The organism is Salinispora pacifica CNR114, from assembly GCF_000514775.1.
GTDB lineage: Bacteria > Actinomycetota > Actinomycetes > Mycobacteriales > Micromonosporaceae > Micromonospora > Micromonospora pacifica.
The window spans coordinates 55,713-113,383 of sequence record NZ_AZWO01000016.1; the positions used below are offsets into that span (position 1 = coordinate 55,713).

Annotated in this window: 36 protein-coding genes (2 of these 36 cut by a window edge); 14 read left to right on the forward strand and 22 right to left on the reverse strand. The window is 70.1% G+C overall.

The features are described from left to right. The 4 genes in view from B118_RS0111695 to B118_RS0111710 are tightly spaced (at most 17 nt apart) and all read right to left on the reverse strand, a layout consistent with a single transcriptional unit that may run on beyond the window. Nucleotides 1-1,156: the 5' portion of an amidohydrolase gene (locus B118_RS0111695; protein WP_028192793.1), read on the reverse strand. 425 nt of this gene lie to the left of the window's left edge; the window shows 1,156 of its 1,581 coding nt (coding positions 1-1,156); it begins with the start codon at nucleotides 1,154-1,156; its stop codon lies off the left edge, out of view. Nucleotides 1,157-1,173: 17 nt separating this feature from the next. Further along, nucleotides 1,174-2,052: an ABC transporter ATP-binding protein gene (locus B118_RS0111700; RefSeq protein ID WP_018223532.1), complete on the reverse strand. Its 879-nt coding sequence runs from the start codon at nucleotides 2,050-2,052 to the stop codon at nucleotides 1,174-1,176. Beyond that, the gene (locus tag B118_RS0111705; protein ID WP_018811282.1) at nucleotides 2,049-3,188 is read right to left on the reverse strand and encodes a FecCD family ABC transporter permease; all 1,140 of its coding nucleotides are present in this window, start codon (nucleotides 3,186-3,188) and stop codon (nucleotides 2,049-2,051) included. The genes B118_RS0111700 and B118_RS0111705 overlap by 4 nt, the downstream gene beginning before the upstream one ends. Further along, complete coding sequence (locus B118_RS0111710) at nucleotides 3,185-4,180, reverse strand: FecCD family ABC transporter permease (protein ID WP_018827900.1); 996 nt, start codon at nucleotides 4,178-4,180, stop codon at nucleotides 3,185-3,187. Before B118_RS0111710 ends, B118_RS0111705 begins: the two co-directional genes overlap by 4 nt. Before the next feature lie 391 nt (nucleotides 4,181-4,571). Here B118_RS0111710 and B118_RS0111715 point away from each other — a divergent pair, with 391 nt between their 5' ends. Both B118_RS0111715 and B118_RS0111720 read left to right on the forward strand, forming a co-directional pair. After that, nucleotides 4,572-6,179, forward strand: a complete 1,608-nt coding sequence (locus B118_RS0111715; RefSeq protein ID WP_043541231.1) for an ABC transporter transmembrane domain-containing protein — start codon at nucleotides 4,572-4,574, stop codon at nucleotides 6,177-6,179. Between the two features lie 55 nt (nucleotides 6,180-6,234). Then, the gene (locus B118_RS0111720) at nucleotides 6,235-8,067 is read left to right on the forward strand and encodes an ABC transporter ATP-binding protein (protein WP_028192795.1); all 1,833 of its coding nucleotides are present in this window, start codon (nucleotides 6,235-6,237) and stop codon (nucleotides 8,065-8,067) included. A 144-nt stretch (nucleotides 8,068-8,211) separates the two neighbouring features. On the opposite strand, the gene B118_RS0111725 is transcribed toward B118_RS0111720, so the two are convergent. The 4 genes from B118_RS0111725 to B118_RS0111740 form a co-directional block, all read right to left on the reverse strand. Further along, nucleotides 8,212-8,421: an MbtH family protein gene (locus tag B118_RS0111725; RefSeq protein ID WP_018811278.1), complete on the reverse strand. Its 210-nt coding sequence runs from the start codon at nucleotides 8,419-8,421 to the stop codon at nucleotides 8,212-8,214. After that, nucleotides 8,418-23,909, reverse strand: a complete 15,492-nt coding sequence (locus B118_RS0111730; RefSeq protein WP_028192796.1) for a non-ribosomal peptide synthetase — start codon at nucleotides 23,907-23,909, stop codon at nucleotides 8,418-8,420. Before B118_RS0111730 ends, B118_RS0111725 begins: the two co-directional genes overlap by 4 nt. Before the next feature lie 155 nt (nucleotides 23,910-24,064). Beyond that, nucleotides 24,065-25,051 carry an iron-siderophore ABC transporter substrate-binding protein gene (locus B118_RS0111735; protein ID WP_018827896.1) on the reverse strand — a complete coding sequence of 329 codons (987 nt, stop codon included), beginning with the start codon at nucleotides 25,049-25,051 and terminating at the stop codon, nucleotides 24,065-24,067. A gap of 177 nt (nucleotides 25,052-25,228) precedes the next feature. After that, on the reverse strand, nucleotides 25,229-26,569 hold the full coding sequence (locus B118_RS0111740; RefSeq protein ID WP_028192797.1) for a lysine N(6)-hydroxylase/L-ornithine N(5)-oxygenase family protein: 1,341 nt from the start codon (nucleotides 26,567-26,569) through the stop codon (nucleotides 25,229-25,231). A gap of 256 nt (nucleotides 26,570-26,825) precedes the next feature. Here B118_RS0111740 and B118_RS0111745 point away from each other — a divergent pair, with 256 nt between their 5' ends. Beyond that, nucleotides 26,826-27,773, forward strand: a complete 948-nt coding sequence (locus B118_RS0111745; RefSeq protein ID WP_028192798.1) for a methionyl-tRNA formyltransferase — start codon at nucleotides 26,826-26,828, stop codon at nucleotides 27,771-27,773. A gap of 162 nt (nucleotides 27,774-27,935) precedes the next feature. Here B118_RS0111745 and B118_RS0111750 read toward each other — a convergent pair whose 3' ends face one another. Continuing rightward, the gene (locus B118_RS0111750; RefSeq protein WP_018223542.1) at nucleotides 27,936-28,523 is read right to left on the reverse strand and encodes a TetR/AcrR family transcriptional regulator; all 588 of its coding nucleotides are present in this window, start codon (nucleotides 28,521-28,523) and stop codon (nucleotides 27,936-27,938) included. A 151-nt stretch (nucleotides 28,524-28,674) separates the two neighbouring features. Between B118_RS0111750 and B118_RS0111755 the strand changes: the two genes are divergently transcribed. Continuing rightward, nucleotides 28,675-29,604 carry an alpha/beta hydrolase family protein gene (locus B118_RS0111755; protein ID WP_028192799.1) on the forward strand — a complete coding sequence of 310 codons (930 nt, stop codon included), beginning with the start codon at nucleotides 28,675-28,677 and terminating at the stop codon, nucleotides 29,602-29,604. Between the two features lie 121 nt (nucleotides 29,605-29,725). On the opposite strand, the gene B118_RS0111760 is transcribed toward B118_RS0111755, so the two are convergent. Continuing rightward, nucleotides 29,726-31,336 (reverse strand): ricin-type beta-trefoil lectin domain protein, encoded by a 1,611-nt coding sequence (locus B118_RS0111760; protein ID WP_028192800.1) that lies wholly within the window; start codon nucleotides 31,334-31,336, stop codon nucleotides 29,726-29,728. Between the two features lie 205 nt (nucleotides 31,337-31,541). Beyond that, nucleotides 31,542-32,951, reverse strand: coding sequence for an acyl-CoA synthetase (locus tag B118_RS0111765; RefSeq protein WP_028192801.1), 1,410 nt, complete (start codon nucleotides 32,949-32,951; stop codon nucleotides 31,542-31,544). Nucleotides 32,952-33,196: 245 nt separating this feature from the next. Between B118_RS0111765 and B118_RS0111770 the strand changes: the two genes are divergently transcribed. Together B118_RS0111770 and B118_RS0111775 are read left to right on the forward strand one after the other, a co-directional pair. Then, nucleotides 33,197-33,895, forward strand: coding sequence for a helix-turn-helix transcriptional regulator (locus tag B118_RS0111770; RefSeq protein WP_018223546.1), 699 nt, complete (start codon nucleotides 33,197-33,199; stop codon nucleotides 33,893-33,895). After that, nucleotides 33,892-34,692, forward strand: coding sequence for a YwiC-like family protein (locus B118_RS0111775; RefSeq protein ID WP_028192802.1), 801 nt, complete (start codon nucleotides 33,892-33,894; stop codon nucleotides 34,690-34,692). The genes B118_RS0111770 and B118_RS0111775 overlap by 4 nt, the downstream gene beginning before the upstream one ends. Before the next feature lie 72 nt (nucleotides 34,693-34,764). Here B118_RS0111775 and B118_RS0111780 read toward each other — a convergent pair whose 3' ends face one another. The 5 genes from B118_RS0111780 to B118_RS0111800 all read right to left on the reverse strand — a co-directional run bounded on the left by B118_RS0111780 (nucleotide 34,765) and on the right by B118_RS0111800 (nucleotide 42,897). Next, nucleotides 34,765-36,000 (reverse strand): globin domain-containing protein, encoded by a 1,236-nt coding sequence (locus B118_RS0111780; RefSeq protein ID WP_080635268.1) that lies wholly within the window; start codon nucleotides 35,998-36,000, stop codon nucleotides 34,765-34,767. Between the two features lie 126 nt (nucleotides 36,001-36,126). Further along, nucleotides 36,127-36,885 carry a respiratory nitrate reductase subunit gamma gene (narI, locus tag B118_RS0111785; protein WP_027657982.1) on the reverse strand — a complete coding sequence of 253 codons (759 nt, stop codon included), beginning with the start codon at nucleotides 36,883-36,885 and terminating at the stop codon, nucleotides 36,127-36,129. Beyond that, complete coding sequence (gene narJ / locus B118_RS0111790) at nucleotides 36,882-37,508, reverse strand: nitrate reductase molybdenum cofactor assembly chaperone (protein WP_028192803.1); 627 nt, start codon at nucleotides 37,506-37,508, stop codon at nucleotides 36,882-36,884. Before narJ ends, narI begins: the two co-directional genes overlap by 4 nt. After that, complete coding sequence (gene narH, locus B118_RS0111795; RefSeq protein WP_027645760.1) at nucleotides 37,505-39,232, reverse strand: nitrate reductase subunit beta; 1,728 nt, start codon at nucleotides 39,230-39,232, stop codon at nucleotides 37,505-37,507. The genes narJ and narH overlap by 4 nt, the downstream gene beginning before the upstream one ends. Then, nucleotides 39,232-42,897 carry a nitrate reductase subunit alpha gene (locus tag B118_RS0111800; protein WP_028192804.1) on the reverse strand — a complete coding sequence of 1,222 codons (3,666 nt, stop codon included), beginning with the start codon at nucleotides 42,895-42,897 and terminating at the stop codon, nucleotides 39,232-39,234. The genes narH and B118_RS0111800 overlap by 1 nt, the downstream gene beginning before the upstream one ends. Before the next feature lie 201 nt (nucleotides 42,898-43,098). Here B118_RS0111800 and B118_RS0111805 point away from each other — a divergent pair, with 201 nt between their 5' ends. Continuing rightward, on the forward strand, nucleotides 43,099-44,034 hold the full coding sequence (locus B118_RS0111805; RefSeq protein ID WP_027645762.1) for a formylglycine-generating enzyme family protein: 936 nt from the start codon (nucleotides 43,099-43,101) through the stop codon (nucleotides 44,032-44,034). Here B118_RS0111805 and B118_RS0111810 read toward each other — a convergent pair. Further along, on the reverse strand, nucleotides 44,024-44,494 hold the full coding sequence (locus B118_RS0111810) for a DUF6328 family protein (RefSeq protein ID WP_018223554.1): 471 nt from the start codon (nucleotides 44,492-44,494) through the stop codon (nucleotides 44,024-44,026). The two genes, B118_RS0111805 and B118_RS0111810, sit on opposite strands and share 11 nt — an antisense overlap. A 171-nt stretch (nucleotides 44,495-44,665) precedes the next feature. On the opposite strand from B118_RS0111810, the gene B118_RS0111815 reads away from it, so the two are divergent. The 4 genes from B118_RS0111815 (at nucleotide 44,666) to B118_RS0111830 (ending at nucleotide 49,917) form a co-directional block, all read left to right on the forward strand. After that, entirely contained in the window at nucleotides 44,666-45,175 is a 510-nt protein-coding gene (locus B118_RS0111815; protein WP_026185840.1) for a GNAT family N-acetyltransferase, read from the forward strand. A gap of 211 nt (nucleotides 45,176-45,386) precedes the next feature. Next, nucleotides 45,387-46,652, forward strand: a complete 1,266-nt coding sequence (locus B118_RS0111820) for a DUF2254 domain-containing protein (protein WP_018223556.1) — start codon at nucleotides 45,387-45,389, stop codon at nucleotides 46,650-46,652. Between the two features lie 132 nt (nucleotides 46,653-46,784). Then, nucleotides 46,785-47,459: a hypothetical protein gene (locus tag B118_RS0111825; RefSeq protein WP_018223557.1), complete on the forward strand. Its 675-nt coding sequence runs from the start codon at nucleotides 46,785-46,787 to the stop codon at nucleotides 47,457-47,459. Between the two features lie 61 nt (nucleotides 47,460-47,520). Continuing rightward, entirely contained in the window at nucleotides 47,521-49,917 is a 2,397-nt protein-coding gene (locus B118_RS0111830) for an arylsulfatase (RefSeq protein WP_018223558.1), read from the forward strand. 111 nt (nucleotides 49,918-50,028) lie between these two features. Here the strand turns inward: B118_RS0111830 and B118_RS0111835 are convergent, their stop codons facing one another. Both B118_RS0111835 and B118_RS0111840 read right to left on the reverse strand, forming a co-directional pair. Beyond that, nucleotides 50,029-50,682 carry a hypothetical protein gene (locus B118_RS0111835; protein ID WP_028192805.1) on the reverse strand — a complete coding sequence of 218 codons (654 nt, stop codon included), beginning with the start codon at nucleotides 50,680-50,682 and terminating at the stop codon, nucleotides 50,029-50,031. Nucleotides 50,683-50,695: 13 nt separating this feature from the next. Continuing rightward, nucleotides 50,696-51,346, reverse strand: a complete 651-nt coding sequence (locus tag B118_RS0111840) for a CDP-alcohol phosphatidyltransferase family protein (RefSeq protein ID WP_018223560.1) — start codon at nucleotides 51,344-51,346, stop codon at nucleotides 50,696-50,698. Nucleotides 51,347-51,683: 337 nt separating this feature from the next. Here B118_RS0111840 and B118_RS0111845 point away from each other — a divergent pair, with 337 nt between their 5' ends. Continuing rightward, a complete protein-coding gene (locus tag B118_RS0111845; RefSeq protein ID WP_018811261.1) occupies nucleotides 51,684-52,475 on the forward strand; it encodes a YaaA family protein in 792 nt (263 codons plus the stop codon). A 29-nt stretch (nucleotides 52,476-52,504) separates the two neighbouring features. Here the strand turns inward: B118_RS0111845 and B118_RS0111850 are convergent, their stop codons facing one another. Continuing rightward, complete coding sequence (locus B118_RS0111850; protein WP_018811260.1) at nucleotides 52,505-54,055, reverse strand: MFS transporter; 1,551 nt, start codon at nucleotides 54,053-54,055, stop codon at nucleotides 52,505-52,507. A gap of 363 nt (nucleotides 54,056-54,418) precedes the next feature. On the opposite strand from B118_RS0111850, the gene B118_RS0111855 reads away from it, so the two are divergent. Both B118_RS0111855 and B118_RS0111860 read left to right on the forward strand, forming a co-directional pair. Further along, on the forward strand, nucleotides 54,419-54,769 hold the full coding sequence (locus B118_RS0111855) for a histone-like nucleoid-structuring protein Lsr2 (RefSeq protein ID WP_018223563.1): 351 nt from the start codon (nucleotides 54,419-54,421) through the stop codon (nucleotides 54,767-54,769). 247 nt (nucleotides 54,770-55,016) lie between these two features. Further along, the gene (locus B118_RS0111860; protein WP_028192806.1) at nucleotides 55,017-55,658 is read left to right on the forward strand and encodes a hypothetical protein; all 642 of its coding nucleotides are present in this window, start codon (nucleotides 55,017-55,019) and stop codon (nucleotides 55,656-55,658) included. 556 nt (nucleotides 55,659-56,214) lie between these two features. On the opposite strand, the gene B118_RS0111865 is transcribed toward B118_RS0111860, so the two are convergent. Beyond that, a complete protein-coding gene (locus B118_RS0111865) occupies nucleotides 56,215-57,096 on the reverse strand; it encodes a PhzF family phenazine biosynthesis protein (RefSeq protein ID WP_018223565.1) in 882 nt (293 codons plus the stop codon). 87 nt (nucleotides 57,097-57,183) lie between these two features. After that, a protein-coding gene (locus B118_RS0111870) for a hypothetical protein (protein WP_238323904.1) crosses the window boundary here: on the reverse strand, nucleotides 57,184-57,671 show its 3' portion. The gene runs 367 nt beyond the window's last position; 488 of the gene's 855 nt are visible here — the last part of the coding sequence; its start codon lies off the right edge, out of view; the stop codon is at nucleotides 57,184-57,186.

Consider the following 57,671-nt stretch of genomic DNA (forward strand, 5'->3'; position numbering starts at 1 on the left):
AGGTTGGCTGGACGACGGCGCTGAGGCCCAGGCGCGCGAAGCGCGGGAGCTGGTCGGGGCGGATCAGCCCGGCGTGCTCGATCCGGTGTCGGGCGTCCGGGCGGGGCCGCCGCCTCTGGGCCCGCTCCACCGCGTCAAGCGCCAGGTCGGCGGCACGGTCGCCGATGGCATGGATGGCGAGCTGCCAGCCGGCGAGGTGGCCGTCCACGATGAGCTGGGCGAGGCGGTCGGGATCGTCCTGGAGTTGCCCGTTGTGGTCCATGCCCGCATACGGGGCGGTGAGTGCGGCGGTACGGGCCATCATGCCGCCGTCGGTGTAGATCTTGAGCGCCCCCAGTGACAGCCAGTCGTCGCCGAACCCGGTGCGCAGCCCCAGGTCCAGGGAACGGGGGATGCCGTCATCCCGGTGCGCCTCGAGTGGGCGTAACGTGTCGCCCGCCGCCATCAGCTGGACCCGCAGGGGTAACCGTCCCTGGTCTCGCAGCAGCTGATAGGCGCCGAGCTCAACCGGGCTGTGTCCCAGCAGACCGCCGCCGATGCCCGCCTCAGCGACAGCGGTCACCCCTTCGGCCAGGCAGGTGCGGGCAGCGCGCTCGACGGCGTCGGCGAGTTCGGTCTGGGCGTAGGGCAGCCGGAGCCGCCGCGCGGCGGCCATGGCGCCTTCGGCCAGGAACCCGTCCTGGTGCGGGATGTCGGCGGGGAGCAGGTCCAGGACCGCGCTGTTGACGACACATCCGTGGCCAGAGTCGTGCATCAGGAATACCCTGCGCCCGCGACTGACCGTGTCCAGCTCGGCCGCGGTCAGGTGGCGGCCCAGGGTCCGCTGGTCATAGCCCATCACGTCCACCCAGGCGCTGATCCCGTCGGTGCGGGAGGCGGCCTCCGCCACGACCGCCAGCACGTCGTCGATCCGCGTGAGCGAGGCGACGCTCGGGGTGCTCTGCTTCAGCCCGGCCCATGCCAGGTGGACATGGCTGTCGATGAATCCGGGCAGCACGGTGGCGCCCCGCAGGTCGATGACCTCACGGACCGGGAGGGAGGTCACCGCCTCGTCCAGGCCCACGATCCGGCCCCGCCAGATGCCCAGGTCGTGGGCGACCGGATGGTCCGGGTCCATGGTGAGGATGTTCGCGTTCGTCAGCCTTGTGCAGAGCATGGGCAGTCCGTCTGTTGCTAGGAGGCCTCAGCCAGTATGGCGCCGGCGACGGTTTGGGCAGTGTCGGCCGAGCCAGCTTCGGGCTGGTACCACTTTGGTGCGGCGGGCACCATCAGGGGTGTGCCGGTCTCGGGGTCGTCGATGATCCGGCAGGGCAGTCCGTAGACGTCCTCCACCAGTTCGGCGGTCATGACGCTGGCCGGATCGCCCTGGGCGGCGATGGTGCCACCCGCCCGCATGACGATCAGGTGGGTCGCGTAGCGGCAGGCCTGGTTGAGGTCGTGCAGGATCGCGACGATCGTGTGCCCCTTGCGCGCGTGCAGGCCGGCGCACAGGTCCAGCACCTCGACCTGGTGCGCGACGTCCAGGAAGGTGGTGGGCTCGTCCAGCAGCAGGATGGATGTCTGCTGGGCCAGCACCATGGCGAGCCAGACGCGCTGGCGCTGGCCGCCCGAGAGGTCGTCCACGGGCCGGTCCGCGAGGTCGAGGACACCGGTCTGGCGCAGCGCCTCCGCCACCGCCTCCTCGTCTTCGGCGGACCACTGTTTGAGTAGCCGCTGGTGCGGATAGCGGCCCCGGGCTACCAGGTCGCCGACGGTGATGCCGCCAGGCGCGTTGGAGGACTGCGGAAGCAGTCCGAGCCGCCGGGCCACTTCCCGGGACCGGTACGAAGAGATGGCCCGCCCGTCCAGGTAGACCTGGCCGGCCGCCGGCCTGAGCATTCGCGTGAGGGCCTTGAGTAGCGTGGACTTGCCGCAGGCGTTGGGCCCGAGGATCACGGTGAACGAGTGGTCGGGAATGTCGACGCCGAGGGAACTGGCCACCGTCCGTCGGTCGTAGGACAGCGTGAGGTCCTCGGCGCGTAGGCGGGGCGTCGGGGTGTTCGGTCGGGTCATGAGCGGCTCTTTCGCGACTCGGTGATCAGTAGCCAGATGAGGTACAACCCGCCGATGGTCCCGGTCGCAGTGCCCACCGGGAGGAGCGCGGGCGCGAAGAGGCGCTGCACGGCCAGGTCGCTTAGGGCGAGCAGCAGGGCACCCATGACAGCGGAGGACACGAGCCCTGGGGCGGACGAGCGGGTGAGCCCTCGGGCCAGTTGGGGCGCGGCGAGCGCGATGAACAGGATCGGGCCGGTCACCGCGGTGGCGAACGCGGCCAGGGCGACGCTGATGACGAGCAGGATGGCGCGGGTGCGGGTCACGTTGACGCCCAGGGCTGTCGCGATGCCGTCACCCATCTCCACCATCGACAGGCGGCGGGAGAGGAAGAGGGCAGGCGGAAGCAGGACAAGGACGGCCAGGCCGATGGCGCTCGCATGGACCCAGCCGCGATTGCCCAGGCTTCCCACCAGCCACGCCTGCGCCTCCAGCGCCTCTTGCCAGCTGGCCCTGGTGATCAGGTACGAGTTGAGGGCCAGCAGCAGTGCGCTGACACCGATGCCGACGACCACCAGCCGGAAGCCCTGCAGTCCGCGGCCGAGTAGCAGCAGGGAGATGGCCGCGGCGGTGGCCAGACCGCCGGCCAGCGCACCGAGCGCGATCTGCGTCATGCTGCCGTGCCATACGACGATGACCAGCAGGGCACCGGTGGCCGAGCCGTTGGTGAAGCCGATGATGTCGGGCGTGCCGAGTGAGTTGCCGGTCAAGCTCTGCAGGATTGCGCCGCTCACCGCGAGGGCCGCACCGACACACACGGCGGTAAGCAGCCGGGGCATGCGCACAGTGTTCACAATGAAGTCGGCGATCCCGGTGTCGTTGCCGGTCAGGGCCTTGACCACCTCTCCGATGGAGAGTTCGAAGTCCCCGGTGGTCAGGATGGCGCCCATGACGACGACGAGTGCGAGGAGTAGGGCTGCCGTGCCGGCCGCGGCGCGTCCCTGGAACCGCAGGGACAGGCCGCCACCCCGGGTGCGGACGACCCTTCCGGTGACGATCCGGGGTCGCGACGGGGCTGGGTAGGCCGCGGGTGTCGGGGGCTTCCGGTGCGGGCCCGGGGTGGGAGCGGGGGCGGCGGTCTCCGGTACGGCCTTCACAGCATGACCAGCTTCCGGCGACGGCACAACGCGATGAACAGCGGGGCGCCGAGGACAGCGGTGACGATGCCGACCTCGATCTCGCCGGGGGCGCCGGCGACCCGGCCGAGGACGTCGGCCCCCAGCAGTAGGACGGGCGCGAACAGCATCGAGTAGGCGATCACCAATCGCTGGTCGGCGCCCACGACGAAGCGGGCGACGTGCGGTACGACCAGACCCACGAAGCCGATCGGGCCCGCCGCGGCGGTCGCCGCGCCGCACAGCAGGATCACGGCAAGCAGGCCGAGTGCCCGGGAACGGCTGACGTTCACACCCAGTGCACGACCCATCTGGTCACCCATGGCCAGGGCGTTCAGGGCAGGGGCTAGGCCGAGCGCGAGGAGCATGCCCACCACGACGAACGGCAGAACGATCAGCACGACGTCCATGTTCCGGCCGGCCAGCGCCCCGGCCGTCCAGAACCGGAACTGGTTGAAGGCAAGCGGGTTCAGCAGTAGCACGGCGTAGTTGAGGGCGAAGAGCACCGCGGTCACCGCGGCTCCGGCAACCACCAGTCGGTCCGGTGTCGCCAGGGAGCGTCCGAACGAGCCCAGTACGTAGACGAGTACGGACGCCAGCGCCGCGCCGAGGAAGGCGAACCAGACGTAGCCGAGGACGCTGCCGACACCGAGGAAGGCGATGGCCACGACGACTCCGCTGGATGCGCCCAGACTCACGCCGAGCAGGCCGGGGTCGGCAAGTGGGTTGCGGGTCAGTGACTGCATCAGCGCGCCGGATAGCCCGAGGGCCACACCGACGAGAAGCCCGAGGATGGTCCGGGGGATCCGGTAGTCGTGGATGATGATCGCGGCCTCGGAACCGTCAGGGTGCCACAGCAGGTGCCAGGTGGCGCTGAAGGGGATGCCCCGGGTACCCACCCACACGCTGAGCAGCCCGAGGAAGATGAGCGCGGCGAGGGTGAGAAGAATCCCCGTGCCACGGAGCGCGATCACGGACCGGCGGATCCTCGGCGCGACCGGGGCATCGGCCGCGCTCCCGGATTCCGCCCGGGCTTCGACCGACAACGACAACTCCCCTGGCGGCAACGCGTGTTACGACAAGTCAGGGCGCTCGAAGGGAATGAGCCGTCTTGACTTAGGTGAGCCTAACCGAACGACCGGCGTAAGGTCAATGCGATGGACCGGCGGCGGGCGCGCGTAGGTACCGGCTGTCTCGGCCGGGCTCACCTGCTTAAGGTAGCCTCACCTAACTTGTCGCCCACCTTGGCGGAGGTGCCGGATGTCCCTGGGGGGACCGACCGAGGGCGGGCCCACGGGGGCCCGAGTCCTCCGGAACACGATCGGGGGTCAGCGCCGACGCCTTGCCGGCGCCTCGCTCCTCGGCATGGCACACCAGGCCTGCGAGGCCCTCGTCCCGGTCGTCATCGGCCTGATCATCGACCGGGCTGTGACCACCGGCGACGCCAGCTCGCTCCTGAGCTGGCTGCTCGTCCTCGCCGGCCTCTTTCTCGTCCTGTCCACAAGCTACCGGACCGCCGCCCTCATCACCGACGGCGCCGGCGAGCACGCGGCGCACCGGCTGCGCATCGCCATCGGCGCCCGCGTGCTCGACCCCCGCGGTGGGGCGGACGCCGGCAGGCTCCCCGGCGCGCTGACTGCCATAGCCACCGGTGACGCCACCCGTGTCGGAGCGGTCGCGGCAGCCGTGCCGTACGCGGTATCAGCACTCACCGGCCTGACCGTCAGCGCGGTCATGCTGCTCCGGGTGTCAGTACCGCTCGGCCTGCTCGTCTTGCTCGGTGTCCCGCCCCTGCTCTGGCTGGGCCATCGGATCAGCCAGCCCCTCGAACAGCGCAGTGAGATCGAGCAGGAACGCGCGGCCCACGCCTCTGGCGTCGCCGCAGACCTCGTCGCGGGCCTGCGGGTCCTCAAGGGCATCGGGGCGGAAACGGCCGCCCACTCCCGCTACCGGCGCACCAGCCAGGACTCCCTGACCGCCGCGTTGCGGGCCGCCCGCAGCCGAGCCTGGCACGATGGTGCGATCCTCGCCCTCACGGGCGTCTTCATCGCGGTCATCGGGCTGGTGGGAGCGCACCTGGCCATGAGCGGCGCGATCAGCGTGGGCGAACTGGTGGCCGCCGTCGGACTTGCCCAGTACCTGCTCGGCCCCTTCCAACTGCTCACCTACGTCAACGGCGAGTTCGCCCTGGGCCGCGCCTCCGCCGACCGGATCGCCGACGTGCTCTCCTCGCCACCCGCCGTGCCAACCGGCGAGGCGGTGCCGACCAGTCCGACCGCTGGGCGGGTCCGGCTGCGCGGACTCGGACACGGCGCCCTGCACAACGTCGACCTGGACATCGCCCCCGGCTCCACCGTCGGCGTCGTCGCGAAGGATCCAGCAGCGGCGCACGACCTGCTGCTCTGCCTAGGCCGGGAACTCGACCCCGACGAGGGCACCGTCGAACTCGACGGCGTGCGGCTGACCGAACTGGATCCCGTCAGCGTCCGCCGCGCGATCCTGGTCGCCCACCACGATGCCGACCTGTTCGAGGCCAGCCTCCTCGACAACGTGCGGGCCGGAACAGATGCCGACGAGGCCGACCTCGCCCCGGCCCTCTCCGCGGCGGCGGCCGACGATGTCGCACGCGCCCTGCCCGAGGGCGCGGCCACCGTCCTCACCGAACGCGGCCGCTCCCTCTCCGGCGGCCAGCGCCAGCGCGTGGCGCTGGCCCGGGCTATCGCCGCCGACCCCCCGGTGCTCGTCGTTCACGACCCGACTGTCGCCGTCGACACCGTCACCGAATCCCGCATCGCGTCCCGCCTGCGCGCAGTGCGGGACGGCCGTACGACGATCCTGGTCACCAGCAGCCCGACACTACTCGCGGAGACCGACCGCGTGGTGATGCTCGACGGGGGCATCGTGGCCGCCGAGGGTCACCACGGCGAACTCGTCGCCGGTTGCGAGGCGTACCGCTCGGCGGTGCTTGGATGACGGATACGAATGGTCAACCGGTGGGCGACGGCCCGACGCGAACGAAGGACCCGAGATGAGCGGACCCGCTGCGGGCAGAACCAGCGAACGCGATACCAGCCGCGAACTGCTGCCCACCGCGACTGGCGCCCAGACGCTCGCCGCCCTCGGCGCGCCGCTGCGGAGGCACCGGCTCCTCGCCGCTCTCGCGATCGGCGTACTGGTCACCGGGACCGGCATCGGTCTGCTGACCGCCCCGCTGCTCGGACGCCTCGTCGATCTGGTCGTCGCCCAACGCGGCACGAGCGCACTGACCGTACCGATGGTGCTGCTTGTGGCGGTCGCCGTTGCCCGGGGCGTGGCCGCCGGGATCGGCCGCTCCCTTGTGGCCCGCCTTGGCGAGATCGTCCTCGCGGACCTGCGCGAGCGGTTCGTCGGCCGGGCACTGCGCCTGCCCCTCGACCGGGTCGAGCGGGCCGGATCGGGCGACCTGACCTCCCGGGTGACCGGTGACGTCATGATGATCACAAAGGCGGTGCGGGTGGCCCTGCCCGAATTCGCCGCCGCTCTGCTGACCATCGTGCTGACACTGGCCGGCCTCGCGGTGCTGGACTGGCGCTTCCTGGTCGCCGTACTGCTGGCGGTGCCGGTGCACATCCTGACGGTCCGTTGGTACATCCCGCGTGCCGCCTCTGTGTACGCCCGGCACCGGGTCGCGGGCGGCGCCCTCCAGCACCAACTCCTCGACAGCATCGGCGGCGTCCGCACCGTACGTGCGTTCCGGCTGACCGGGGCGCACGCGCAGTCGTTGGAGCGGCGGTCCCGGGAGGCCGTCGACCTCGCGCTGCGTGGGATACGGTTGGTCGCCGGCTTCTTCTCCCGGCTCAACGCAGGCGAGTTCGTCGGCTTGGCGGCGGTCCTTGTGACGGGTTTCCTGCTGGTGGACGCCGGCTCGGTGAGCATCGGCACGGCGACCGCGGCGGCATTGTACTTCCACGGCCTCTTCAACCCCATCAATGCCGCTCTCTTTCTCATCGACGACGTCCAGTCAGCGGGCGCCAGCCTGGCCCGCATCGTGGGTGTGTCGAATCTGCCGGCAGAGCCCGGGTCCACCTCAGGAAGCGGGCCGGCGCCGGCGGACAGCTCGGTCAAGATCTCCGCACTCCGGCACGCGTACGTCGACGGTCACCCAGTCCTCAGCGATGTGGACCTGGAGGTCCGCAGCGGCGAACGGGTGGCGCTGGTCGGCGCGAGCGGGGCTGGGAAGACCACCCTCGCGAAGCTGCTCGCGGGCATCCACGAGCCGGCGGGCGGTTCGATCGTCATCGGCGGGATCGACACCAGGGACCTCGGCCCGACCGGGGTCCGGCGCGCCGTGACACTGGTCAGTCAGGAGGTGCACGTCTTCGCGGGCCCACTGGCCGAGGACCTGCGGCTGGCCCGGCCCCAGGCCACGGATGAGGAACTGCGGGCCGCACTGACCCGCGTGGACGCCCTCGACTGGGTCGAGGCACTTCCCGAAGGTCTCGCCACCGTCGTCGGTGAGGGCGGCCACCGCCTCACGGTCACCCAGGCCCAGCATCTGGCCCTGGCGCGGCTGGTCCTGGCGGATCCGACAATCGCCATCCTCGACGAGGCGACGGCCGATGCCGGCAGCGCCGGGGCCCGTGTCCTGGAGTCGGCGGCGGTTCGCGCCCTGGAGGGTCGGACGGGCCTGATAGTGGCACACCGACTCCCCCAGGCCGCCACCGCTGACCGCGTCGTCGTACTCGACAGCGGTCGGGTCGTGGAGACCGGCACGCACGACGAACTTGTCGCGGCGGACGGCCGCTATGCGGCCCTCTGGGCTGCCTGGTCCGACAGCCGCCGAGATCAGCCGCTGCCCACGCAGCGCGAGGCGGCGGACTAGGTCCTGACCGAACGGTCGTTCTGCCCACCACCGGCTCGCCGGCTCGTCACGTGAGATCTGTCCCACCCGGTCTGCCAGGACCGCCATTCAGCGGCGGTCCGCCCGTGAGCCAGACCCGGCGGAGAACATCTCACCTTCTGACTGTCAGCCCTGCTGGGCAATCAGGCTCGCTGGGCGCAGGTCGGTCCAGTTGGACTCGACATAGGCGAGGCAGGCCGCACGGGTGTCCTCACCGAAGGCGGTCCGCCACCCGGCGGGGACCTCGGCGAAGGACGGCCACAGCGAGTGCTGGTTCTCTTCGTTGACCAGGACCAGGAAGCGGCCCTGCGGGTCCTCGAACGGGTTGGTGCTCATACGTCGTCACTCCTCGTGGACTCTGCGATGAACAGCTCGGAGAGCGGCTGCTCGGGGTCGGCCGCGGCGGTGCGCAGCAGTGTCTGAAGCTCGTCGGCAAGCTGCCGGGCCTTGGCCGGGCCGAGCAGGCTGTGGGCGTAGCTGAGTTCACAGTGCACGGGGCCGTCGCCCGGCGGCTCGTAGAAGCTGAGGGTCAGCTCCGTCCGCGCCGTGCCGGTTGGTACGGCATGGAAGGATCCCATGCCGCCCTCCAGCTGCCCGAGGTCCGCCTGCTCGTGGTGGATCACCATGACCTGCGGGCCCTGCGGTGGCAGACCGGTGGCCCGGACGACCGCATCGAACGGCACGTCCTGCCGTTCCAGCGCGTTGAGCGTGGTCTCCCGCACCCGGGTCAGCAGCTCGGTGAAGGCCGGGTCGCCGGCCGTGTCGGTCCGAAGCACCACGGTGTTGAGGAAGCAGCCGACCAGATCGGCCAGCTGGTCATCGCCACGGCCGGCGACCATCGTACCGATGGGCAGATCGGTGCCCGCACCATGGCCGGTGAGCAGGGCCGCCAGGGCCGAGTGCAGCACCATGAACATGCTGGTGCCGGTTGCCCGGGCCAGCTCGTCCACGGCCGCGTGCAGGTGCTCGTCCAGGACGAAGCCCACGTAGTCACCGCCCTCGGCGGACAGGCGCGGGCCGTCCGTCGGAAGCGCCAGTTCCGGCGGGGCGTCGTGGAGCGTCCGCCGCCAGTACGCGAGCTGCTGCCCGCCCCGGCTGTCGGGGTCGGCGAGGTCGCCCAGCACCTCATGCGCCCAGCGGGTGTAGTCCCGGTACGTCACCGGCAACGGCTCCCACTCGGGTGCCCGGCCCATCGCGCGGGCCGCGTACGCCGTGGTGAGGTCGCGGAACAGCGGTACCACCGACCATTCGTCCACCGCGAGGTAGTGCATGGTCAGCAGGAGCGCCTGGGCGCCAGCCGGGTCCGTCAGCAGGCAGGCCCGCAGCGGGGCATCGTGCTCCAGGTCCGGGTTCGCCGCGGCGAGTTCCGCGAGTCGGGCGTCCAGGTCGGCGCACCGGTCGACGGCGAGGGCTGTGCCTTCGACCGGCAGCTGGAGCAACCCGCCGTCGTGCTCGGTGAAGGCCGTGCGCAGCGGCTCGTGCCGGGCGACCAGGTCGGCGAGGGCCGTGGCCAGGACCTCGGCGTCCACGCCGCCCTCAGAGGAGCGCAGGACCAGGGCACTGTCGAAGCCGGGGGCGCGGCGGTGCGACTCCCACTGCCAGCGCTGGACCGGTGCGGCCGGCAGGAGGCCGCCGCCCGCGTCCTCGGTCGGCTGCAGTGCCGGACGCGCGGCTGCCGCGCCTTCCAACTTGCCGGCCAGACCGGCCACCGTCAGCGCGTCGAAGACGTCGCGGATGCTCAGCTCCACGCCGCACTCGGCGCGGATGCGGCCCAGGAGCCGCATCGAGGCCATGGAGTGGCCGCCCAGCGCGAAGAAGTTGTCGTGGATGCCGACGTTGTCCAGTCTGAGGATGTCGCAGAACAGGGCCGCCAGGCGGGCCTGCGTCTCGGTGGCCGGACGGGCGTCGCCGGTCATCGTGGACCAGTCGGGCATGGGCAGCGCCTTGCGGTCCAGCTTGCCGTTGGGCGTGAGCGGCAGCGGGCCGTCCAGCGCCACGACGAGCGTCGGGACCATGTACTCGGGCACCAGCCCGGCCACGTGGGCGCGCAGCTCCTGTGGGTCCGGTTCCCCCGACCCCGGTACCGCGTATCCGATCAGGCGCACGATGTCGCCGTCCCGGTCCGGCAGTACGGCGGCCTGGGCGACCGACGGGTGCGAGGCGAGCGCGGCCTCGATCTCGCCGAGCTCGATGCGGAAGCCGCGCACCTTCACCTGCGTGTCGACCCGGCCGAGGAAGTCGAGGTTGCCGTCGGCGCGCCAGCGGGCGCGGTCGCCGGTGCGGTACATGCGGCGTCCGGCGGCGCCGAAGGGGTCCGCGACGAAGCGCTCCGAGGTGAGCCCCGCCCTGCCGAGGTAGCCGAGCGCCAGGCCGCGGCCGGCGACGTACAGCTCGCCCACGACGCCCGGCGGGACCGGACGCAGCTGGTCGTCCAGGACGTAGCAGCGGGTGTTGGGGTCGGGCCGGCCGATGGGAACCCGGCCGCCCGGTCGGCCGCCGTACTCGCGCGCAGCCCACAGGGTGGAGTTGACCGTCGCCTCGGTGAGCCCGTACGCGCAGATCAGGTTGGCCGTGGCGCCGAAGCGTTCGAAGAGGTCCGGCGGCACCGTCTCGGTGCCGACGAGGACCGTGGAGCCCTCGGGCAACTCGCAGCCCGGCGGCAGCGCCGACACCAGCGACGGCGGCAGGATCATGTGGGTGATCCGCTGATCGGTGAGGAAGTCGGTGAGCGCGGGGCCGGCGACCCGCGCCTCGTCGGTGATGAGGACGAGTCGTCCGCCGTGGCACAGGGCCATCGCCAGCTCGAAGACGAAGACGTCGAAGCCGATCGAGGCGAACTGCAGGACCCGGCTGTCCGGCTCCAGACCCATCCGATCAACGGCGGTGGCCACCAGACTGGCGATGCCTTCGTGCGGGACGACGACGCCCTTGGGCCGGCCGGTGGAACCGGAGGTGTAGATGACGTACGCGGCCTGGTCCAGGCCTACCCGCACGCCCTCGATGGCGGCTTCGGACAGCGCCTCCAACTCGGTGGCGGTCTGCGGCGCGTCGAGCAGCACCAGCGGTACGTCCGCCACCGGGGGGATCTTCCCGGCCACCGGTTCGGTGCCGACGACCAGCGCCGCCCCCGAGTCCTCGATCATGTGGGCGAGGCGGTCAGCGGGCTGGGCCAGGTCGAGCGGCAAGAACGCGGCGCCCAGCTTGAGCACGGCCAGCACCGTGGCGATCATGTCGGCCGAGCGGGGCACGGCCACGCCGACCACGCTCTCGGCGCCCACACCGTGCGCGGCGAGCAGCCGGGCGGTCCGGTTGGCCCGGGCGTCCAGCCGCTCGTACGTCAGCGAGCGCGCGTGGTCCACGACGGCGACCGCGTCGGGCCGCTCGGCCAGCCGCCGCGCGAACAGGGCCGGCAGGGTCTCCTCGTCGACCTCGCGGGGAGCGCCGTTGAAGCGTTCAAGGACCAGGTGACGCTCGCCGGGGTTGAGGACCTCCGCCTGCGAGACAGGCTCGCCGGGCGCCGCGACCAGGGCCGCGACCAGGGTGCGCAGCCGTTCCCCGATCCGCTCGGCCGTCTCCTGGTCGAAGAGCTCGGTGGCGAACTCCAGCCGGCAGACCAGCGATCCGGCGCTGCCGTCGGCCTCCGTGTGCTCGGTGAAGCTGAAGACCAGGTCGAACTTGGCGGAGCGGATGCGGAACGGCACGGGCTCCACGCCGAGCCCGGCCAGATCCAGCTCCTCGCCGACGCGGGCGTGATAGCCGACCATCACCTGGAACAGTGGGTTCCGGGACAGTGACCGGGTCGGGTTGAGCTTCTCGACGACCGACTCGAACGGCACGTCCGCGTGGGAGAACGCCGCCAGGTCCGTCTCGCGGACCCGGGCCAGCAGCTCGGTGAAGCTCGGGTCGCCGCTCAGGTCGGTGCGCAGGACGAGCGTGTTGACGAAGAAGCCGACCAGGTCGTCCAGCGCCTCGTCGCCGCGGCCCGCGATGGGTGAACCGAGCGGGATGTCCGTTCCCGCCCCCAGCCGGTGCAGCAGGGCGGCGACGGCCGCGTGTACGACCATGAACATGCTGGCGCCGGTCTCGCGGGCGATCCGCCTGAGTCCTTCGTGGATGTCTGGGTCGAACGCGATGTCCAACTCGGCGCCGGTGAAGGCGGGGCGGGCCGGGCGGGGCCGGTCGGTGGGCAGCTCCAGCTCCTCCGGCGCCCCGTCCAGGACCGAGTGCCAGTGGTCCAGCTGGCGGGCGGCCAGGCTGTCCGCATCCGCCGGGTCGCCGAGTAGCCGCTGCTGCCACAGCGCGTAGTCGGCGTACTGGACCGGCAGCGGCTCCCAGCTGGGGGCGGTGCCGCCGTCGAGGCGGGACGCGTAGGCCGTGCCGAGGTCGCGCAGGAATGGCCGGTCCGACCATTCGTCGGTGGTGATGTGGTGCAGCAGGATCACAACGACGTGCTCGTCCGGCGTCACCTCGATGACCGTGGCCCGCAGCGGCAGTTCGGCGGCGAGGTCGAAGGGTCGGTTGATCGCGGCGTCGACCAGGCCGGGCACCTCGTTCTCGGCGGCCCGCAGGTGCTCGACCGCGGGCTGGGACTCCTCGGCGGATAGGACCCGCTGGAAGGCCTGGCCATCGCGTTCCGCGAAGACGGTGCGCAGGGCCTCGTGACGGGCCGTCACGTCGGCGAGGGCCGCGGTCCAGGCGTCCAGGTCCAGGGCCCCGCGCAGCCGCATGACCAGCGGGAAGTTGTACGCCGTGGAGGTGCACTCGATGTGCTGGATGACCCACAGCCGCTGCTGGGCGTGAGACAGCGGCAGCTCGGCGGGCCGCTCACCGATGGTCAGCGCGGGCTGGGCGGCACCCCCGGAGCGGGCCACGCGGTCCACCAGCTCCGCCACGGTGGGCGCCTCGAACAGGTCGCGGATGGCGAGCTCGGCGGCGAGCGCGGTGCGGGCGCGGCTGATCAGGCGGGTGGCCAACAGGGAGTGGCCGCCCAGCTCGAAGAAGTCGCTGTCGATGCCGACGCTGCCCACGGGCAGGCCGAGAATCTCCGCGAACAGCGCGCACAGCGTCTCCTCCGCTGGGGTGCGCGGGGTGCGGCTGGGGCCCGTCCCGCCGAAATCGGGGGCGGGCAGCGCACGAACGTTCAGCTTGCCGTTGACGGTCAGCGGGAGTGTGGCGACGGGCACCAAGGCGGCCGGAACCATGTAGTCCGGCAACCCGGCCTTCACCTGCTCGCGCAGGCGCTGCAGGAGCTCTTCCCCCGCCTCGGCGCCGGCCTCAGGTACGAAGTATCCGACCAGGCGTTTGCTGCCGGTCGCCTCGCTGACGATCACGGCGGCGTGCGCCACCTCGGGGTGCGCCGACAGGGCGGCGGCGATCTCACCCAGTTCGATTCGGTACCCGCGGATCTTCACCTGGTCGTCGGTGCGGCCGAGGAAGTCCAGCAGACCGTCGGGGCGCTGCCGAACGAGGTCTCCGGTGCGGTACATCCGCATCCCCGGCGCCCCGAACGGGTCCGCGACGAACCGCTCGGCGCTCAGGCCGGGCCGGTCGTGGTAGCCGCGGGCCAGGCCGGTGCCCGCGATATACAGCTCGCCGGGGCAACCTGGCGGGACCGGTCGCAGCATGGCGTCCAGGACGTAGGCGCGGGTGTTGCGGATGGGCAGGCCGACCGTGGGGGTGGCGCTGTCGGCGGTGGAGCCGCCCAGGGTGTTGATCGTGTACTCGGTCGGGCCGTACAGGTTGTAGCCGTACGTGCCGTCAGTGCGACGCAGCTTCGTCCACACCGTGTCCGAGACGGCCTCGCCGCCGAGCAGGACGAGCGCGGGGCGGTGCTTCCCGGCCTCCTCGTCGTGATCGAGGAGGCCCTCCTCGATGAGTAACTGGGCGTAGGTGGGCGTCACGTTGACCACGTCGATGCGGTGGCTGTCACAGTAGGCGACCAGGGCCTCGGCGTCGCGGCGGAGCTCCTCGTCGCAGACGTGGACCTCATGGCCCTCGACGAGCCATAGCAGTTCCTCCCAGGACATGTCGAAGGCGAAGGAGACGGTGTGCGCGATACGTAGTCGCCGTCCACCGGCCGAGGCGATCGCCGGGTCGAAAATCTCCTTCTGGTGGTTGAGCTGCATGTTCGTCAGGCCCCGGTAGGGGGTGACGACACCCTTGGGCGTGCCGGTGGAGCCGGACGTGTAGATGACGTACGCCGGGTGCTCAAGGCGGTCCACCCGGTCCTGGGCGAACGCGGGCCGCTCGGCGTCGCTGACCTCGCCACCCGGGAGCCCGACCAGCTCGGCCACCACGGCCTCGTCATCCAGCAGTACTTCCGGGGCGAGCGGGCCGGCCTCGCCGCGCAGGGCCGGGGCCACGGCGGTGGTGGACAGCAGGCACAGCGGCCCGGTGTCCGCGATCATCAGCCGTAGCCGGTCCGCCGGGTGGTCCAGGTCCAGCGGCAGGTACGCCGCTCCCGTGCGCAGTACGGCGAACAGCGCGGCCACCATCTCGATGGAACGCGGCAGTGCCAGGGCGACGGTCTTCTCCGGTCCGGCACCCCGGGCGAGCAGCAGCCGGGCGATCCGGTTGATGTGCGCGTCCAGTTCGGCGTACGTGAGGGCGCGCTCGCCGAAGACCAGGGCGACGGCGTCCGGGGTACGGGCCACCTGGGCGGTCAGCATGTCCGCGACGGTCTCGTTCGGCAACGGCTCCTGACTTCCCGCCCAGTCGGTGGCGAGGGACTCGCGCTCGCCGGGCAGCAGCAGGTCCAGGGTGCCGGTGCGGGCGGTCAGGTCGCCGATCAGTCGCTCCACGAGGGCGCCGAAGCGGTCCAGAGTGGCCGCTGCCTGTTCGTCATCCACCAGGTCGGGGCGGTACTCCAGTTTGACCTGGACCGTCTCGGCCGGGTTGACGATCAGCGTCATCGGGTAGTGGGTGGCGTCCACGCTACCCACGCCGGTGATGCCGTGGCTCTCCGCCAGCTGTCGGAAGGCGCCCTCGTCAGCGAAGTTCTGCAGGACATACAGGGTGTCGAAGAGAGTCGGATGGCCGCCGGCGCGCTGGAGTTCGGCGAGGCCCAGGTACTCGTGGTCCATCAGCGTGACCCGCTCGGCCTGGATGCGACGCAGTAGGTCACCGATTGGCTCGGCCGGATCGAGGGTGATCCGCTGGGGCACGGTGTTGAGGAACATGCCGATGGTGGTCTCGACCCTGGCTACGTCCGCGGGGCGGCCGGCAACGGTGGCGCCGAACACCACGTCGTCGCGGCCCACGGTGGCGGACAGGACCAGCGCCCATGCGGCGGACAGCACCGCGTTGATGGTCAGGCCGTGCTCGCGGGCGGAGGATCGCAACCGCTCACTCAGCGGCCGGCCCAGGCTGAGGGTGCGGCGGTGCGGGATGGTCGGCTCGTCGCCGCGTTCCCGGGCAATGAGGGTGGGCTCGTCCAATCCCGCGAGGGCGCTACGCCAGGTCTCGAGGGCCGCGTCGAAGTCCTGGCCGGCGAGCCAGCTCAGGTAGTCGCGGTAGCTGCCGGCGGCGGGCAGGGCGCTGTCGTCGCCGGACGCCGCGTACAGCTCCAGGAACTCGTCGAGGAAGAGGGACTGGGACCAGCCGTCCCACGCGATCAGGTGGTGGCTGAGCATCAGGCGGTCGGTGGTGTCGGTGAGCCGGATCAGGGTGAGCCGGAACAGCGGGGGTGCCGCCAGGTCGAACCGCTTGTGCCGGTCGGCGTCGGAGATCGCCGCGAGCCGGGCCCGCCGCTCGGTCTCGGGCAGGCCGGTCAGGTCGATCTCGGTGAGCGGTGCGGGCAACTCGGAGGGCGGGCAGACGAACTGCGCGGGCTCCGGGAGACCGTCGCTGACGATGCCCGCGCGCAGGCTGGGGTGCCGGCGCAGCAGGGTCGCGCAGGCGGCGCGCAGCCGGTCGGCGTCGAGCCGGCGGTCGAAGTCGAAGGTGTCCTGCGCGGTGTAGACGTCCAGCGCCGTCGTGTCGTAGCTGGCGTGGAAGTAGATCCCCTCCTGGAGCGGCGACAGCGGCCAGATGTCGGCCACCGGCGCCGGGCTGACCCCTTCGACCAGGTCGATGTCGGCCTGGGTGAGGGTGACCAGCGAGACGTCCGAGGGGGTGAGGCCGGGGCGGGTGCCGGGGGCGGCGGTCCGGCCGACGAGGTCACGCAGGGCGTCGGCCCAGGCCTCGCCCAGGGCGTGGACGTCGTCCTCGGTCAGTGCGGTGCCGTCTGGCCAGGTCCAGGTGGCGCGCAGTTCGGGGCCGTCCGGGGTCTCCGCGCACACGACGTTGACCTGGAGCGGGTACGGCATGGCCAGATCAGCGTCCGGCTCGACAGCCAGCGCATCGGACTCGACGGCCGGGGCCCAGTCCACGGCTTGGTCGGCGGGCAGCCGGCCGAAGTAGTTGAACAGCACCTGGGCGGTGGACAACTGGGAGAACACCGGGGCGAGCTGCGGGTTGAGGTAGCGCAGCATGCCGTACCCGGCACCGGAGTCGGGCGCGGAACGAACCGACTCCTTGACCTGCTTCAGCACGTCGAGGGGGTCCTCGGCGGCGGGCAGCCGGACTGGGTGGAGGCTGGTGAACCAGCCCACGGTGCGGGAGAGGTCGGCGTCGCCGACCCCATCGCGGCCGTGGCGTTCCAGGTCGACCAGCAGGTCGCCGTCCTGGCCCGAGCGGTGGCGCGACACGGCCAGCCGCAGCGCGGCGAGCAGCACCTCGGTGACGTCGGCGCCGGCGGCCGCGGGCACGGTGGTGAGCAGCGCCCGGGTCGGGTCGGCGGGCAGCGTGACGACGTGCTCCCGGGCCGCACCCGCGGTTCCGGTGCGGGTGGCTCCGGCGACGAGCTCGGCGCCGGGGGCCAGGGTCTTGGCCCAGTGGGGCAGTTCGGCCTGCCGTTGCGGCGAGGAGGCCTGCTCGGCGACCTCCCGGGCGAAGCGGCGCAGGGAGGTGGGCACCGGCTCCAGGGCCGGGCGCTCTCCGTGGACGATGGCCTCCCACGCGGTGGCGAGGTCGCCGAGGAGCACCCGCCAGGACACTCCGTCCATCACGAGGTGGTGGACGACGAGTAGCAGCCGGCCGGGCCGCTCGGCGCCCGCGTCGAACCACACGGCCTGCACCGTGACACCGCTGTCGGGGTCGAGCCGGTCCGCGGCGGCGTCGGATTCCTCGGTGACGGCCTTGCGCAGCCCCGCCTGGGTCAGGTCGCACACGTCGACGCGGCGCAGCAGCTCGGCGGCGTCCACCGATCCGGCGGGGGTCGTCCGGGCGGACCACAGCGCGGGGATGGCCGGACCCAGGTCCATCCGGGCCAGGGTGAGGCGCAGCCCGTCGTGGTGGTCGAGGACGGCCTGGAGGACCTGCGCCAGCTTGCCGGCGTCCGCGCCGGCGGGTGCCTGGAGCAGCATCGAGAGGTTGAAGCGGCCAATCGTGCCGCCGTCCTCGCGGAGCTGGTGGACGATCGGCAGCAGGGTGATGTCGCCGACGCCGTCGGAGTCCGTGGCCACGGGCGCGAGGGTGGCCTGTGTGCCGTTGAGGGCGGCCGCGAGGGCGGCCGGGGTGCGGTGCGCGAAGATGTCGCGCGGAGTCACCGCCAGGCCGGCCCGGCGGGCGCGGCTGGAGACCGACATGGACAGGATGCTGTCACCGCCCAGGACGAAGAAGTCCTCGTCGGCGTTGACGTCGTCGATACCGAGCACGTCGGCGAAGATGCCGCAGAGCTGCTGCTCGCGACCCTCGCGGGCGTCGCGGGCCGGCCGTCTGCGGACCTCGGGCGCGGGCAGCGCTGCGAGATCGGTCTTCCCGCCGGGCGTCAGCGGTAGCGCGTCGAGCCGTACGAAGTGGCCGGGCACCATCGCGGCGGGCAGCGAGCCGGTCAGCGCCGCACGCACCGCCTCGGTGTCCAGTTCCCGCGCTCCTGCTGCCGGTACCAGGTAGGCCACCAGCTGCTTGACTCGCCGCTCGTCCTCGCGTGCCACGACGACCGCGTCGCCGACGGCCGGCTCGTCACGCAGCCGGGCCTCGATTTCCCCGAGTTCCACCCGGTTACCCCTGATCTTGACCTGGTGGTCGGTGCGCCCAAGGTAGGTGAGCACGCCGTCTCCACTGAACTGAACCATGTCTCCGGTGCGGTACATCCGCTCTCCCGGACCGCCGAACGGATCGGCGACGAAGCGCTCCGCGGTCAGCCCGGGGCGACCGAGATAGCCGCGGGCCAGCTGGGCGCCCGCGATGTAGAGCTCACCCGGCTCGCCCGCCGCCATCGGACGCAGGTAGGCGTCGAGGACGTACAGGCGGGTGTTCGACACCGGTCGTCCGATCGGGATGGTGCCGGCGTCCTCGGTGCGGAAGCCGGCCTCCCAACTGGTCACCTGGATGGTGGCCTCGGTGGGGCCGTACACGTTGAACAGCGGCACCCCGGTGCGCTCCCGCCAGCGCCGGGCAAGCGGTGCCGGCAGGGACTCGCCGCCGCTGAAGGCGCGGCGCAGCGTGGCCCACCACTCGTCCGGGCCTTCCTCAGCGAGTAGCGCACCATAAAGTGAGGGCACCAGGTCGATGCTGGTGACCCGCTCGCGGCGGACCAGGTCGACCAGGTACGCCGGGTCGCGGTGCCCGTCGGGGCGGGCGATCACCACGGTTCCGCCGGTGAGCAGCGGGGTGAAGATCTCCAGCAGGGACGGGTCGAAGCTGGTCGAGTACTGGTGCAGGACCCGCTCGCCGGGGCCGAACCCGAACCGCTCGGCGGTCCAGGCGAGCTGGCTGGTGGCCGCGCGGTGGGACACGACGACGCCCTTGGGGCGGCCGGTGGACCCGGAGGTATAGATCACGTACGCCGCGTCGTCCGGGTGGACGGACATGGCCACGGGCGCCGGGACCGGCTGGTCCGCACCGAGGAGAACGTGCGTCACGCCGTCGAGGAGGGGCAGCCGGGTCTGGGACGCGGCTGTGACGACGACGGTCCGCGCCCCGGCGTCTTCGAGCAGGTAGCGGATCCGGTCAGCCGGGTGGTCGACGTCGACCGGCAGGTAGGCGGCGCCGGCCTTGAGGACGCCGAGCAGGGCTGCCAGGGCCTCGGCGGATCGGGGTACGGCGACGGCGACGACGGACCCGGGCGTCACGCCCTGCGCGACCAGTCGGCCGGCCAGTGCCTCGGCGCGCGCGTCCAGGTCGGCGTACGTGGTCCGCCCGTCCTCGTGGATCAGGGCGGTGGCGTCCGGGGTCCGGCGGGCCTGCCGGCCGAATGCCCCGTGCACGGTGTCGTCGGGCAGGGGCAGGTCCTCACCGGCCATCTGGTCGAGGGCGGCCCGGTCCTCGCCGGGAGCATTGAGCGCGAGCCGCGCCACCGGGCAGAGCGGGTCCGTGACGAGCCGGCCGAGCAACGCCCGCAACCGGCCGGCGAACCGGGTGGCGGCGGCGGGGGCGACGCGGGCCGGGTCGTGGTCCAGGCGCAGCTGGAGCTTCTCGCCAGGCAGGACGGTCAGGGCCAGCGGATAGTGCACCGCGTCCCGGATGTGTGAGCCGGTCACCCGCACCAGTCCGGCTGGGTCGGCGGGCTCGCCCGCCTCCGGCAGGTTCTCCACGACGGCCAGCGCCTCGAACAGCTCACCGCGGCCGAGGGCACGCTGGATCTCGGCGAGTCCGACGTGCTGGTGCTCCAGCAGATCGGCCTGCTCGTCCTGGAACCGCGCGAGCACGTCGGCCAGCGACTGCTCGGGCCGCCACCGCAGCCGCGCGGGCAGGGTGTTGATAAGGAGGCCGACCACGGATTCCACGCCCTCGACAGGGGCCTGGCGGCCGGAGACGGTGCTGCCGAAGACGAGGTCACGGGTGCCGGTCAGATCGCCGAGTAGAAGGCCGAAGCCGCCCTGGACGACGCTGCCGAGGGTCAGCCCGAGCGACCGGGCCCGCGCGGTGAGCGCGGCGGTGTCCTCGGCGGACAGGTCGACGGCAACGGTGTCGGTGCGGTGCGCTTCGGTGTCCGCGGCCCGCAGGGGGAGCCGGGCCGGGCCGTCGTAGCCGGCCAGCGCCTCGCGCCACGCGTCCAACGCGGCCAGGCGGTCGCGTCCGGCGAGCCAGCCGGCGTATGCCCGGTACGCCGGCTCGTCCCGCGGCCGCACGGGCTCGGCACCGGGACGGTAGCCGTCCAGCAGCTCGCGCATCAGGAGCGAGACCGACCAGCCGTCCACCACGATGTGGTGCAGGGTTAGTACCAGTTGGGAGCGGTCGGCCCCGTGCCGGACCAGTGCGGCCCGCAGCAGGGGCGGCACAGCCAGGTCAAAGGCCTCGGCCCGTTGCTCGCCGGCGATGGCCTCGGCGGCCGCCTGCCGGGCTTCGGGGTTTCGGTCGGACAGGTCGGCGTAGCGCCAGGGCAGGGCGGCGCGCCCTCCGACGAGCTGGAGGATGCGCCCGTCGGCCAGCTGGTGGAAGCCGGCGCGCAGCAGCGGGTGGCGGTCGAGGAGGCCCTGGATGGCGGCCCGCAGCGCCTCGGGGTCGACGTCGCCGGCCAGTTCGAGGGTGTTCTGTACGGCGTATCCGTCGGCACCCGCCTCATCGACGGTGGCGTGGAAGACGAAGCCCTCCTGGAGAGGGGTGGCGGGCACGGCGTCCACCAATCCCGGCACGGCGGCGGCGCACTCGGCGCGCTCGGCGTCCGTCAGCTCGACCAGGGAGAACGGCGCGGGCAGTGCGGCGCCGGCCGGGTGCGGAGCGTCCGCCGCGCCGGCCGCGTGACGGGCCAGGGCGGCGACGGTACGGTGCCGGAACACGTCGCGTGGAGCGAGCGGGAGACCGGCCTCGCGGGCGCGGTTGACGAGCTGGATCGCGATGATGCTGTCGCCGCCCAGTTCGAAGAAGCTGTCGTGCACGCCCACCGACGACAGGCCGAGCACGTCCGCGAACAGCCCGGCGAGCGTGGACTCGGCCGGGGTGGTGGGTGCGTCGTCCCCGCCCAGCACCGTCCACTGGGGCGCGGGCAGGGCGCGGGAGTCGAGCTTGCCGTTGGGCGTCAGCGGCAGCGGGCCGTCCAGCCGTACGACGGCGGAGGGGACCATGTAGTCGGGCAGCACGTCCGCGATCGTGGCGCGGGCCTCGGCCACGGCGGCCTCGGCGTCTGTGCCGGACTCGGCCACGAGGTACGCCACCAGCCGCTTCACCTTCCGGTGGTCCTCGCGGACCAGGACTGCGGCTTGGGCGATGCCTGGGCAGGCCATGAAGGCGCTCTCGATCTCGCCGGGTTCGATGCGGTGCCCACGGATCTTGATCTGGCCGTCCGTCCGACCCAGGAACTCCAGGTTGCCATCGACGCTCCAGCGCACCCGGTCACCGGTGCGGTACATCCGCGTACCCGGGCGCTCGGCGAAGGGATCGGCGACGAAGCGCTCCGAGGTGAGGCCGGGACGGCCGAGGTAGCCGCGGGCGAGTCCGCGGCCGGAGACGTAGAGCTCGCCCTCGGAGCCGACCGGGACTGGTCGCAGGGCCGAGTCGAGCACGTACACCCGGGTGTTGGGGTCGGGCCGACCGATCGGGGCGGGTCCGGGCCGGTCTTGCTCGGCGATCCACAATGTGGAGTTGACGGTCGCCTCGGTGAGTCCGTAGGCGACGACGACCTGGAGCCGCCCGGCCCATCGGGCGATAAGCTCGCTGGGCACCGCCTCGGTGCCGACCAGCAGCACGGCGCCGTCGGGCAGTTCACAGTCCCGCGGCAGCGCGGAGACCAGCGACGGCGGCAGGGCCATGTGGGTGGCACGGTGACGGGCGATGTAGTCGGTCAGCGCGGGGCTGGCGACACGGCGCTCGGTGGGGACGACAATGATCCGTCCGCCCACGCACAGCGCCATGATCAGCTCCCAGACCGTCACGTCGAACCCGACGGAGGCGAACTGCACCACGCGGCTGTCGGTGGTGATGCCGATCCGCTCGGTCGCGGTGGCGATCAGGCTACCGACACCGTCGTGCGAGAGCACGACGCCCTTGGGGCGGCCGGTCGAGCCCGACGTGTAGATGACATACGCGGCCTGGTCCAGGGCGACCGGCACGCTGGGGTTGGCGGCGTCGAGGGCGGCGCACTCGGCCGCCACCGACGGCTCGTCGAGGAACACCCGCTCGATGCGGGGAGTGGTGGGCAGGTCGGCGGACAGCTCCCGCGTCGTCACGACCGTCCGGGCGCCCGCGTCGTCCAGCATGTAGGCAATGCGGTCCGGCGGGTGGTCGGCGTCGAGCGGCAGGTACGCCGCGCCGGCTTTCATGACGGCCAGCAGGCAGACCACGAGTTCCGGGGAGCGCGGCAGGGCTACGGCCACGATGTCCTCGGCACCCACGCCCCGGGCGGCGAGTAGCCGGGCGAGGCGGTTCGCGGCGGCGTTCAGCTCGGCGTAGGTGAGCTTCCGGTCCTCGTACACGAGGGCAACGGAGTCCGAGGCGAGGCCGACCTGGCGCTCGAAGGCGGCGGGCCAGGACAGCTCCGGCGCTTCGTGGGGCGCCGTACCGAGCTCGCCGAGCAGCAGTTCACGTTCGGACTCAGCGGTCAGATCGATGCGGCCGAGCGGGCTGCCGGACTCCTCGGCGAAGGCGTCGAGGACGACGCCGAAGCGGCGCTGGTGGTCGGCCAGGGTCTCCTCGTCGCACATGTGGGCGTCCACGTCGAAAATGATCCGGACCGCGTCGCGCTGCCATTCGCCGACAATCACGGCCAGGTCGCTTACTGGTCCTGCCCACTGCGGGTGTAGGTCGGAGGTGTGGTCGCGGAGCCGGAGCCAGTCGGTGCCGGGCAGGATGTTGACCGTGGGGCCGACGAGTTGAGCCACGCCCTCGGCCAGGCCGAGGTCCTTGGCCAGTTCCTCGGCGCGGTAGCGGCTGTGCGTGATGGTCTCACCGATGCGGACCTTCACCTGGCCCATGAGCTCGACCGGGCTCATACCCGGGTGGACGCTCAGCCGGAGCGGGAGAGTGTTGGACACCATGCCGGGCACGTCCGCGGCCGTGGGATCCCGGCGAGTGGTGACTGGCAGCCCGAGCACGAGGTCCCTCGCTCCCGTGACCCGGTGCGTGTAGGCGGCGACGGCCGCCACCAGGAGCGCGGACAGGCGGACACCGGCATCCGCGGCGGTGCTCCGGAGGCGGGCGGTGTCCTGCTGGGACAGCTCCGTGGTGTGCCGGAAGCGGCGGGAGATCAGCGATGCGGAGCGCTCGACGAGGCGGACCGGTTCGGGCCGGTCCGCGAACCGGTCGAGCCAGAAGTCCCGGTCGGCGTGGTACTGCTTGGATGCACGGTAGGCCCGCTCGGAGTCCAGCAGCCTGCTCAGCGACCAGTCGACCTCGCCCGCCGGCTCGGCGGCGGTGTAGATGTCGCCGACCCTACGGGAGATCAGCGCCACGCCCACGCCGTCGATGACCATGTGGTGGTAACGCTGGCACCATAGGAGCCGGTCGTCCTCAAGCCGGATCAGGGTGTGTGCGAACAGCGGACCGTCCTGATCGAGTCCGGGCGCGCCTCGGCGGTCGGCCTCCATCCACTCCCAGGCGATGTGTTCGGCGTCGTCCGCACCGCGCAGGTCGACGGTGCGGACCTCGACGGGGAAGCGCCGGGGCCACTGGCGCGGGCGGCCGTCCTCGTCTCCGATCCGCACGTGGAGGCAGTCAGCCTCCTCGCTCACCTGCCGGATGGCGTCCGCCAAACAGTCGAGATCGACGTCCCCGCGTAGATGCACGGTGAATGAGACGGTGTACGCCGAGCTGTCCGGCTCGATCTGCTGGGCCAGCCAGATGCCGGATTGCCCACTAGTGACAGGGATACCGGCAGCCCGCGTCCGGTCCGACTCGGCGTTGACCATCGCTCGTGTGACCTCTCCCTGGTGGTGTGTCAGTGATGGTTGTGAGAGGGGGCGAGGAACGCCCGGCCGGGGGAGGCGTGCTCACCCGGCGGGCGGGGTTCGGCGGAGACGGATCCCACGGGGTGTGCGGGATCCGTCTCCGCCTGCTCGACGGCCTACTCGATGGCCTCGAGCATCGGGACGACCTGGTCGATCGCGTACGGGATCGACAGCACGGTGTTGAAGGAGAGCGCGGCACCGATGTCCGGGCTGTCGTAGGGCAGGAAGAGGTCCCGCTGCTCCTGGTTGACCTTGGTCTTCTGGTACAGCGGGTCGGCCTTCATCGCCTTCTCGGTGTCCAGGGTGCCCAGCCACACCGTGCGGTCGGCCTCCATGACGTCAAAGCGCTCGACGCTGAAGTCCATGAGGTTCTCCGTGCCGAGGGCGGCGCGGTACTCCTCGGAGGTGGTGAAGCCCATCTCCGTCAGGAAGACGACCTTTGGGTCCTTCGGGGAGAAGGCCGTGAACGTGCCCGGCTCGTAGGGCTCGCCGACGGCGACGGTCTTGCCGCTCCACTCCGGGTGCTTGTCACGGACGGCCTTGAACTTGGCGTCCACGTCGGCGATCAGCTTGGTGGTCTCGGCCTCCTTACCCAGCGACCTACCGATCTGCTGGGTCATGACCTTCCAGTCCGCCTGGTAGTCCTCGGCGCCCTTGGGCTGGGCGACGACCTTGGTAATCTTGGACAGGGTGTCGTACTGCTCCTTCTTCATGCCGGAGTACTGCGCGATGATCAGGTCCGGGTCGAGGGCGGCGATCTTCTCGACGTTGTACTCGTCGCGCTCACCGACGACCTCGGGCGGGGTCGAACCCCACTTGTCCTTGGCCCAGGACCACTTGCCGTAGGGCTGCTCCTTGAACCAGTCCACCGCGCCGACCGGCTTGACGCCCAGGGCGAGGGCCGTGTCATGGTCGGACAGGCCCAGCGTGACGATCCTCTTCGGCTCCTGGTCGATCGTCGTGCTGCCGTACTTGTGCTCGACTGTCACGGGGAATACTGCGGCCGAGTCCGCACTCGCCTCGCCCGAGGGCGTCGATTCGGAACTCTCCGCGCCGCCGCCGCAGGCGGCGAGGGCGAGAGTAGCGAGGGTGGCGACGGCCACGCGGGGGAGAGTTCTACCAAGGCGGGTACCAGGGAACACGGATATTCCTTTCACGAGGGGTCACAGTGCGCTCCCGAGCTGCCGGGAATGACGGCGCTACGGGCGGCCCGGGCAGTGTGGCCTGGGCTTGGGGCAGGACGGTCCAGCGGCCGGGGTGGCCACCCCGGCCAGGGGCTCCTATCGGGCGGCGGCGACCGACGGTGCGGCGTCGGGCATGACCTTGATGTCCCGGTCGAGGATCGACTCCAGGATCTCGCCGACCCGGATCGCGGTGTTGGACAGTAGGGAGGAGGTGATGCCGTGGGTGTGCTCGGTGTCGCCCTGGAGGTAGATGCCGCAGCGTAGTTCGGGGTCGGTCGCCACGCGGTAGTCGCGCTCGACGCGGACTCGACCCTGGTCGTCGCGGTGGCACCGGTCCGCGACCGCGCCGAGGGGGCCGAGGCCGTCGGCGGGCCGGTACCCGGTGGCGTACACGACGACGTCGGCGTCCAACCCGTGTTCCTCGCCGGTAGCGAGGGACCTGACGGTGACATGGACCCCGTCGGGCGTCTCCTCGACGTGCGTGAGGCGCGAGACGTTCAGGAAGCGCAGGCGCTCGGTGCCGAGCACTTTTTCCTGGTACGACTGTCGGTACAGGTCCTCGATGAGATCGATGTCCACCACGGAGTAGTTGGTGTTGCCGTGGTAGTCCATCAGCCTGTGTTTCACCTCGTCGGGCGCGGTGAAGTACTCGTCGACCGCCTGTGGGTCGAAGATGCGGTTGGCGAAGCTGCTGTCGTCGGCCGGGCTGTAGCCGTAGCGGGAGAAGACGGCGCAGATCTCGGCCTCCGGAAAGCGGCGGTGCAGGTAGGCGACGTTCTCGGCGGCGCTCTGGCCAGCGCCGACAACGACGAAGCGGGAAGGGTTGGTGCCTTCGAGGCCGTCCACCTTCGTCAGTAGTTCGGAGCTGTGCCAGATGCGCTCGGTCGGCTCGACGCCCTCCGGCATGACCGGGCGCAGCCCGGTGCTGACGACGAGGTTGCGGGCGCGGTGCACCACGACCTCGTCGCCGGACCGGGCCGTCACGTCGAGGTATTCCACCACTTCGTCGCGGACGACGGGCTCGACGGTGAGGACCTCGTGGCCGTACGAGACCATGTCGTCGACCTTCGCCGCGGCCCACTCGAAGTAGTCGTGGAATTCGACCCGGAGCGGGAAGAGGGTCTTGTGGTTGACGAAGTCGATCAGGCGGCCCTTGTCCCGGAGGTAGCAGAGAAAGCTGTACTCACTTGGTGGGTTCCGCAGCGTCACGAGGTCCTTCAAAAAGGACACCTGCATCGTCGCGTCGTCGATGAGCATGCCGCGGTGCCAGCCGAACCGGGGTTGCTGCTCGAAGAAGTGGGCGGTGACCGCCTCCTGCCTTCCCACGCGCGCGTTGTGCTCGTTCAGGGCGATGGCCATGGCTAGGTTCGACGGGCCGAAGCCGATGCCGATCAGATCGTGGATCAGTGGTGCGTCGCCAGGAAGAGTCTGTGACATGTCACTCCCATTCGTCCGGGATGGTCGCCCACCAGGCGTCGTTTCAGGGTGGGGCAAGGGGGAGCGAGGCACGTCGGAGGCCGACATGCCGAGCGGAGCCCAGGTAAGGCTAACCTAAGTTGACCATGTTGTCGATGGGCAAAGCGGGTAGTTCACTAGTTCGGGGGCAAGTCAGTCCGGTAACAGCCTTGTTGCGCTGCTTAGGTAAGGCTTGCTTTACTTAGCCTAGCATTCGCTCATTCTGAGGAGGAACCCGATGCGGGTCGTCATGTTCGGTTATCAGACCTGGGGCCATCGCACCCTGACGGCGCTGCTGGACTCCGAGCACGACGTGGTGATGGTCGTGACACACCCCAAGAGCGAGCATGCCTACGAGAAGATCTGGAGCGACTCAGTCGCCGAACTGGCCGAGGAGAACGGCGTCCCGGTCGTCATCCGCAACCGTCCCGACGACGAGGAGCTTATCCAGCGGCTCAAGGAAGCCGACCCGGACATCATCGTCGCCAACAACTGGCGGACCTGGATCCCGCCGCGCATCTACACCCTGCCACGGCACGGCACCCTCAACATCCACGACTCGCTGCTGCCCAAGTACGCCGGCTTCTCCCCACTGATCTGGGCACTCATCAACGGGGAGACCGAGGTTGGTGTCACGGCCCACATGATGGACGACGTGCTCGACGCTGGGGACATCGTGGACCAGCGCGCCGTACCCGTGGGCCCGACCGACACGACGACCGACCTGTTCCACAAGACGGTCGAACTGATCGCCCCCGTCACGATCGGAGCCCTGGCCCGCATCGCGGCTGGCGAGACCGAATTCACCCCGCAGTCCCGCGCTCAGGCCACCTTCTTCCACAAGCGGGCCGAGGAAGACATCCGGATCAACTGGGACTGGCCCGCCGAGGTCCTGGAGCGGCTGGTCCGCGCCCAGTCCGCTCCGTATCCAGCGGCCTTCACCTTCCACAAGGGCAAGCGCCTGGAGATCCTGGCCGCCGTCGTGTCTGAGGGCCGGTACGGCGGCACCCCTGGACGCATCTTCTACCGGGAGGGTGACGGCGTGGCGATCGTCGCCGGCGCCGATGCCCGTACGGGCCGTAACCATGGTCTGGTCATCACCCGCGTACGGACCGAGGACGGCCGGGAGCTGCCCGCGACGGAGTACCTCACGTCCATGGGCGGCTACCTCACCGACCGGCCCTGACGCCGGCGGCCCACTGCCGCCTCCTGATCACCGGCTCGTCGGCCGGCCCCGCCCGGGGCCGGCCATTCGCCGCCGCGCAAGATCGTGATCAGCGCGGCGGCGGAAGTTCTGGCCGGTCCGGCGGCCGCACTTGGCGCACTCCCGGGAATCGTTCACCCTCGGTCAGGGGTTGAGGCGCAGCCCGGCGATGAGGAGCTCAACCAGACGGCGTGCGTCGTAGCGGGGGTCCCTACCGGCGCCGATGCACAGGTTGCCCACGCCGCGCATGAGTTCGTAGGCAGCCACGTCGGGGCGCACCTCCCCCGCGGTGGCCGCGGCGTCGAGTAGCCGGGTGCACACGGGGACGAGGCGGTCGAGGAAGTAGGCGTGTAGCGCCTCGAAGGTGGTGTCGTCGGACTGGAGCGCTTCGGCGAGGCCGTGCTTGGTGACCAGGAAGTCGACAAAGAGGTCGATCCACTGCGCGAGGGCGGCGAATGGGGTGTCGCTCGTCGCCAGCAGTGTCGGGCCGGCCTCGGCGGCGGCTTCGACCTGGTGTCGGTAGACGGCGATGACGAGGTCGGCGCGCGTCGGGAAGTGGCGGTAGATCGTGCCGACACCCACCCCGGCCCGGGCGGCGATCTCGCGTACCGGCGCGTCCACGCCGGCGGCGAGAAAGGCGGCGGCGGCCGCGTCGAGCAGGCTCTGCTCGTTGCGTCGGGCATCGGCCCGCTTCCGCGCGGACGTCTGCGGCCCGTGGTCGGATGCGCTCACGATGCTGTTACCTCCATCACAATCAATGGCATGCGGAGTCAGGTTCCGTATTGTTGGGGCAAGCGGAACGGTGTTCCGCTTGATTGTGCGTCGGACCGCCCGCTCAGGTCCACGTATGCGCCTCACCCAGCACTTTCAAGGAGCTTCATCCATGTTCAACAGCGACGTAGCGGCAGGAGCGCCCACCCCGATCGTCTCGGTCAGCCCGGTGACCCTGCCGGCCGCGGACCGTGGCGAGGACCTGCAGATCCGGATCTCGGCCCCCGTGGCTGGACGCGAACTACCAATCATCATCTTCTCGCACGGCTTCGGCAAGTCGATGCGGGCATACGCCCCGCTGGTCGACTACTGGGCAGCACGCGGTTTTGTGGTGGCCCAGCCCACCCACCTTGACTCCCGCACGCTGAACATCGCGCCCGACGATCCCCGACACCCGGAGATCTGGCGCTTCCGCGTCGCCGACCTGAAGCGCACGCTCGACCACCTCGACGTCATCGAGGCCGCCGTTCCCGGTCTCGCCGGGCGACTCGACCGTGGCCGGATCGCCGCGGTTGGACACTCCTGGGGTGGCCAGACGGTCGGCATGCTGCTGGGCGCGCGGGTCCTCGGAGCTGATGGCCTTCCCGGCGAGAACATGTCCGACCCACGGGTCACCGCCGGTGTGCTGCTCTCCACGACCGGCACCGGCGGGGCCGACCTGAGTCCGTTCGCGGTCGAGCACTTTCCGTTCATGAGCCCAAGCTTCGCGGAGATGACAACGCCGGCGCTCGTGGTCGCGGGGGACAAGGACCAGTCGCCGCTCTCCGTACGCGGGCCGGACTGGTTCACCGATCCGTACCACCTGAGCCCCGGCCCCAAGAGCCTGCTCACCCTGTACGGGGCGGAGCACTCCCTGGGCGGAATCGCCGGCTACACCGTCACGGAAACGACCGACGAAAATCCCGAGCGAGTCGCCCTCATCCAGCAGCTCACCACGGCGTACCTGCGCAGCGCGCTCAATCCCGGCGACGACACGTGGGCGACGGCGCGCGCCGCGCTGCGGGACGACATCGACCGGCTGGGACAGGTCTCGGTCAAGTGACCGGGTCATCACCACGGTGATTCCCCACGCGGAACTGCGGTGAACACAGACGCGTTCACCGCAGTTCCGCGCTCCTATCGTCCACCGGTCGCAATATCAGCGAACCGGAGTGCCGATCTGCTCATCCGAGGCGCCAGCGCTGATTGGCGCCACCATGGCACTGGTAGGTCTGCAGCCGAGCACCGTCGGCGCTGTTTCCATTCTTGACATCAAGGCACTTGTTCGCCTGGGGGTTGACGAGTTCTCCCGCGTTGGTGAGCACCCACTGCTGGGCCGGGTTGCCGCTGCAGTAGGCCAGTTGCACCACCGCACCGTTCTGGACCGATCCCCAGGCCACATCCATGCAGAGGCCGAACGCCCGGATCGTGCCGTCGCCCGGGAAGGTCCAGTCCTGGGCGTTGGTGCCGTTGCAGTGCCACAGGTTCAGGTACTGGCCGTCGGCTCCGTTGGCGCCCGGCACGTCAACGCATTTGTTGGCGAGCCCGATGATCTGGTGGGTTGATCCGCCGCCAGACGTGGTCAGTGACAGTCCGTAGCGGGACAGGATCTCGTTGACCGGCTGGTAGACGGTGCTGCCGCCGGTGGTGCAGTTGCCCGAGCCACCCGAGGTGACGCCCTGCGCCTGGGAGCCGGCGACGAAGGACCCGCCGGAGTCGCCGGGTTGGGCACAGGCGGTGCTGCGGACCATCTCGTAGACGGGCCCGGCGGAGTAGTTGACGGTGACGTTCTTGGCGGTGATGGTGCCGCACCGCCAACCGGTGGTCCGGCCAGACCGACAGACCGCGGCACCGACCGCGGCTTCCTGCGAGCCGGTCACCGTGACCACATTGCCGTCGTAGGTGGACACCCACGGCCGGGGGATCCAGTTGGCGTTGGTTTCGATCCAGCCGAGGTCGTCGCCGGGGAACGAGGAGCCCCGGATGACCCCCTGCGCGGCCCCGGAGCCGGTGGTGGGTTCGCCGACGTTGCCGCAGTGTCCGGCGGTGACGAACCCGCCAGCGACCGCGAAGCCAATCGAGCAGATGAGGCGGCTGTTGATGACGTACTGGTCGCCGCCGCGGATGTCGTAGAACGGGCGGTAGGCCTCGGTGCTGGCCACCACCGACAGCGCGTCGTCGGGCAGCCCCGCGGCGCGGGCGAACGTGATGGCCGCCGCGGTGTTGCTGGCCTCGATCGACACCGTGTTGCTGGGCAGAGCGATATGCCAGGCATGTACCGCGGAGCCGGCGACCGTCGCCCGCCGGTCCAGCTTGGTGGTGAGCTGGCGCAGCTCGGCGAGGCTGCGGGTGACGATCCGGGGCTTCGCCCCGGCCGCGCGTACCTTGGCGGTGAGCGTGGGGTCGGTCAACCCGACCACCGTGGTGCGTCCGTCGGGGGCGACCCAGGTTCCGGCGTACGCGTCGGCCAGCTCGGCCCGCATTCGCGGCTCGATCGAAGACGCGGTGGCGTCAACGGCGAGTCGCGTGGCCAACTCCTCGGCGGTCAGTCCAAGGTCTCGGCGCAGCGCGTCGAGCTGGCTGGCCGGGACCAACGCCGGCGCAGCGGTGGCCGGTGTGGTGGCGGCCGTGGTAGCGGGTGTCGTTGCGGTGGCGGACGCGACCGCGGGTGGGACGACGGCCGGGCTGACAGTGGCGGGGCTGGCAGCGGCGGGGGTGGCAGCGGCGGGGGNGGCAGTGACCACGAGACAGGTGCCGAGGGCGAGACCCATCAGTGCGCTCAGCTTGCGGCTCATTCGCGTGACCTCCAGGGGGTGGTGGTGGGATCACGAGAGCGCTCTCACAGTTAAGTTAACTGCTTGTTAAGATATATGTCAATTTTCATTTATCTTCCTAGGGTCAAAGATCTTAACTGGGTCGGGGTTCCGGACCCTGGGCGGCGTCGAGGGTGGTGTCCGGACCCGGTCAGATCCAATTCTGGGGCCCCGACGGTGCGGCCGGTCACTCCGTGGTCAGGCGAGACTTCTGCACTTTGCCCAGGGCGTTGCGGGGTAGGGCGTCGACCCGCCGTACCTGCCGTGGGCGCTTGTGCACCGACAACTGTCGGGCCACGAAATCGATCAGTTCCGACTCCGCCACGCCGTCACTCACCACGTATGCCGTTACCTGCTGGCCGAGATCGGAGTCGGGGATGCCGACCACGGCAGCCTCCCGGACCCCCGGATGGGCCAGCAGCGCGTCCTCCACCTCGCCGGCCCCGATCCGATAGCCGCCACTCTTGATCAGGTCGGTGCCGGCCCGACCGACGATCCGATGCCAGCCGTCCGGACCAATCGTGGCCACGTCGCCGGTGCGGAACCAACCGTCGGACGTGCGGCTGGCCGCATCGGCCTCCGGTCGGCGCAGGTACCCGTCGAAGAGGGTGGGACCGCGCACCTGCAACTCACCCATGCTCTCCCCGTCGGCGGGCAACGGGGCGTCGCCGTCGTCCACCAGGCGGGTGCGCACCCCGGGCAGCGGCAGCCCCACCGCGTCCGGCCGGTGCGGACCGTCGGCGCGGGCGCTGACCGTGATCAACGTTTCGGTCATGCCGTACCGCTGCACGAGTCGGCGCCCGGTCAGCGCGGCGAGACCGGTGCCGACGGCCGTGGGCAGGGCGGCGCTGCCCGAAACCAGCAGCCGGGCCGAGCGCAGAGCCCGGGCGGCCGCCGGCGCGGCGGCGATCCGGGACCAGATGGTCGGCACCCCGAAGTAGAGCGAGCCGGCCGCGCCCGCATACCGCTCCGGGGTGGGCCGGCCCACGTGGTGCAGTCGGCTGCCCAGCCGCAGTGGGCCGAGCACACCGAGGACCAGGCCGTGCACGTGGAACAGGGGCAGCCCGTGCACCAGCAGATCGTCCGGGGTCCAGCCCCAGGCGTCGGCGAGCCCGTCCAGGCAGGCGGCGACGGCCCGGCGGGAGAGCACCACCCCCTTCGGTGCCCCCGTGGTGCCGCTGGTGTAGAGGATCAGCGCCGGGTCGGCGGGGTCGGGCTCCGGGCGGATGCTGTCCGCCCGGCGGGTGAGGTCGACCGGGATGAGGGGTCGGCCGGGGTGGTCGCCCCGACGTTTCCCGTGCGCCGGTACGAGTACCGCCTCGGCGCCCGAGTCGCGCAGGATGTGGTCCCGTTCCCGCGGCCCGGCGTCCGGCGGCACCGGCACGACCGCCGCGCCTGCCAGCAGCGCCCCGGCGACACCGACCACCGTCGCCAGATCCGTGCTGGCCTCGACGGCCACCCGGTCCAGGCCGTACAGGTCGTCGGCGACGGCCGCGGCGAGCCGCCGTAGCTCTCCCCAGGACACGCCCCGGTCGTTGATCTGGACCGCGTCCGGCCGCTCGTCAACGGACTCGGACAACCAGCTGAGTAGCCGCACCGGCCCACCCCTCCGCGCGTCGGATCCTTCGACCGTAGCCGCGCCCCGCCGCTGCGGCCCACCCGGCCCCGCCCCCGACCCACCCGGCTCCGGCCCACCCGGCCACCCCACCCCGGCCCGACCATTCCCGGCCCGGCCGACCTCGGCCAGTCGGTGCAGCGCAGCGGGGGTGCGGCGTGCCCGAGGCAGATTCGCCTCAGGTTTTGACGATGTTTGACGTTGTAACATGGTCAAGCGTGACAACCGTGAACATTGGGCCGACCGGGCAGGCCATCGACACCACCCGGCATCGGGCGCTCGGCACCTTCAGCCGGGCGTCAATCCTGGAATTGACCCGCACTGCCGAGGGTGGCCTCACCATCGCCGAGATCAGTGCGCGGACCGGCCTGCACCCCTCCACCGCCCGCAGCCACCTCGACCGGCTCGTCAACGCCGGGCTGCTGGTCAAGGCCCGCGCCAGCGGGGGGCAGCCGGGGCGGCCGGCCTGGCGCTACCGGACGGTGCCCGAGGAGGCCCCCGCGCCGGCGCCGTACCGCGCCCTCACCGCGGCTCTGCTCGATCACCTGGCCCGGCAGAGCCGGGGCGACGCCCGGGCCGAGGCCGTCCGCGCCGGCCACGACTGGGGGCGGCATCTCGCGGCGGCGACACCCCGAGGGGAAAAGCCGGTCGACACCGCGATAGCGGTCCTGCGCGGCCTGGGCTTCGACCCGGACCTGAAGCAGACGGCGGACGGGCACACCGAGATCCACCTGCACACCTGCCCCTTCCTCGAACTGGTGAGTCAGAATCCAGACGCCATCTGCGGGCTGCACGTCGGCGTCGTCCGGGGCGCGCTGGAGCAGGCGGGCGCCCCGGCAGGCGACACCGTGCTGGAGCCGTTCGGCGCGCCCACCGCCTGTGTGGTGCGGCTCTCCCTCCCGTCGGACGCCACCCGACCGGTATGAGCACCCAGTCGTCGGCGGCACCCAAGACCACCGGCCCCGCCACCGGCCGCCGGCCCGGCAACCGCCGGCCCGGCAACCGCCAGCGGGTGCTCCGCCGCTATCTACCGCCGCAGCACGGCGCCTGGGCGATGCTGCTCCTGCCGTACCTGGTCGGGGTCGTCGTGGTCGGACCAGGATGGCCGCAGTTGCCGCTGCTCGGCGCCTGGTTGGCCGGCTACCTGCTGTCCTACTACGTCTTCCAGGCCATCAAGAGTCGTCGACCGCGTCGCTATCTTGCCCAGATTCGGCTCTACGCCCTGGTCGCGGCGCCGTTGGCGCTGGCGGTGGTTTTCGTTCGGCCGGCTGTGCTCTGGTACGCCCCGGCCTTTGCGGCGCTGCTGGCGGTCAACGCCGGGTACGCGTGGCGCCGGCGCGAGCGGGCCCTGCTCAACGACCTCGCCTCGGTGCTGCAGAGCTGCCTGCTGATCTTTGTCGTGGCCACGATCGCGGGGGTGTCGCCGGAGCGGGTCGTCCCGGCCTTCGTGGTGCTGCTGCTCTACCTGACCGGAACCGTCTGCTACGTCAAGACCATGATCCGGGAGCGCGGCAGCACCTCCTACCGGCGCCTTTCCATCGGCTTCCACCTCGCGGCGCTCGTCGTGGCGACCCTGCTCGACGTCGGGCTCGCCCCGATCTTCCTGGTGTTGTTGATCCGGGCGTGGCTGCTGCCCGGCCGGGCGCTGCGTCCCGCCCCGGTCGGCATGATCGAGATCGCCTGTTCGGTCCTGGTGCTCGGCACGCTGGTGTTGGTCTCCTGACGGGCTGACCCCACGGCCGGGTGGCCGTGGGGCCAGCCCGCAGGATCCAACCGTGGGGTCAGCCCGAAGGACTCAGTCGCGTAGCATTCCCGGGCCGAAGACGTCGTAGCCGATCCGGTCCTTTGGCACGCCTCGGCGGAGGAATTCGGCGCGGACCTGGTACATGAACGGCACCGGCCCGCAGAGGTGGATGTCGGCCTCGGTCGGTAGCGGGACCCGGCTCGGATCCAGCTGGCCGGCGCTGACCCCCGCCTTCAGCCGGTCCAACTCACCGTTGGCGGCGTCCTCGTACCACAACAGCACCGACAGGTTCGGCAACTGCTCCGCCAACTCCGGCAGCTCGTGGCGGCGGGCGTGGGCGGCGGCGCTGCGGTCGGCGTGTACCAGCACCACCTCCCGGTCGGTCTCGGTCGCGGCCAGGTGGTGCAGGGCCGACATCGCCGGGGTGAGGCCGATACCGGCGCTGACCAGCACCAGCGGGCCCCCATCCCCGATCGCGCTGACCTCGCCGAACGGGGGGCTGAGGCGGAGCGTGTCACCGGCGGTCACCCGGTCGTGCAGGAGGGTCGAGACCACGCCTTCGGGGGCGTCGCCGGTGGCGCGTACCCGCTTGACGGTGATCTGCCAGTAGGTTTCGCCGGGTGGGCCGGAGAGGCTGTACTGCCGGATCTGCTGCCGCCCGCCGTCCAGGTCGACCGCGACGGAGACGTACTGCCCGGGCGTGAAGGTGGGAAGCGGGCCACCGTCGGCCGGGACCAGGCGGAAGGAGATGACATCCGCGGTCTCCTGAATGCACTCCACGACCTGCCAGTGCCGCCACACCGACCCGTCCTCGCCCACCCCGGCCTGGGTGTAGAGCCGGGCCTCCCGGGCGATCAGCTCGCAGGCGAGCAGCCAGTACACCTCGTCCCAGGCGGCTGCGACCTCGTCGGTCACGGCCGCACCGAGCACCTCGCCGACCGCGGCGAGCAGGTGGCGGCCGACGATCGTGTACTGGGTGGCGGTGATGCCGAGCGAGGCGTGTTTGTGGGCGATCCGGCGCAGGATCAGCTCCCACGACTTCTCGTCGTCGCCGTTGACGAGGTGCTCGGCGTAGGCGACCACGGAGGCGGCGAGCGCGGCCGGCTGCTCCCCGGTGGCCTGGTGGCCCTTGTTGAAGATGTTCAGTAGCTCCGGGTGGGCCTTGAACATTCGCTGGTAGAACCGGCTGGTGATCGCTTCACCGTGCGCCTGCACAGCGGGCAGGGTCGCCGTTACCACTGCTGCTGAGGATTGCGAGAGCAAGACCACTCCTTTGAGAGCATCGATCGGCGTAAAGATCGTGTTCCACGGTCGTCTACCGGACGAGTCTGCGGAAACATGACCTGGTTCCACCGAACAGACACACAACAGCCCAGATCAGGGCCGAAGGTCCTGGATTCTGTGCGGAGCCCGTCACCGTCGGCTTCGGGACGAGGAGCGGGTCGGCAGCGTCGGCGGGCCTTCCCAGCCCGGCCGAGACGGGCGCGGTCCGGTCCCGTGGCTGCGGTAGACGACGTACGGCCGGGTGACGTAGCCGATCGGCGCGCTGAAGGCGTGCACCAGCCGGGTGAACGGCCAGAACGCGAAGAGGGCGAAGGCGGCCACGACGTGGAGTTGGAAACCGATCGGCACGCTGGTCATGAGCTCGGGATCGGGGCTGAAGTAGAACAGCGACCGAAACCAGGGCGAGAGGTCCGCGCGGTAGTCGTAGCCCCCTTCGGTGATGTTGCCCCGCACCGTGTTCCAGAGTCCCAGCACGATGACGGCCGCGAGGAACACGTACATCGCTTTGTCGTTGCGGGTGGTGGCGGCGAAGACGGGGCCGGTGAAACGGCGGCGGGCGATCAGGATGACCATTCCGGCGAGGGTGCAGAAGCCGGCGACGGTCCCGATGAAGACGGCCATGAAGTGGTAGCTGTGCTCGGTGATGCCGACGGCCTCGGTCCAGGACTTGGGGATGAGGAGGCCGACCACATGTCCGATCAACACCATGAGTACGCCGAAGTGGAACAGGGGGCTGCCCCAGCGCAACAAGGCGGTCTCGTACAGCTGGGTGGAGCGGGTGGTCCAGCCGAACTTGTCGTAGCGATAGCGCCAGATCAGCCCTCCGATCAGGATCGTGATGGCCAGGTACGGGTAGACCACCCAGAGCAGCACGTGCACCGTGTTCATCTGCGGCCCCCGGTGGTGTCAACGAGTCCGTACGGTTCGAGACCAACCTCTTCGACCGGCGGACCGGTGCGGGCCAGCCGGAGCGCGGCGGCGAGGTCGGCGGGGCGCGGGGCGGGCAGCATGGTCCGGATCGCCTCGACCGCGTGCCGGTACGGGGACTCCTCCCGGCCCAGCGACTCGGCGAGCAGGTCGAGGCCGACCCGGTTGTCGTGCAGTAGCCGCCATCCGGTGTCGTCTTCGGCGGCCAGGTCGAGCAGCACCGGCAGGTAGTCGGGCAACTCGCCGTCGACCACCGCCAGGCCGGCGGCACGGTACGCGGCGGCGAAGCCGACGAGCGCCTCCCCGCGGCGGCGGGTGTCGCCGCAGGTGTAGTAGCTCAGGTGCAGGCAGCACCGGCGGCGGAAGTCGAACAGCTGCACGTAGGCGGCGCGTAGCTCGCCGGGGGCGGTTGCTTCGCAGTGGGTCAGCACCTGTCGGAGCGGCTTCGCCACGGCGTCGGGGAGCGCGTCGAGGGCGGCCCGGATGACCGGCAGCGCGGCGAGGACCTCCTCGTCGGGGTAGCGCAGCAGTAGCGAGGCGGCGCGGGCGGCGACGGGCCGCCAGGTCGTCGGTTCGGTCGTCATGGCTGGTCCCGGTTGATGTCGAGGACGCCCGGGCCGGTCACGTCGCCGCCCTCGCCGGCCGGATCCTTCCGCGGTCGGGCGCCGGTCCGGTCGCCCGCACCACCGGCGTCGATCAGGTTGGTCCGTTGGGCCGGGTCGCCGGCCTCGGTCAGGGAGTCGGCCCGCTGCCGGCTGCGTTGCGCGTCGAAGGTCTCCACCTGGATCGGTACGGGCGTGCCGGAGGATTCCCCGAAGGGGCCCTGCCCGTAGGGTCCGCCGCCGCCCATCCCGGGGCCGCCCACATAGTCCAGGGAGCACTCGGTGGCGATCTTTTCCAGCCGGTGGGCGTCCTCGGCGTGGGCGGCGGGGATGACGTAGCGCTGTTCGTACTTGGCGACCGCCAGGAGGCGGTACATGTCGTCCATCTCGTCGGCGGTCATGCCGACGCTGGCGGGGATGGCGTCGTCCGGTGTCTCGCCGAGGTTGCTGCGGCGTTGGTAGGCGCGCATGGCGGCGAGTCGGCCGAGCGCCGCGCGGACAGGTGCCGGATCGCCGGCGGTGAAGAGCTCCGCGAGGTAGTCGACGGGGATGCGGAGAGCGTCGATCGCGCCGAAGAGGTTGCCGGCCTCCTCACCGTCGTGGCCGGTGTCGCGCAGCACGTCCACCACGGGGGACAGGGGCGGGATGTACCAGACCATCGGCATGGTCCGATACTCCGGGTGTAGTGGCAGCGCCACCTCGTACTTCATGATCAGGTCCCAGATCGGGGACTGCTGGGCGGCCTCGATCCAGTCGTCGGGGATCCCGCCCGCCCGCGCGGCGGCCACGACGTCGGGGTCGTGGGGGTCGAGGAAGACCGAGCGCTGCGCCGCGTAGAGCTCCTGTTCGGCTTCGGTGGCGGCGGCCTCGGCCACCCGGTCGCTGTCATAGAACAGGAGGCCGAGGTAGCGCAGCCGGCCGACGCAGGTCTCGGAGCAGATGGTCGGCTGCCCGATCTCGATGCGGGGAAAACAGAACGTGCACTTCTCCGCCTTGCCGGTGCGGTGGTTGAAGTACACCTTCTTGTACGGGCAGCCGGTGATGCACATCCGCCAGCCGCGGCAGCGGTCCTGATCGACCAGCACGATGCCGTCCTCGCTGCGCTTGTAGATCGCCCCGGAGGGACAGGAGGCGGCGCAGGACGGGTTGAGGCAGTGTTCGCAGATCCGGGGCAGGAAGAACATGAAGGTCTTCTCGTACTCCTGCCGTACCTGCTCGGACACCTTCGCCAGCACCGGATCACCCGCCGTGATCTCGTTCCCGCCGGCCAGGGAGTCGTCCCAGTTCGCACTCCAGGTGATCTTCATGTCCTCGCCGGTGAGCAGGGACTTCGGCCGGGCGACCGGGATGTCGTCGCTGGATGGCGCGGTGATCAGGTGCTCGTAGTCGTAGGTCCAGGGCTCGTAGTAGTCCTGCATGGAGGGCAGCTTCGGGTTGGCGAAGACGGTGAACATCCGCTTCAGGCGCCCGCCCGAGCGGGGCTTGAGCCGCCCGGAGCGGGTACGCACCCAGCCGCCCTGCCAACGCTGCTGGTTCTCGTAGGTGCGCGGGTAGCCCTGGCCGGGGCGGGTCTCCACGTTGTTGAACCAGACGTACTCCACCCCGGATCGGTTGGTCCACGCCTGCTTGCAGGTCACCGAGCAGGTGTGACACCCGATGCACTTGTCCAGGTTCATCACCATCGCCATCTGCGCCATCACCCGCATCAGTACCGCACCTCCTGCGAACGGCGGCGGACCACCGTCACCTCGTCGCGCTGGTTGCCGGTCGGCCCGAGGTAGTTGAACGCGAAGGCGAACTGCGCGTATCCGCCGATCAGGTGGGTGGGTTTCACCAGCAGTCGGGTCAGCGAGTTGTGTATCCCGCCGCGGCGGCCGTTGAGCTGTGCCTTCGGCACGTCTATCACCCGTTCCTGCGCGTGATAGACGTAGACGGTGCCCTCGGGCATCTTGTAGCTGACCACCGCCCGGCAGACCAGCACCCCGTTGCGGTTGACCGCCTCGATCCACTCGTTGTCCCGCACCCCGATCTTCGCCGCGTCTGCCTCACTCATCCACATCGTCGGCCCACCGCGGGACAGCGTCAGCATGAGCAGGTTGTCCTGGTACTCCGAGTGAATAGCCCACTTCGAGTGTGGAGTCAGATACCGAACGGTGATCTCCAACTCTCCGTTGGCGCCGAGCCGCGGTTCGCCGAAGAGTCGGTGGAGGTCCAGCGGCGGCCGGAAGATCGGCAGCGCCTCGCCCGTCTCGTGGATCCAGTCGTGGTCCAGGAAGAAGTGCTGCCGCCCGGTCAACGTGTGCCATGGCTTCAGCCGCTCCGTGTTGATCGTGAACGCCGAGTACCGGCGACCGCCGTGTTCACTGCCCGACCACTCCGGACTCGTGATCACCGGAACCGGACGGGACTGGGTGTCCGCGAAGGTGGTCTGTTTCCCCTCCGCCTCGGCGGCGAGGTCCGCCAGGCGTTGACCGGTCCGCCGCTCCAGGAACCGGAAGCCCTCGGTGGCGACGCGGCCGTTCGTGGTGCCCGACAGCGCCAGGATGGCCTCACAGGCTCGAATATCGGTGTCCAGCCGGGGCCGGCCGTCGGCGGCGCCACCCCGCACCACGCCGTTGACCCGCCGCAGGTAGTCGACCTCCCGGTGCACATCGACGGTGACCGCCTTGTTCGTGGTGCCCAGCCGGTCCAGTAGGGGGCCGAGAGCGGCCATCTGGTCGGCGACCGCGCCGTAGTCCCGCTCCACGACCACGAACTTCGGCATCGTGCGGCCCGGCACCGCGGGAGCGTCGCCGGTCATCCAGTCGCGCACCACCCCGCCCGGAGTAGCCATCGCATCCGGGGTGTCGTGCAGCAGTGCCGTCGCCACCAGGTCCCTGCGTACACCGAGATGCCGGCGGGCCAGGGCGGAGAAGGCCTTGGCGATCCCGTGGAAGGCGGTGAAGTCGGTGCGGGTCTGCCACGGCGGGTTGATCGCCGGGGTGAAGGCGTTCACGAACGGGTGCATGTCGGTGGTGCTGAGATCATGCTTCTCGTACCAGGTGGCCGCCGGTAGCACCACGTCGGAGAAGAGCGTGGTCGAGGTCATCCGGAAGTCGAGGCTCAGCAGCAGGTCGAGCTTGCCCTCCGGGGCCTCGTCGCGCCACACGACATCGGCCGGGCGGTTGCCGGCCGGAGCCTGCTCCGCCCGTAGGTTCGACTCGGTGCCGAGCAGGTGACGCAGGAAGTACTCGTTGCCCTTGCTGGAGGAGCCGAGCAGGTTGGCCCGCCACACCGTCAACACCCGGGGCCAGTTCTCCGGGGCGTCCGGGTCGGTGCCGGCGAAACCGAGTCGGCCATCGACCAGTGCGTCCGCGACGTAACGCGCCGGGTCGTCCGGGTTCGCGGCCAGTGCCTCGTCGGCCAGATCAAGGGGGTTACGGTCGAAGGTGGGCATCGACGGCATCCAGCCCAGCCGGGTCGACTGAGCCAACAGGTCGACGGTGTGCTTGCCGGCGAAGGCGCCGGCGCCGGTGGGAGCGGCGAGGGCGTCGGCGGCGTACGTGTCGTAGCGCCACTGGTCGGTGTGGACGTACCAGAAGGCGGTGCCGATCATCTGCCGGGGCGGGCGGACCCAGTCCAGCGCGAACGCGAGCTGCTGCCAGCCGGTCACCGGCCGGCACTTCTCCTGCCCCACGTAGTGTGCCCACCCGCCGCCGTTGACCCCCTGGCAGCCGGTCAGCGTGGTCAGCGCCAGCATCGCCCGGTAGGTGGTGTCGGAGTGGAACCAGTGGTTCGTACCGGCCCCCATCACGATCATTGAGCGGCCACCGGAGCGCTCGGCGTTGTCCGCGAACTCCCGGGCCACCCGGGCCACCTGCGCCGCCGGTACGCCCGTGAGCGGCTCCTGCCACGCCGGCGTGTACGGCTCGGCCGTATCGTCGTACCCGGTCGGCCAGCTACCGGGTAGGCCGGGACGGGCGACGCCGTACTGGGCGAGCATCAGATCGAACACGGTGGTGACCAACCGGTCGCCGACCCGGCTGGTGGGCACGCCGCGCCGCAGCACCGCCGGCTGGTCGGTGTCGAACCGGGGCAGCAGCACCTCCACCGCCTCGCCGCCGGTACAGCTCAGCCGGGGCACGATCTCGCCCAGCTCCAGGTTCCACCGGCCGACGCCGGTCTCGCTGTAGCGGTCCCCGAGCGACCCGTTCGGCACCGCTGGCCCGTCCGCGACGGAATCCCACAGCACCGGCCGGAAGGCCGCCTCCTTGTCGCCTTCCCCCAGGTCGGCGGCGGTGACGAACTTCCCCGGGCGGTAGCCGCCGTCGGCTGCCGGCTCCAAGCTGACCAGGTACGGCAGGTCCGTGAAGCGGCGCACGTAGTCGAAGAACCGGGGCGTGTTCCAGTCGACGAAGAACTCCTTGAGAATGACGTGCCCCATCGCCATCGCCAGTGCCCCGTCGGTGCCGGGCTGGGCGGGCATCCACTCGTCGGCGAACTTGACGTTGTCGGCGAAGTCCGGGCTGACCACCACGACCTTCTGGCCCCGGTATCGTGCCTCGGCCATCCAGTGCGCATCCGGGGTGCGGGTCACCGGCACGTTGGAGCCCCACATGATGAAGTAGGAGGCGTCCCACCAATCCCCGGACTCCGGCACGTCGGTCTGGTCGCCGAACATCTGCGGGGACGCCACCGGCAGGTCCGCGTACCAGTCGTAGAACGACAGCATCGATCCGCCGATCAGCGACAGGAACCGTGCCCCCACCGCGTGCGACACCATCGACATCGCCGGGATGGGGGAGAAGCCGGCGATCCGATCCGGCCCGTACTCGGCGATGGTGTGCACATGCGCCGCGGCGACCAGTTCCAGCGCCTCGTCCCAGGAGACGCGGACCAGGCCGCCCTTGCCCCGTGCCTGCTGGTAGCGGCGTCGCCGCTGCGGATCGGCCTGAATCTCGGCCCACGCCGCCAGTGGATCACCCAGCCGCTGCCGGGCCTCGCGGTACATCTCCATCAGCACACCCCGGGCGTACGGGTAGCGCACCCGCGTCGGCGAGTAGGTGTACCAGGAGAACGCCGCCCCGCGTGGGCAGCCCCGCGGCTCGTACTCCGGCCGATCCGGGCCGACGCTCGGGTAGTCGGTCTGCTGCTGTTCCCAGGTGATGATGCCGTCGCGGACGTACACCTTCCAGGAACAGGAACCGGTGCAGTTCACCCCGTGGGTGGAGCGCACCACCTTGTCGTACGACCAACGGTCTCGGTAGAAGGCATCCGCCTGGCGCCCACCGACCTGGTAGAGGGCCCGGCCGTCGGGGGCGACCTCGGCCCGGCGAACCAGGCCGCCCACGGCCAGCAACGCCCGGCTCGCATGCTCCGTCGTGCCCGTCATTCGCCTCATTCCTCACCGGTGACCGCGAGAACACCCGATGGGATGACTCGTCCCCAGCTTGGCGCAGATAGCCAGACAAAGCGGGTCTAAATCGGCGCGATCGCCTATCTCGGTGGCGCTGGTGAACTTTCCGCCCGGCAACACCCTGCGCACCCAGGTGATCCGATAATTGGCAAGTTGCAGTGCTTTGGGTGGCTTAGGGTGAGGGGCGTGGTGCACGAGGCGCTCAGCTCCCCGGCGACGACCCGTCCGGGGCCGGAGATGGTCTGGATCCCGGGTGGTCGGTTTCGGATGGGATCAACGGATTTCTATCCTGAAGAAGGGCCCGTGCGATGGGTCGAGGTCGATGGGTTCTGGATCGATCAGTACCTGGTGACCGTCCGAGATTTCGAGCGATTTGTCCGGGAGACCGGCCACGTGACAATGGCCGAGGTGGCACCGACGGCGGCGGACTACCCCGACGCCGACCCGGAGCTGCTCGTCCCCGGCTCCCTCGTGTTTCGCAAGGCCTCCGGGCCGGTCAGCCTCGCCGACTACCGCAACTGGTGGTCGTGGACGCCGGGCGCGACCTGGCGTCATCCCGAGGGGCCGGGCAGCACCATCGACGGCAGAGACCTGCACCCGGTCACCCACGTCGCGTACGCCGACGCGGTGGCCTTCGCGACCTGGGCCGGCAAGGAACTCCCCACCGAGTCCGAGTGGGAGCTCGCCGCCCGTGGCGGGCTCGACGGTGCCGCCTTCACCTGGGGCAACGAGTTCGCCCCCCAGGGCAAGATGATGGCCAACACCTGGCAGGGCGCGTTTCCCTGGCAGAACCTGCTCCTCGACGGGTACGCGGGAACCTCGCCGGTGGGAGCCTTCCCGCCCAACGGTCACCGCCTCTACGACATGGCCGGCAACGTCTGGGAGTGGACCCGGGACGTCTTCACGTACCCCGCTGACCCGTCGGCGAAGGCGTGCTGTACGACGCCGGTCACCGCCGACGGACCGGGCGCGGGCATTCCCCGCCACGTCATCAAGGGCGGGTCCCACCTGTGCGCCCCCAACTACTGCATGCGGTATCGGCCGGCGGCCCGGCAGGGCGAAGCGATCGACACCTCGACCTGCCACCTCGGCTTCCGGTGCGTCATCCGGTAGTACCGGAGTCGCTGCCGGTCCGGCTGCGACCGATCGGCACGAGCACCCAGAGCAGCAGCAGCCAGATCAGGGTCAGGCCGGTCAGCGCGAGCGCGAGCGGCAGCTCGAGGATGAAGTCCGTGACGAGGAGCACCGCGACGATCACGGCCAGGATCATCAGCAACAAGCCGGTGGTGGTCATCCAGTGGGTGAAGCGCGCCAGTTCCGGATCACGCCCCTGCCGGAACAGCGCCCGGTGGAACGCCACCGGGGCGATGGTCGCCACCGCCGCGGCGGCGGTGGCGAGGAAGGAGATGATGTAGAGCGTCCGTTGGAAGGCGTTGGTCTCGCCGAACGCGGAGCTGAACGGGAGGGCGAGCAGGAAGGCGAAGAGGATCTGCACCCCCGTCTGCGCGATCCGCAGCTCCTGCAACAGCTCGGCGTACCGGCGCCGCCAGCGGGTCTCCGTCTCCTCCGCCACCCTGCCTCCGCAATCGGTGTGGTCCGGGCCGGGAGGGAGGGACCCTCCTTCCTCCGTGCCTCACAGTCTGGCACCGATGCGATCTCTCGCCGTGGGAATCGGCCAACGCACCGACACCGGTGGCGCGGGGCCCGACCCGGCTGTGATCCCGGATGGGGCACAATCGTGATCATGAACGGCTCGCTAGCGGCTGGCGGCGCCGCCATCCGGCCGGCCACCGTCGAGGACGCGGCGACGGTCGCGGCGGTCTACGTGCGGAGCTGGCGTGCCGCCTACGCGGAACTCCTGCCCACCGAGGTGCTGGCATCCCTGGACGAGGCGGATTGGGCTCGGCGTTTCCGCAGTCGGCGGGACCCGGCCCGGAGCACACTGCTGGCGTTCACCCCGGGTCGCGTCGTTGGTGTGGTGATGGCCGGGCCGGACCGGCAGGATCCGCGATCCGCCGAGGTCTACGCGATCTACGTGCTACCGGAGTTCCAGGGCCAGGGGGTCGGTGCGGCCCTGCTGGACGCCGCCATCGCCCAACTCGACGCAGCGGTTGTCCGGCTCTGGTGTGCCGCGGCGAACAACAGCTCCCGAAGGTTCTACGAGCGCCGGGGATTCGTCCTGGACGGGGCGACCGGCAGCTACGAGATCAGCGGTCACCGGCTGGCCACCGTCCGCTACGCCCACGCGAGGTAGCGCGGGACCGATCGGTCCACCGCAGCCCGGATTGACGGTTCCGCCCAATCCGAACCAGAACGTGTGGAAGGCTCGCAGGCGACAGCCGCTTGGCCCGGGCTGGTTTCGGCCCGCAGCGGAAAACCGCAGACATGGGTTGCCCAACGCAATTTCGGCGGCGGGTCGTCAACACGCTCCGGTCGGGTCCCTACCCGAAGCGGTGAGGAGTTCGATGATGCTGTGGGCGAAGTTCTTCCGAATCCGCCAGAACCTGGTGGGGAGCATGTGGTTCTTCCCGCTGCTGGGCCTGGTGGTGGGAGGGCTGCTCGCCCTGGTGGTCCGCGAGGTCGACGCTGTCATCACCCTGCCGTCGGCGTGGGAGTTCGAGCCGTCCGCGGCACAGGAGCTCCTCACGATCGTGGTCGAGGTCGCCGGGGTGCTGGCCGGATTTGTGGTGGCCGTGAGCGTGGTCGTACTCGAACTCCACGCCGACAGTTTTCCGCGCTACCTGCGGTTGTTGTACCGGGACCGATTCCACCTGGCCGTCGTGACGTTTATCCTCGGGACGGTCGCCTTCGCTTTCACGCTCCTGGCTCTTGGTGGGTCAGCGGAGATCCCGCCGCTCGGTGTCGGCATCTCGGGGATTTTCCTCATCGTCAGCTTCGTGCTCTTCGTGGTTTTCCTCAACCATCTGGTGCATCAACTTCGACCGGTGGCGGTCGCGGCCGACGTGACCAAGACCGCCCGGAAGCTGATGGCGGCGCGCGACCAGTCGGGCGGGTCGGTGGTGACCAAGGAGGAGCCGGCCGGGGATCCAACTCTGGTGATTCAGTCCCAACGGTCCGGGTCGGTGCAGGCGTTGAATGAGGCAGCCCTGGTCCGTTGGGCCAGCCAGCACGACTGTCAGCTCCGGTCAAAGGTGGCGGCCGGCGACTACATCATCGCCGGCCAACCAGTGATGGAGATATTCGGGACGAGGCCGTCGGGTGACTCCACCAAGCAGATCCACGCCATGGTGGCCCTGGGGATCGAGCGGACCATCGAGCGTGATCCGGCCTTTCCGGTACGGATTCTGGTGGACAGCGCGGCCCGGGCGCTCTCCTCGGCCATCAACGATCCGACAACAGCGGTGCAGATGATGGACTACCTGGAGGAGCTGCTGCGGATGATCGGGGCGCGGCCCCTCGGCACGATGCGGTACTGCGACGAGTCCGGCCAGCCGCGGCTGACTGTGCCCGGCCGGACGTGGGAGGACTACCTCACGCTGGCGGTCACCGAGATCCGCGAGTACGGGGCCAGCTCCGTCCAGGTGCTGCGGCGGCTCCGCGCCATGCTCGAGGATCTCCGCGAGGTACTTCCGGCCGACCGGCGACCGGCGGTGGACGCCGAGCTTGACCGGCTGGACCAGACCCTGGCCGCGAGCTTCGGGGGCAAGGTCGACCACGACCGGGCCGTGGTGCCGGACCGGCAGGGAATCGGCGGTCCGGGCCGGGGGTGAGGCTCCGGCTCCGAGCCCGGCTCGTGGCCGGAGGCATTCCGGCCACTGGGTGCCCCGTTCTCTGGTAGAACGAGAAAAGGAGGGGCGTGCATTCCATGGGACCGTTGAAACGGCTGGTGAAGGGTGTTGCCGATGGGCAAGAGTTCTGATCAAGAAACGTTGCGGGCGCTCCGAAATCCGCGCGGGGTCGCGATCGCGGGCATACTTTTCGCCGTGGTCTTCGCCATCAGTATCATCCTGCTTCGGTCGGCGCTCCCGAAGGAGCCTTTTGCCGATGTGGAGTGGGTACGGCAAGAAGCTGGCCGGATGCGGGTGGCGTTGTTCCTCATCCCGTTCGCCGGAATCTTCTTCCTCTGGTTCATGGGCGTGGTGCGCGAGTACATGGGCAACTTGGGAGACTGGTTCTTCTCCACTCTGCTCATCGGGAGCGGGGTTCTTTTCCTGGCCATGATATTTGTCGCCGTCGTGGTGGCGGGAGCCATTGTGGATGGTGTTCCCGAAGGTGGGTCCCAGTCCTTGGGTACCGAGACGGTGGGGTTCGGTCGCTCGATCATGCTTGAGGCGAGTGGGATCTACGCGGTACGTATGGCAGCGGTGTTCATGTTCGCGCTCGGAACGGTGGGGATGAAGACCCGCCTGATGCCGAAGTGGCTCTGGATCCTGACCTACATTCTGGCCGTGCTGCTCTTGATCTTCACCAACCAGAATCTCTGGTTCACGCTCATCTTCCCGGCCTGGGTTCTGCTGGTGAGCATCCGAATGTTGGTCACCGGCCAGGTGGCGCCATCCGACACCGCGAAGAGTTGATTGGCAAAGTACGGGCAGGCCGCGGGTCTCGCCGTGGGAGCGGGAGAAGGAGAAGCCGTTCATGAGTAAAGCATTCAAGGGCGTTATCAACCTGGGCGCCAAGGACTCGACGCCGGATTGGGACCCCTACGCCCAACCCCAGGCGCCGAAAGGTGCGCCGAACGTGTTGTTCCTGGTCTGGGACGACACGGGTTTCGGCTCCTGGGACTTCTTCGGTGGGCCCATCGAGATGCCGAACATGAGCAAGCTCGCCAACAACGGACTGAAGTACACCCAGTTTCACACCACCGCGCTCTGCTCGCCCACCCGGGCCGCGCTGCTGAGCGGGCGCAACCACACCACCGTCGGCATGTCCTGCGTCGCCGAGGCGACCCAGGGATTCCCGGGGATGAATGGGCACATTCCCGGGGAGGCGGCTCTTATCGGGGAGATCCTCGGCGACCGGGGCTACAACACCTACGCGCTGGGCAAGTGGCACTGTGTCGCCGAAGACGAGACCAACATGGCCTCCTCCAGGCGGAACTGGCCCACCCACCGTGGCTTCGAACGCTTCTACGGCTTCCTTGGTGGAGAGGCCAACCAGTACTACCCGAACCTCGTCCAGGACCAGCAGTTCGTCGACCAGCCCACCGACCCGGTAAGTATTGACGAGTGGAAGGAGGGCAAGGACGGGTATCTGCTCACCGCCGACCTTGTCGACCGGGCGATCGGCATGATCGGCGACGCCAAGCAGGTCGCTCCGGACCGCCCCTTCTTCATGTACTTCTGCCCCGGGGCGAACCACGCCCCGCACCACGTACCGAAGGCCTGGGCGGACAAGTACAAGGGCAAGTTCGACATGGGGTACGAGGCGATCCGCGAGAAGATCCTGGCAAAGCAGATCAAGATGGGGATCCTGCCGAAGGGGACCGAGCTCTCGCCGATCAACCCGCTCAGCGACGTGCGCAGCGCGGACGGCAAACCCTCGCCCGCCATGAGCGACGTACGGCCGTGGGACTCGCTCAGCGACGATGAGAAGAAGCTGCAGACGCGGATGGCGGAGGTCTTCGCCGGCTTCTCCAGCTATGCCGACCATGAGATCGGTCGGCTGATCGCCTACCTCGAGGACACCGGAGAGCTGGACAACACCCTCATCTTCGTGATCTCAGACAACGGAGCGTCAGGTGAGGGTGGGGCGGACGGCGCCGTTAATGAGAACACGTTCTTCAACGGTGTCCCGAGCAATATCGACGAGAATATCAAGATGCTCGATATTCTCGGTTCGCCCGGCACCTACAACCACTATTCGACCGGTTGGGCCTTCGCCTTCAACACCCCGTTCAAGCTGTTCAAGCAGGACGCGTGGGAGGGTGGAATCTGTGACCCGATGATCGTGCACTGGCCGGCCGGGATCAAGGCCAAAGGCGAGCTACGCGACCAGTACGCGCACGTGACCGACATCGTGCCCACGGTGTATGACTGCCTCGGCATCGAGTTGCCGGAGACGGTCAAGGGCTTCAAACAGTGGCCACTGGAGGGCTCCAGCTTCAAACACACCTTCGAGAAGCCGAAGGCCAAGACCGCGAAGCAAAGCCAGTTCTACCAGATGCTGGGTACCCGGGCGCTGTGGCGGGACGGCTGGAAGGTCGACGCTCTGCACCCGAGCTCACCGGCGGACTGGGGTCATTTCGGTCTGGATCAGTGGGCGCTCTACCACACCGATGTCGACCGTGCCGAGATCCATAACGTGGCCGACCAACACCCCGAGCTGGCCGCGGAGTTGGCGGCACTCTGGTATCACCAGGCCGGCATGTTCTTCGGTCTCCCGGTGGACGACCGGCCCATTGCCGAGTTGCTCAGCACGCCGCGACCGCAGGTGGCGCCACCGCGAGACCACTACGTCTACTATCCGAACACGCTGGAGGTCCCCGAGGCGGTCGCGGTCAACATCCGGGGGCGGTCCTACATCCTGGCAGCCGACGTTGTCATCGATGGTCCCGACGCGGAAGGCGTTCTCTTCGCACAGGGCTCCAACTTCGGCGGGCACGCCCTCTACCTCAAGGACGGCAAACTGAAGTACGTCTACAACTACCTGGGGGAGAAGGAGCAGGTTATCTCCTCGAACATCGATGTGCCGAAGGGGAAGGTGGTACTCGGCGTCGCGTTCGAGAAAGACAAGTTGATTTCTCCACCCGGCTCCGACCAGCCCAGTGCCTGCATCGGGAACGCCTCGCTGTTCATCGGCAAGAAGAAGGTGGGTGAGTGCAAGGGAATGCAGACCCAACTCGGCAAGTTCGCGCTCGCCGGGGAAGGCTTCAACGTCGGCCAGGACCGCGGCGCGCCCGTCACCTATGACTACTCCGGCGCCCGTCCCTGGAAGCTGACCGGTGCCACGATCAAGCAGGTCATCGCGGATGTCTCCGGTGAGGCCTACGTTGACGTCGAGCGGGAGGCGGCCGCCATGATGGCCCGGGACTGAGCGTTGCCGCCAGCTCCCACGGCCGGGTGGGCAGCTGCGGCTCGGGCGTGGCGTCGGTGCTGACCAGCGCGGCCTTGGGGGTATCCGCCGGACGGCGGATACCCCCACGCGTTATCCGAGGAGGTGCGCGAGGTCCGGCAACACGCTGACCGCGGCGAATCGAGTCGTGCGGCCGACGAAACACGTGACCGCGAACATGGTCACCGACATCCGGGTCGAGCTGATGCAGAAGACGACCAGCAGGAGCGGGGGCAGGCCGACCGCCGCGCTCAGCAACACCACCGGTACCGCCACGAAAGGCCGGTCGAGCAGGGTGATGAGTCGGTTGTTCCAGCGGCGGGTCACCGCGACGACGGCGGTGATCGACCGGCGGAGGATCGTCCGGACGGTCACTCGGGGCGGCACGGCCGCCGGCTCCGCAGCGCCGAGACCCGGACCGCTCGGCGCCGTCGCGCTCGGTGCCGGACCGCTCGGCGCCACCGCCACGGTTGTCGCCGCCGCCGCCGCCGGCTCCGGCTCCGGCGCGAAGCGGGCGGTGTGCCGCTCCAACCAGCGGCGCAGCCTCGTGGAGCGGAGGGTGCCGCGTAGGCCCAGGAGCATCAGCGCCTTGCCGGTGGTCTGCCCGGCGCCGGCGGTGACACCCAGCAGGAGGGCGCCCTGCCCGGTCACGGTGGCCGCGCCGATGAGGTACGGCTCCACCGGCACCGCCGGGATGAAGGCCGAGGCGAACGCCATCAGGAAGGTCGCGATCCCGGCCTCGATCATGACGCGTCCCCGCTCATGCGGACGGGGGCCAGCCGGGGTCGGGGGCTTGGCCGCGCTGCGGTGGACGGCTGCTGGGTAGTCGCCGTACCACCACCAGGGAGACGACCTTGATCACGGTCACCGCCAGGGCCAGCGCGAGCGCTGGCCAGGGGCTCGGAACGAAGAGCGCGAGCAGCACCAGCGCGCTGGTGTTGGCAGCCTTCGCCGGCGGGGACCAGTTCCACCGGAAGACACCACGGTGCACGTGGAAGAAATAGTTTGGGCTGAGTAGCCCGAAACGGAGAAACGACAGGCTGAGCACCAGATCGACGACGACGAACTGCAGCAGAAAGACCGCGATGGGAGCCACCATCTGTGGTCGTGCCTGAAGCAGCGGGATGATACAGAGGATGCAGCAGAGCCGGTCGGCCAGGATGTCGAAGACCGCACCGAAGCGGGTCTCCTGGTTCAGTCGGCGGGCTGTCCAGCCATCCAGAGTGTCGCCGACCCAGTAGATTAGATAGGCGGTTACCGCCAGGACCGGGTCCTGGGTGACGATCGCGCCGATCGCGACCGCGACCGCGCCGATCGTACGTACCGCTGTCACGGTATTGGCGGCCTGCACGATCCGCGGCGGCGCGGCGGTCGTCGGCGTCGTACGCTCCTGAAGGTTCGTTCCCGGCATACAGCTTCCTCCAGGAGGTGAAGGCTACCGCCGAATGTGGCAGGTGGCGGAACCACATTACAACCCGAGCAGCGAAGACGATCTCGCCGAGGGGCTTGACATCACCTGGAGGTGACCCGGGTGCACTGGCGGTAATGTCCCGCAGTCGTGCCCCGGGGTCGCCTGGATTGTCGGTAGCGAATCTCCGTCGTCGGGTGCCGGGGCTGAGGTCGAGGTGGGTGCGGGCGAGGCGGCCGGTGGGGGCACGTTGGTCGGCTTGGCGCTCTCGGTTCGCCGCCGCGGAGCCACCGGTCGGGCCGCTATGCTCAGGGGATCTTGATCTCGGCACGAGGCGAAAATGATCATTCTGATTCACACCTCCAAGGCGATGCGACCGGCGCCCCAGGGCGGCGCGACCCTTACCGTGCCTGCCCTACGGGACCGGGCCGAGGAGCTGGCGGCATACCTCCGGACGCTCTCGGTGGAGCAACTCGCCGCCGTCATGGAGCTCTCTCCGGAACTGGCCGTCCGAACACACGGACTCTTCGCCGATTGGGGCACCGATCCGGGGCGGCAGTCACCGGCGATCGACAGCTTCGCCGGTGACATCTACAGCGGGCTCCGCGCCGCCGACCTCACCCCCGCCGACCGGGCGTACGCCGAAGGGCGGTTGCGGATCTTATCCGGGCTGTACGGCATTCTGCGCCCGGATGATGGCATCCAGCCGTACCGGCTGGAGATGGGGTACCGCCTGCCGGACCCGCCGTATGCCAACCTCTACCAGTTCTGGGGCGATGCCGTTGCCCGGTGCCTACCGCCGACCGGCGTCATCATTGATCTGGCCGCCATCGAGTACAACCGGATCGTCACCCGATTCCTGCCCCGCGACCGGTTCGTCAGCCCCCGCTTTCTGACGATCAATCCGAAGACGGGTGAGCCGCGGTTCGTTGTCGTACACGCCAAGATCGCCCGGGGCGCCTTCGCCCGATGGCTACTGACCGCCCAGGTTGAGGACCCGGCGGATATCGTTGACTTCGCCGAGATCGGCTACCGCCACGAACCGGCTCTCAGTAAGCCCCGCCAGCCCGCTTTCGTCTGTACGGAGTTCGGGGGCAAGGGGCTCAGCGTCCGACGACAGGACCTGGGCTGACGTGCGACGACACGACCCCGGCTGAGCGGTCAGGTCTGCTGGGTTTGCCGCGGGCTACCGCTCTTTCGCTGGCGGGGCCAGATCCAGGCGGCCAGGATCGCGCCGACCACCGCGATCACTCCACCGAGCACGAGGGCTGTCGACACTCCGTCCGAGAATGCCTGGTGATAGACCGCGATCACGAGGCTCCGCTCGTTCGCTGGCAGCTTGTCGAGGATGGCGATCGCCGTCTGGGAGTTGGTCAGCGCATTGACGACCTGGCTCGACTCGGCTTCGGTGAGCCCGGCCGCGGTGCTCACCGGGGCGGCGTCGGCCCGACCGAAGCGGGTGGTCGCGGCGGTCAGCAGGACGACGCCGAGCGCGCCCCCCAGCATGCTGCTGGTCTTGTAGAGGCCGGACGCGGCGCCGGCGAGGGCGACCGGTGGGCCGCCGACGATGGTGTCGGCCACGGGCACGGAGAGTAGACCCAGCCCGACACCGATGATGAGCAGGCCCAGGATCACCGCGAGCACCGAGATGGAGGGCAGCAGGGCGCTGACGGCGAAGCTGCCGACGCCGACCAGGACGAGGCCCCAGATCGAGGGGGAGCGGGCGTCGTGTCGGCTGACGATCCGTGCGCCGACGGCGTTGAAGATCAGGATCGTTCCGGCGGCCGGAACCAGGAGTAGACCGGCCGCGATCGCGCTGTAGCCCCGGACGTCCTGCAGGTAGAGGGACAGCACGAAGAGGGCGCCGGCGAAGGACAGGTTCATCGTCAGGTTGACGAGAAGAGCGCCGTCAAAGCTGCGGGTGCGGAACAGCCGTAGATCCACCAGCGGGTCGGTGATCCTCAGCTCGACGAACACGAACGTCAGGGTGAGCGCCGCGGCGGCGCCGAAGAGCGCGATGATCAGCGGATCGTCGAAGCCGACCTGTTGCCCCTCGGTCAGCGCGAAGAGCAGGCACAGGGCGGCTCCGGCCCCGGTGACCAGCCCGATCAGGTCGACCCTGCCCCGGGCCTTCTGCGCCTCGGGTGCGCTTCGTGTGGTCAGGACGTACAGGACGAGTACCACCGGCGCGGTCAACCAGAACAGTGACCGCCAGCCCAGCAGCGTGGTCAGGGCTCCGCCGACGGCGGGCCCGACGGCCTGCCCGGCCCAGCTCGCCGCGGCCCACGCGGCGAAGGCCGGGGGCTGCTCGGTCCGCGTGAAGTGCGTCGGGATCATCGCCAGCGTGGCGGGCAGGATGAGCGCGCCACCGGCGCCCATCAACGCGCGGCCGGCGATGAGACCGGCGAGGTTGGGCGTGAAGGCGGTCCCCAGGGCGGCGAGACCGAAGATCAGCAGGCCGAGTAGCAGCATCTTTCGATGACCGTGTAGGTCGGCGAGACGACCGCCGGCCAGCAGGAGGGTTCCACAGGCGATGCTCAGGGCGTTGTTTGCCCACTGCATGTCGGTCAGGTTGACGCTCAGCTCGTTGGCGATGGTCGGTAACGCCACCCCGAGGTTGGAGAACGCGAGCCACACCAGCGTGGCGGCGCCGCAGAGGCTGATCAGGGCGACCCGTCGGGACGGAGGCGACCCGCGGGACCGGGAGTGCATAACCGGACGATATAGGAAAATTTGCTGATATGTGGTCCGAAGCTACGGGTGGCTGGATCGGTCGGGACGGCGGGCTGCCTCGGGGTGGTCGGCGCGGGTGGCGCCGCTGGACGCCGAACCGCTGCGGTCGGGATCTGGCGGCGGCAGCGCGGTCGGTGGGAATGCGAGCTCAGCCGCCTCGATGACAAGCGGTCGTGGCTCGCAATTGGTGGCCGGAGGAACAGCCACGGCGGGTGTGGTAACCGCTACCCATGAGGGAGATTTGGTGGTGGAGCGAAACCCGACTGTGGGTCCTTTAGCAACCACCCTGTCTGGATGCTAATGTCCTCCTCTTCGCACTCGTGAAATGGAGTTAACCCGAGCATGGCGCGACAGGTAATCACCCAACTGATTGATGACCTAACCGGTGGTGAGGCCGACCAGACGATTGAGTTCGGTCTCGACGGCAGGGCCTACACCATCGAACTCTCGGACGAGAACGCATCCACGCTCCGGCAGGCGCTCGCCCCCTATATCGCCGTTGGTCAGCGCGTCGGTAGGGCCAGCGGCCACGGTGGGATCACGAGGGCGGTGCGGGGGGCAGCCGCGACCGCGCAGCGTTCCACCCGCGCCCGTAACGAGGAGATCCGGGAGTGGGCGCGGGCCAACGGATATCAGGTGTCGGACCGTGGACGCATCCCGGTCGGCGTGATGGAGGCATACGACAAGCAGTGAATGGCTGGCAGTCGGTCCGCCAGCAATGGCCACGGTCCGAGCTAGCCCGACGCAGCACGAAGGGCCCCGGGCCGGGGCCCTTCGCTGTGTCCCGCCCCGCGTTCGCCCGGAATGCGAAGCTGGTTCCCCGGAGGAGGCCTACCCTCGGTTGGCAGCTCCGGCTGGGACATGCTGGCCGTCGGCGCGGGGAGGCGTGGTCCGCCACCGGTCCAGCCCCGGGCTTCCGTAGCGCCGAGAGGAAATGACCATGGGAAGCGAATTGGCCGAGCTCCTGGAAGCGGCGGCCGTCGGGCGCTTCCCGTCGCCGGATGGTGGGACGACCGTGCTGCCGCAGCCCGGCGACCGCGACGCCGGGGTGATCGCGTTCACCGCTCACTCCGTGGTCTTCACCGACGAGGATCCGCGTTGGGTCCGGGGAATTCTGGCCGCTCTCGACTGTGACCGTCTGGCAGCCACAATGCATCCACGCTTCCTGGGCGCGCTGCTCGAGCGCACCGGACGTTCCATGGACACGATCGACCTACTGACGGTCGCGAGCCCGCTGGCTGGTGCACCCCCGCTGCGGCTCACCGAGCTCACCGACCTCGCCCATCCCCGGGAAGCCCGAGCGCGCCAGCGACGGGACGACGTCCGGGTCTGGGTGGCTGATGGGGGAGTGGTCATCCTTGGCCGGGGTGTGGCCGGCCGGTGGGAAGCGGCGATCGAGGTTGACGAGGGGCGGTGCGAGGCGGGCCTCGGGCGGGCGTTGGCGAGGGCCGCTCGGCACCTGGCGCCGACCGGGCAGCCGGTCTGGGCGCAGCAGGCCGCGGGCAACGCCCGCAGTGTGCGTGCGTTCCAGGCGGCGGGGTTCCGACCGGTGGGCTCCGAAGCGCTGCTCCTGGCTCCGTAGCGGCTTTCGGCAACAGGTCGGTAGCGCGGCCGGAGGTTGTCGTCCCTGGCCGGAGGGTGACATAGATGACAGCGTCGCGGCCACGGGCGCCGCGACATAGCTGTTGACAGGAGTACCGAACGTGAGCGTAAGATCGACTCTGCGCTGAGAAACGTGTGTTTAGCGGCAGCGCCGCACACGGAACGCATGTTTCAGTGGCGTCGGGCGACGGGTCGCTGACCCGGATGGGGATTGCCAGCGGGATGGATCAGCTCCATTTGGAGCGCAACGGGGGGATGTATCCCGCAGCACTCGCTGCCCGGCTCGGCCGGCACGCACCCGGTGTCAGGGCCAGTGGCCCGACACCGTCGGACCGGAGGTGCTGGGGCCAGCCAGGAGGCGGGACGCCAGCTGGCCGGCCCCAGCGGCTACCGTGTCGAGCCACCCGGCCGTCGAGGGCAACCGGACGTGCCACTTCCTTCGGTGGCTGCCGGTTGGCCTGGCCCTGCCCGTGCTGGCCCTGCTCCCCTTCGACCGCGGGCTCAGCCTCGGTCAGATCGGTGTGCTGTTCGGGGGCTCACATTGTGGCCGTCTGCGCGCCACGGTCCGGATCGCGGCGTGGGGCGAGGGCAACCGCGGCGCCACTCACCGCGATCCCGGTTCCGGACCGGGCCGGGATGTCGATGGTGAGTAGGCTCGGGCGGCCCATCTCCTGACCCTGGTGCACGGTGACCGTCGTGGGCGGCGCGACCAGGCCGAGCTCCCGCAGGTAGCCACCGAGCGCCGCGGCGGCCGCACCAGTGGCGGGGTCCTCCACGACGCCGCCGGGGGGAAACGGGTTTCGTGCATGAATGACCTGTGCGGACTCTCGGTACACCAGGTTGATGGTGGTCCAGTCACGCTCGGCCATCAGGCTGGACAGTGCGGCCATGTCGTAGTCCAGATCGGCCAGGCGGGCTCGGCTTCCAGCGGCGATGATCGGGTGCCATGCCCCGGCGAAGGCGACCCGTGGTGGCAGTGTCGGCGCCAGGTCCGCCGACTTCCAGCGCAACGCTTCGAGTAGGGCCGTGAAGTCGTCCGTGGCGATCGGCTGGGTGCGCGGCTCGACGCTGACCAGCGTCGCGGTGATGGTGCCGTCCGCCCGTACGGTGGTGGAGACCTCGACCGGGCCGGCGGGGGTGCTCAGATGCAACACCCCAGGGCCGTGTCGCTCGGCGTACGCCGCGGCCGACGCGATGGTCGCGTGGCCACAGAACGGGACCTCCGCTTTCGGACTGAAGTAGCGAACCGCGAAATGCCCCGCGTCGCCGGGCACGAGAAACGCCGTTTCGGAATACCCGACCTCGGCCGCGACCTGCTGCATCTCCGCGTCGTCCGCACCGGTGGCGTCCAACACCACCCCAGCCGGGTTGCCGCCGGCGGGGTCAGTGGTGAACGCGGCGAACCGTAGGATCTCCATGGTCGCGATCCTAGGGGCGGAGCCCATCCACAGCCGAGTGCCAATCGACCGGCCGTGGTCGCCGCCGGTCGGGTGCGTCGATGCCTGCTATCTGGGCGGTGAGAGATACAGCCCGGTGCTACACCCCAGTTCGCCGGGCTCCAACCAGATCCTGTTGAATCCGGGCGACTCGATGTCCCCGCTCGGAGTGCGGATCAGGAGGAGACAGTCCCGTTCGGCGGGTACGCCGACCGCGGCGACGAGGACACCCTCGTGGGTGACGGTATCGACCCGGATGTGTGGCTCGGGAAAAGCTGCTCGCACCGCCTTCGCCAAGGTGTCGGGCGTGGCCGTGCGTAGCGCCGCGGCCAGCCGCTGACGCCCGTCGTCCGGCAGCCTCGGGGCCGGCGAGGCGGAGGGCAGCGCTGGAGCGGGTCCGGAAGGACAGTCGATCTCGTGATACGTCGGGTGGCGATCTACCTTAAGCAGGTAGCGGTAGCATCGGGCCGCCGGGACCGTCTGATCGGCGCGGGGTTCGAAGGGGTTCTTCGACGGTGCGGCCGTCACAACGAACCGGACATCGATCGTGACCTGAT

What these genes read in the sequence shown, in the direction of transcription:
- B118_RS0111720 (WP_028192795.1), top strand. Translation starts at nt 6,235, where the DNA reads ATGAGCGGACCCGCTGCGGGCAGAACCAGCGAACGCGATACCAGCCGC.
- narJ (WP_028192803.1), bottom strand. Translation starts at nt 37,508, where the DNA reads ATGACGACCGAACCGACGACCTGGCGGCCCGTCGCCGCCCGCGCCGCC.
- B118_RS0111775 (WP_028192802.1), top strand. Translation starts at nt 33,892, where the DNA reads ATGAGCACCCAGTCGTCGGCGGCACCCAAGACCACCGGCCCCGCCACC.
- B118_RS0111860 (WP_028192806.1), top strand. Translation starts at nt 55,017, where the DNA reads ATGGGAAGCGAATTGGCCGAGCTCCTGGAAGCGGCGGCCGTCGGGCGC.
- B118_RS0111865 (WP_018223565.1), bottom strand. Translation starts at nt 57,096, where the DNA reads ATGGAGATCCTACGGTTCGCCGCGTTCACCACTGACCCCGCCGGCGGC.
- B118_RS0111800 (WP_028192804.1), bottom strand. Translation starts at nt 42,897, where the DNA reads ATGACGGGCACGACGGAGCATGCGAGCCGGGCGTTGCTGGCCGTGGGC.
- B118_RS0111730 (WP_028192796.1), bottom strand. Translation starts at nt 23,909, where the DNA reads ATGGTCAACGCCGAGTCGGACCGGACGCGGGCTGCCGGTATCCCTGTC.
- B118_RS0111825 (WP_018223557.1), top strand. Translation starts at nt 46,785, where the DNA reads ATGGGCAAGAGTTCTGATCAAGAAACGTTGCGGGCGCTCCGAAATCCG.
- B118_RS0111820 (WP_018223556.1), top strand. Translation starts at nt 45,387, where the DNA reads ATGATGCTGTGGGCGAAGTTCTTCCGAATCCGCCAGAACCTGGTGGGG.
- B118_RS0111855 (WP_018223563.1), top strand. Translation starts at nt 54,419, where the DNA reads ATGGCGCGACAGGTAATCACCCAACTGATTGATGACCTAACCGGTGGT.
- B118_RS0111740 (WP_028192797.1), bottom strand. Translation starts at nt 26,569, where the DNA reads ATGTCACAGACTCTTCCTGGCGACGCACCACTGATCCACGATCTGATC.
- B118_RS0111755 (WP_028192799.1), top strand. Translation starts at nt 28,675, where the DNA reads ATGTTCAACAGCGACGTAGCGGCAGGAGCGCCCACCCCGATCGTCTCG.
- B118_RS0111830 (WP_018223558.1), top strand. Translation starts at nt 47,521, where the DNA reads ATGAGTAAAGCATTCAAGGGCGTTATCAACCTGGGCGCCAAGGACTCG.
- B118_RS0111815 (WP_026185840.1), top strand. Translation starts at nt 44,666, where the DNA reads ATGAACGGCTCGCTAGCGGCTGGCGGCGCCGCCATCCGGCCGGCCACC.
- narH (WP_027645760.1), bottom strand. Translation starts at nt 39,232, where the DNA reads ATGCGGGTGATGGCGCAGATGGCGATGGTGATGAACCTGGACAAGTGC.
- B118_RS0111745 (WP_028192798.1), top strand. Translation starts at nt 26,826, where the DNA reads ATGCGGGTCGTCATGTTCGGTTATCAGACCTGGGGCCATCGCACCCTG.
- B118_RS0111715 (WP_043541231.1), top strand. Translation starts at nt 4,572, where the DNA reads ATGGCACACCAGGCCTGCGAGGCCCTCGTCCCGGTCGTCATCGGCCTG.
- B118_RS0111835 (WP_028192805.1), bottom strand. Translation starts at nt 50,682, where the DNA reads ATGATCGAGGCCGGGATCGCGACCTTCCTGATGGCGTTCGCCTCGGCC.
- B118_RS0111845 (WP_018811261.1), top strand. Translation starts at nt 51,684, where the DNA reads ATGATCATTCTGATTCACACCTCCAAGGCGATGCGACCGGCGCCCCAG.
- B118_RS0111725 (WP_018811278.1), bottom strand. Translation starts at nt 8,421, where the DNA reads ATGAGCACCAACCCGTTCGAGGACCCGCAGGGCCGCTTCCTGGTCCTG.
- B118_RS0111840 (WP_018223560.1), bottom strand. Translation starts at nt 51,346, where the DNA reads ATGCCGGGAACGAACCTTCAGGAGCGTACGACGCCGACGACCGCCGCG.
- B118_RS0111700 (WP_018223532.1), bottom strand. Translation starts at nt 2,052, where the DNA reads ATGACCCGACCGAACACCCCGACGCCCCGCCTACGCGCCGAGGACCTC.
- narI (WP_027657982.1), bottom strand. Translation starts at nt 36,885, where the DNA reads ATGAACACGGTGCACGTGCTGCTCTGGGTGGTCTACCCGTACCTGGCC.
- B118_RS0111850 (WP_018811260.1), bottom strand. Translation starts at nt 54,055, where the DNA reads ATGCACTCCCGGTCCCGCGGGTCGCCTCCGTCCCGACGGGTCGCCCTG.